Raw genomic sequence first — 57,671 nt, 5'->3', positions numbered from 1 at the left:
AAAACAATATTGTTTTAATCTTAGATATTCATTGTTTAATCATTGATGAATAAAATCGATAAATATTGCTCAAATTTTAAAATACAGATAAAAAAGGCATCAAAAATAAAAATTAATATATATGTCAATAATATTACCAGGGTTTGCACCTTAAATTTAATAAAGGTATCGACCCCAACGTAAAGCTTTTGTATACTTCTAACAAAATAAGTCATTTTGTTAAACACGCATTTTTACAAACAAATCTATCTCATTATAATAAAAAGAAAAAAAACACCATGTTAAGAAAATACTTAAATTGAATGCATTTTGTTAACTTCAGAGTTTCTTATGCACTGTTCAATTACATCTATTTTAAAGTGTTTCTTCATCCATCAGAGTGTTAATAAACGTATCATTTACCTGTAGTCTAGGAGCCTGCGCGCCCGGCGTCAGGGCGGGCAAAAACGCGTCGGCACAGACGGAAGAGGAGACAAACTCGCGCTTTCGCTTATCGCCGGTCATTTCAACACAGGGCGCGCAAACCGTATTCATAGCCCGTACACCACCCGCGTGGCCTCCCACCGTTTATCTCCGCCGCACGCGCCGGGCCTTCGGCCAGCAGAAAAGCACAATAGACAGCAACAGCCGTAAATCTTAAAGGTAAACAGGCATTCAGACACAGGCAGGCCGCGATGAGGCTCCGGCGATAGGCTAGCGGTAAAACAGAAACGGGCGACGATAAAGACGCATCCGAAGTGCCCGTAGTACCCGTAGTACCCGTAGTACCCGCAGTCCCGCAGTGCCCGCAGCGTCCAATGTGTCCGATGTTCCCGTAGTACCCGAAGTACCCGGAGGAGATAATAAGGCAAGAGGATTCAGCGGTTGGGGCAGTGAAACCATCCAGAATAGTGTAATAACCGCTCCAGGGCCGGCGCGGCGAAAAACCCCATGCCAAACGCTTATTGCCACACCGCCTGCGCTTTAACGGCCGGGGATATAGGGCGCGGGCAGCGGCGCGCCGCCGCTTGACACTGCGCCATCGCTATCCGGCCAGGGGTTTGAAAATAATAATCCTCTACCAGCCCAGGGCTGGCGCTTACTCCTGCGGCTCCGGATCGTAGTCCAGCCCCATTACCACGCGCAGGATGCCGGCCACCGGCTCATAAAACGCCGGGGTGATAAACTGCCCCACCGCCACATCGCGCATTAGCCCGCGCGCCAGCGGGATATTTTCCACCACCGCCACGCCCTCGCGTTCAGCCAGCGCATTAATCATTCTGGCGCGCTCCCCCTGCGCCTTTTCAATCACCTTCGGCAGCGGGCAGCGCGCGGGATCGAACCATAAACAGACGGAAAGATGGGTAGGGTTTTTAATAATCACGCTACTACTGCGGACTTTTTGCCGTATTCCCTCCTGCTGCATTTCCCGATGCGCTTCACGGCGGCGCTGCTTAATTTCGGGGTTCCCTTCAGAATCTTTGAACTCCTGTTTAACTTCCTCTTTGGTCATCCGCAGCTGTTTCATCAGGCTAAAGCGCTGAAATGCATAATCAGCTGCGCCAAAGAAAAGATACCCTCCCAGCAGCCCGAGCAGCAGTTCAAAACATACATGGGACAGTAGCGGCATCGCACAGCCAGCGCCGCACACGGCAGCGTACTGAAACGCAGAAAACTGGCGGCGTAAAATAATGAAAAACAGCAGGCCGATCAGGACGATTTTGACCACCGACTTCGTCAGTTCAAACAGATTTTTTACTGAAAACATTTGCTTTAGGTTAGCGATAACATTCAGTTTACCGGCGCCTTTGGCGATAGCCTCCCCCGAGAAGAGGATACCCACCTGCCCGAACAAAGCGGCCAAGGTAGCAACCGTAAGCGCACAGGCCACGGTGCCGAGAATTTTAGCTACCTCCGCCGCCCACATTATCGTCAGCGCGGTGATAGCGCCCTCATCCATCTGAACGGCGCGCTGCAGCGTGTCCTGCAGCAGGCGCTGAATATCCTGATACCACTGCTGGCCGCACAGCGCCAGCAACAGCGTAATCACCCCCAACTGTGCCGCCGAGGTCACTTCCACGCTTTTCACCACCTGCCCTTTCTTGCGGGCGTCGCGTAAACGCTTACCGGTAGGCTGCTCCGTTTTTTCACTCATGTGAAAGACCTTCCAGTAACCGGGTCAGCGCCAGCGGCAGGCTATCGAGATGCGTGAAGTACACGCTAACGCTGAACCAGAGGCTAATAATCAACATGACTAGCGCCATCGCGCTCTTAATCGGCATTGCGAGGAAAAAAACGTTTAACTGCTGGGCTGACCGATTCATCAGGCCAATCGCCAAATCCGTCAGCACCATCACTACCACGGAAGGCAGCACAAAACTAATGCATAAGGTGAACAGCGTGCGCCACTGGGCTAACAGCAGAGCCAGCCAGCGATCGCTCAACTGCAGGCGCGCGCCCGGAGGAATTATTTGATACGAGCGATAGAGGATAGCCAGCATTTGATTCAATCCGCCGTACATAAAAAATAGCGCGATAAAAAGCTGAACAAACAAAATCCCTAATACCGACGCCGCCTCCCCCAGGCTGGGATTTAATACCGAGCCCATCGATGAACCGCGAATGGTATCCACGATGAAACCGGCGCTGTCCAGCGCCCAAAAAGGGATTGCCATCACCAGGCCAATTAACACCCCTATCATCAACTCCTGCCCCACGAATAGCGCACTAAACGAGTGGCCGGATACCGGCGCGGGGCTGCGTATATAAAGCGGCACGACGGGAATACTAAACGCCAGAATAACGCCGTTACGCAGCAGCGTGCTGCCCAGATTGCGGGCGCCCAGCAGAGGAAACATGACGCACATGCCGAGCGGGCGCAGCGCAGCGAAAAACAGGATGGCGGGGTTGGACAACAGCGCTTCCATCTCAGGCGCCCATTTTGGCTATCTGGTCAAACACCAGCACCGTGTAATTAAAAAGATTATCGCCAAGCCAGTGATAACTGGCGACCAGCGTAATACTCACCGCCACCAGCTTAATCAGAAATTGCAGGGTTTGATCCTGCAGTTGGGTCAGCGTTTGCAACAGGCTTACCATAATACCAACCACTGAGGCCACAATAACCGTCGGCAGCGACAGCAGCAAAACCAACCACAGCAGCTCGACGGCCAATTGAATAATGACGCGCTCACTCATACTATTTATAGGAGAGAATTAGCTGTGACAGCAGGCGCTCCCATCCCCCCACCAGAACAAAAACCAGAATTTTAAACGGCAGTGAAATGGTCATTGGCGACACCATCATCATACCCATCGCGAGTAAAATATTGGAAACCACCAAATCAATAGCGATAAAGGGCAAATAAAGCAGTAGTCCTATCTTAAATGCTTCAACTAACTGGCTAACCATAAAAGCCGGCAGCACCACAAACAGCGAATCCTGCGAGGCCTGCGCGCGCAAATTTTTCGGCCATAGCTGCGTCGCCTGCTGGCTGAAAAAGCGCACCTGTTTACTTTGCGCGTGCTGCTGCAAAAACTGGCGATACGGCATGAGGATCTGACTATCCACCCGCTCATAAAGATTGGCTGACTCCAGTGAAAACGGCGCCTGAGTCAGACTATCGTTAATCTGATACCCCACCGGGGCCATGATAAACAGCGTAAGGATCAGTGACATGCCATAAATCGCCATATTCGGCGGCACCTGCTGAATGCCCAGCGCGTTACGCAGCAGTGAAAGCACAATCGAAATTTTCAAAAAACTACTCCCAATCACCACCAGTAACGGCAGTAAAGAAAGCAGGCATAAAATAATAATTAACGCGAGCGGCTGGTCACCATATTTAGCCAGCCATTCCATCACCGCCCCCTGGGTTTTCTAATGCTGTAGCGTCGTTCTCCACCGCTTCCGGCTGCGGTCTCATTATCTGCCCGCCGGTTAGCGTATCCACCCGCACCAGCCAGCTATCCTGTAGCGCTACCAGGCTACCATAGCCGATACAGCAGCCGTTCACCGTCAAACGCACTCCGCCAGACAGCGAGCACTCGCCCGGCAGCAGCGCCCCCGGCGCCAGGCGCGCAAGCTGCGCCAGCGAGAGCTGCATACGCCCAACCTCCGCCATCACCGTCATTGGGATCTCGCCCATTCCCGGCACCGCCGCGTCGGCGACAAAAGGATCTGCGCCGATGTGTTCAATTTCTGCGTCGCTGTCATGAAGCGTCATGATTACGCGTTTCTCCTGCAAATAGAGCCAGACCTGGCCGGCATCTATCTTCGCCGCCGTTTGCAGCACTATTCCGTCGTTAGCTTGCAGCGCCAATAGCTGTTTTAGCGTCAATTTGCCGTAACCGACGCACAGCGGCAGAGCGACCTGCAGCGGCGGCGGCGGTGCGTCCCAGCGGAGCCAGTGTGCGGTTTTATGTAACAGCGCCTGCCACGGCCAGTGCGTGAGAATGAGCGGCAAACTGCGCCCCTGCTGGCGCAGCGTCAGCGTAACCTGCCAGCCCGCCGCCAGCGCATCGCGGTGTAACTCGCCTGGGGTAAACTGCATATCCTCAAAAAATGCCTGCGCGGGAGCGAATCCCAGCGCGGTTAGCAGCGGATAAAGCGCTTCGTCATAATCAGAAAACTGGCCGGCAGGCACTTCATCAGCCAGCCACTCACCCCACTGCCGACGATCGCACCAAATATACTGGTCGGGATGGCGACTATTCGCCCAGCGTAAATCGCAGCCCTGGTGATACTCAACGGACAGCGTGGCTACCCCTTCAGGATGCTCACGCCCCGAGCCAATATGTAAACTCAGCGCACACCAGGCCGCATCATGGAATATCTGGTCCACGGATAACCTCAACGGAAATAAATAGATGGGGAAAAGCCCGGGCCAGGCGCCGAGTCAGCGCGCCGCGCAGGCGCAGTAAACGCTCCGCCGCCTCACCGCCTGCGGCGATTTCAAGCCGCAGCGCGCGTCGATCCCAGCGCGCGCGGATCTCACAGCCGGCAAGCCGCCCGTTGACGAACCGCCAGCACAGGCGATTTTGCGTCAGGTCATTGGCGTATTGGTCGCGTCGGGCGCGGTCAACGCGCTCTTTTAGCAGCGCCATAAAGCGCGCGCTTTCCTGCCCCGAGCGGTGCGCAGGCGCCGGTAGTTCATCGTCGTCCGCGCGATAGCCCCGCTCGTCGTCCCGCAGATATTGAGAAAAGGCGAAGGCGAGCGTCCGGTGCACCGGCGCACCGTCTTCACCCGGATCCCTGTCGGCAGATATCTGCTCCGGCGTCCGCGCGCTAAGAATACGCATCCTGCCCTTCCTCCAGCACATAGATCAGCTTTTCCTGCTCCACCCGGCTGCGCTGTATTGCCTGCTGCAATACGGCCTTTTCACGCTGCCACTGCTCGCACTCCTGGTGAATTTGTACCATCTCATCGTCCAGCGCCCGGTCGCGCTGAAAATGAGACTCCAGCTCGCGCTGAACTTCATGCAGGCGCTCGCGGGCAAGTTTACCTTTACTCTGCAGCCCTACTTCCCGCCACGAAATATGCAACTGTTTACGCTCTTCCATCAGCGCGTGCAGGCTATTCTGCAGCCGCTCGTAGCGCTGATTACCCGCCGCCAGCTGCTGGCGCTGGCGGCTTTCTCTGCGGCGCTTTAACGCCAATAGTTGTTCAAGCATGCGTTATCCCTCCACAACCTGTTGCAGCAAATTCAGGGTTTGTTCATAGTCGCTGTAATGATCGGTGGCCTGGCACAAAAAAGCCCGAATTGCGGGCCAGCGGCGCAGCGCTTCATCGGATTCCTCGTCCTGCCCGGGCTGGTATTCCCCCACCCGCACCAGCAGTTCAATCTCCCGATACAGGCTCATCATGCGCCGCAGTTTGCCCGCCAGTTCGCGATGTCGGGGCGTCGTCACCCGATGCATTACCCGGCTGACGCTGGCGCTCACGTCTATCGCGGGATAGTGATGGCTTTCCGCCAGCCTGCGCGACAGCACAATATGCCCGTCAATCAGCGAACGGACTTCGTCCGCCACCGGTTCGTTATGGTTATCGCCCTCCACCAGCACGGTATAGATAGCGGTGATACTGCCGGTAGGCGCCGGTCCGGCACGTTCAAGCAGGCGGGGAAGCTGAGCGAACATACTGGGCGGGAAACCGCCGGACACCGGCGGTTCACCGGCGGCCAGCCCGACCTCGCGCGCCGCGCGGGCATAGCGCGTCAGGGAGTCCACCATCAATAAAACATTCAGGCCTTTATCCCGGAAATACTCGGCGATCGTGGTAGCCGTCCAGCTCGCCTTCAGGCGCTCTAATGCCGGGCGCTCCGAGGTGGCTACCACGATTACGCTTCTGGCACGCGCCTGCGCCGACAGCACCTCCTCGGTGAACTCACGGACCTCCCGCCCGCGCTCCCCAACCAGCGCCAGCACGGTGACGTCCGCCTGCGCTCCGTCGCATAACATACTGAGCAGCGTGCTTTTTCCGCCCCCGGCGGCGGCGAAGATCCCCACGCGCTGCCCGACGCCGCAGGTCAGCACGCCGTCCAGCGCCCGCACTCCCAGCGGCATCGGCTGCTCAATCAGTGATCGGGACATCGGCTCGGGGGGGGCGGCATACAGCGGGCGCCGCCGATCGACATGTTTCAGCGCGCCGCTGAGCGGGCGCCCCAGTCCGTCCACCATCATGCCCAGCAGTGAATCATCCAGCTCGATGGTGTATTGGTCGCCGCTGGAACGCACCCACTGCCCGCAGGCTAATCCCTGCGCGGAATCAAACGGGGACAGCAGCGCCAGCTCGCCCTGCACCCCTACCACTTCCGCCAGGATTTGCTGGGGCAGAATGGTGCAAATTTCGCCGAGGCGCACCCACGGCATCACCGCCTTCAGCAGCGTCTCGCCCACCGCGACCAGGCGGCCATAGCGCCGCTGCGTCGGCGCCAGTTCCCAGCGGGGTAGGGTCAGCGTTTCCGGTAAGGCGGTGACTTCTGGTATCACTGGCAGCATTACGTCGCCTCACCGATCAATTCAATATTTCCCAGCACGTTAAGCTCCACCGCATCGCCGATTTCCTGGAACGAAACGACATTTACATCGGTCAATTCGCGTTCAATCATCTTGCGAAGGTAGCGGCGCACATCAATGGCGGTAATCAGCAGCCCGCTGCGCGCCTCACCCAGCGTCTGCTTGATTTGCTGTACGATCCGGCCGACCTGCTCCGGCTCCAGCGCCGACCAGGTTCCGGCGGCGGTCTGGCGGATTGATTCGCGGATTGCGTCCTCAATGGCGCTGCCGATAATCCAGACGTCAAGCCACGCCTCGCTGCCGATATAGCGATGAATAATGTGGCGACGCAGCGCGGTGCGCACATACTCGGTCAGGATAACCGGATCCTTTTCTTTCCCCGCCCACACAATCAGCGTTTCAAAAATGGTGCGCAAATCGCGAATCGAGATACCCTCTTCCACCAGCCGCTGAAGAATATCCGCCAGCTTGCTGAGCGGCAGCAGGCGCTGCACCTCCTTTACTAGCTCACCGTAGCTTTCTTCCATGGCATCCATCAGCACCCGCGTCTCCTGGATGCCGACAAACTCTTTCGCATAATGGCGCACCACCTGCTCCAGGCAGCCGATGAGCCGGGCTTCACCGCGCAGCGCCGCATCTTGCAGGGCAGCAGGGAGTCGGTTCTCATCGCACACGCCTATTTCCCACCCGGGAAACAGCGCAAACAGGCGCAATTCGGCGGGCCGGTCCGGCGGCGCGCGCAGCAGCACGGCGTCGCCGGCGGCGATGTCCAGCGATGCCACGCATTCTTGATACAGCGCGATGGTAAACGGCGAACCGTCAGGAGCGCGCGCGACTTCCGCCAGCGGGATCATCACCCCAAGCTGTTCAAAAATACGCCAGCGCAGCAGCAGCAGCGCTTTGTCCAGCGAGCCGCACGCCAAGTGTTCCGGCACCGACAGAGTGAGCGGGACGGAGCCGGGTTTCAGTTCAGTATTATTCTGCTGCGCCAGTCCCGGCTGGCGCTCCACGCCTTTTTTGTTGCCCCACATCGGCCTACCGCACAGCGCCCAGCCGCCCGCGCCCAGCAGCGCCGAAAGTGTTAAAAACACCGCCGTCGGAAACCCCGGCAGCAGTGCGAACAGCAGCAGCATGCCACAGGCTAAAAATAGCGGTCTGGGCTGACCCGCCATCTGCCCGGTAATTTCGCTGGCAAGATTCTGCCGCTCCTGGCCGGGCACTCGGGTGACGATTATCCCGGCGGTTATCGAAATCAGCAGCGCCGGAATTTGGGAGATAAGCCCGTCGCCGACCGACAGAATCGCGTAGGTTTGCAGCGCTTCACTCGCCGACATTCCGTGCACAAACATCCCCACCGCCACACCGCCGAAAATATTCACCATCACGATAATCATCCCGGCAATAGCGTCGCCTTTTACAAACTTCATCGCGCCGTCCATCGCCCCGTACAGCTGGCTCTCTTTCTGCACCATTGAACGCTGGCGCCTCGCTTCCTGAGCGTCAATGGTGCCGGCACGCATATCGCCGTCGATACTCATCTGCTTGCCGGGCATACCGTCCAGCGAAAAGCGCGCGCCAACCTCCGCCACGCGCTCCGATCCTTTGGTAATGACGATAAATTGCACGATAGTGATGATCGAAAAGATGATCAGGCCAATGCCCAGATTGCCGCCGACCACAAAATTACCGAAGGTATAAACAATATCGCCGGCATCGTGCTGCAACAGTATTAAACGGGTGGTGCTTATGCTAAGCGACAGGCGGTACAGTGTGGTGATTAGCAGCACGGAAGGAAAAGCCGAAAATTCCAGCGGTTCGCGCACATAGACGGCAATCATCATCAGTAATAATGAAATCGTCAGGTTAATGGCTATCAGTACGTCGACCAGTAGCGTTGGCAGCGGCAGGATAATCATGAAGACCGCGAGGATCAGAATGATGGCTAAAATGATGTCCTGTCGCCCGGCCAGTAGCCGCAGCCAAGAAGTTAATTTTTGCATTATCGGTACGCGATTTTTATCCAGGGTGTAAGCAGGCGCAAAAGCGCCCGGTAAGTCATCAGGAGCCGCTCCGCGCTGGCGTCATCGGCAACAGATGCACTGACCGCAACGCCCCGGGTAAGGCGGCACGGGCGCACCAGTACGCCGTTTAAGCGCTCCGGGTCTGCGCGCTGAAACAGCGCCAGCATCTGCTCCTCATCGGGCTGCACCGGCGCCGTAATCGTGACGCACAGCCGCTGCAAAAACAGCGTGATATGCAGTTGATGATCGGAAAAGGCGATACTCAGCGGGCTGGTTACCGTCATTGCTGGCACGCGCGCCAGAGTAAGAAAGCGCTCCAGATGGCGTTGAGTTTGTAGTCCCATGGCGTTCATAAGAATACGGGCGACGGCTTTTTTAGTTGCCCCCCTCTTCCCCCCACTGTTCCTGTAATTGTTCAAACGCCTCCATAAGCTGCACGCTCTGCTCCTCATCCTGAAAACACAGGGCTGGCAGCAGGCTCAGTAGCTCCAGCATGCGCCGCAGGTAAATAAATACTTTGTCGCCTGCAATCCCCATTTCGCGCATTCGGGCTTCAACCCAGTCGGGATACACCCAGCTTTGTTCAATTAACATCAGCACCGCTGCCAGCATCTGTTCTGCGGGAACATCAACGCTAAACGCCACGGAAGCGCAGTGCTCTTCCATGCTAAAAAACAACAGCAGGCGTTTAAGTTCGTTAATTGCGGCGACGACTCTGGCGGGCTGATGGTCAGCGTCCTGGCGCAGGTCCAGCGCCAGCGCGCGGATTAATAGCTTCAGGCGCAGGCGCCTGTCCGGCCATTCGCGCACTTCTTCAAACCATTCGATTATTCCCTGCGGCTGCTCTTCATCTTCATTACGCGTACGCTGATAAAGCTGACGCAGCGGCAGCAGAGAGGCGCTATTCATCATGGCGCCGGTTTCCAGCCAGGCGAACACATCAATCGCCAGCGATTCGTCTTCCAGCAGGCGCGACAGCGCATCTTCCAGCCGCCGCCGGCGCTTTTGCTCCAGCCGCGGGTCGCCCAGCAGTGAGGCAAGTAGCAGCGCCATCGCCCCTTCAGGAACGCCGCCCTGGCGCATTTGCTCCAGCGGATCGCCCTGCGAACCCAGCGTGGAAAAACGCGCGCTCAGCTCGACTAACGCCTGGCCTTCAACCTTAGGCACCCAGCGCATCAGCATGTCCTGTAGCGCCTGGCCTGCGCCGCTATCGCCGCTTTTACGCGCCGTGTTTTGCCGCAGCCGCGATCCCATCACCAGGCTCATGGACTCCATGGTTTCCATCAGCGACGCCGTTCGAATTTCCTGAATTTCTGCCTGAATCGGATCGCCGGCCGGTATAATCTGGCGCGGCGCACTCTGAATTTGGCGCTCCTGCTCCGCGTCCAGCATGCCCGCATAGCGCGCACCGCCCAGGTTATCAATTTGGCTCATACAGTTGCGTCCACTCCAGTGAAGACAGCGCCTGGCAAAGCTGCGCTATTTGACCGGGCAATTTCAGCTCAATACGCACCATTGGGCTTTCCAGACAGGCGTCGCCCGCCAGCAGCGCGCCATCGCGCACCACGGTCAGCGGCAGGCGCAGAATCTCTTCAGGCAGCCGTTCAAACAGCGCCGGTGCCACCTTTAGCGTCAGCGGGTGCGTATCGTGGAATTCCTGGCAAAGTGACGCGAGCTGTTCGCTCAGCATCTGCTCCCAGGGAATACGCTGGCTGATAGCGCTAAGCCGCGCCGCCAGCCCGTGCGCAATCTGGTGCGTAAGCCGCTGATACACCTGATGTTCCCAGTGCTGCTGCTCGATAAGCCAGCCGAGTGCGGCATTCGTGCCCTGTTCCTTCGCCTGTTGTAACTGCCGCGCGCAGTGTTTTTGGTGCATCCGCTGCGCCTGCGCAAGTCTGCGGCGCAAGCGCGCTCGCTGCGCGTGATTTCGCGCGCGGGCCTGCTGCAAATATCGCGCTGCTCGCCTGCGGGCGTCCTGAATAATCTCTTCGGCCTGCGCCAGCTTCGCCATCTCAGCGCGGGGCACCACGGTCGCGCCGGACCAGCGCCCGCCCAGCCGGATAATGTTCAATGTCGTTATTCGCTTCACAAAAAACGCTCCAGACGCATAAATAGCCCGGTATCTAACGCCACGGTCGGCGCGGGAGCATCTGCCGGCGCGGGGAGTACATAGCGCACGGCCTGCCACACCGGATCGTCAGCCAAAGCCAGCTCCAGCGCCTTTACGCCGCAGCGCCCGGCAAACGAAGCCAGCTCCTGCGGCGCGACATCCGCTGAACCGTGCCCGTAGCGCCACATTCCCCACAGCTGCTGGCGCTGTTGCTCATCAAGCCAGCCGGCGAGCGCGTCACGATAGGGGCGCCACAATACATAGTCAGGGCAGCCGGATAAGAGCAACCCCAGCGCCAGCATTAACATCGGCAGACGCGGCACCCCGCGCAGCAGCGCCGCCTGCAGCGGCGTAAACGCCCCGCCGACGCCCGGGAATCCGCTCTCTGGAAATGCCCGACGTCGGCAAATCAGGCGATCCAGCTCGCGACGTACCTGCGGAAGCCGCCGTCGGTAATGCTGCTGCCAGTCGGCCAATCCCAGCGCCTGCCACCAGGCTTCGTGCATGTGATAGCCGGGCTGCCATAACAGGCGGTGATACAAAATCCGGCTACTGTCCATACGCTCGGTTCCGGGATTTGCGCCGCTCGTACCAGACGGCAACGCCCGCCGCCAGCCATAATCCCCCCACCAGCGGCCAACGCCACGCGCTCAGGCGCTGGGCGGTGGATAACATCGTTTTTTTGGCGCTCTGCGCCCGCTGCACCACCGGTCCTGGTGCGCCCTGCGATGAAGTCGCCGCTGGCAATACCGGCGGCGCATCATCGGGCAGAGTCTGCATTGATGAGGCGAAACGATAATTGACCGGCTGGACGATGAGCGAGATGCGCTCTTTCTGGACCCCGGGAAGCGCATTGGCAATCAGGTTTCTGAGCTGCGCACTGAAGGCCTTTAGGTTGACTTCAGGGGTATATTTCACCAGTACAGAAACGGAAGGCGCCGCGCCGCTTTTCTCATCGCCGTCCGGGAGGCTCGAAATCACCGCGTTGGCGGAAATCACGCCTTCAATATTGCCAAGCATTCGCTCAAGGCTCTGTTCCCGCAGGAACTGGATTTTGGCCTGCTCCTGAGAAGGCGAGGTCACCAGTTGGCCGGACGGGAACAGTTCCTCCACGGAGCGATAGGCGCGGCGCGGGAAGCCGTTCTGGCGCAGGATTTCTACCGCTTTGACGAAGTCGCTTTTTTCCACCTGCAGCGTGAGCCCGCCGCTTTTATCCAGCGTCTTACTGGCATCTATTTGATTGCTGGCCAGCAGCGCCAGCATCTGGTTGGCATCAACTTCAGACAAATTGCTGTATAAGCCGACTTTACAGCCGCCAAGCAACAGCGCTATCGACAGCAGCGCGGCACGAGACATTCTGTTCATTGCATGGATACCAGCTTATTTACGGCCAGGGTGAAAGAACCTGCGATTTTGGCAACCACATCCACACCCACGACGCTGCCCGCCAGTTGCTGCTGTGCCAGCAGCGCGTTTTCAGGGGAGATCTGCTTCAGCAGCGAAGTATCGCGCAGGCCAGAGATCAGCGTTTGCTGCGCCTGCTGCAGATGATTAACCACGGCGTGTTCCGGCACCGCGCTGCCGCCCGCCAGCAGGTGCTGCATGAACGCCTCCACCTCCTGATTTGACGCGGCGCCGGAAGTTTCACTGCCGTTTGCCATGCGCAATACGTCAGCGGCCTGAATGGGTGAAATAGCCATGGATTGTTCCTTACTGAGGTAAAAGGCCCGCCGGCTTATGAGCCCGCCAGCGAGAGTAGTTGTTCCAGTGGGTTATAGTCGGGTGACGTCAAATACGGGCTGTCAAGAAATAGTGCAAGAATGTCATCGCACTGCTGGCGCGTTCCGGCGTCGGGAATAAGCCACGGCAGCGCGTCACGCAGGCAGCACGCCTGCTGGCTGAGCCGGTGATTCGCGGCCGCCAGCGCGCTCATTACCAGCAACCGGCGCAGTGAACGAGGGAGTGAAACCATAATGGAGTCCTGATTACTATTACTGAGATTGCCGCTCACTCAAACGCACCGCGTTTTCACCAGCCCGCTCGGGTAAATACGGGCTTAGAAATAGCGCAATAATATCGTCGAACCGCTGGCGCGCGGCGGCGCAACTCAGGCACAGCCGCGCGTCGCACAGACCGTGCGCACACTATCCGCAGCCAGCGGATGAATGTAGAGGCAAAGATGTTAGGCCATACTAGTTAATTTTATTGATAATACCGCTTACTAAATCGCGTACCGTTTTAATTAACCCGCTCTGGTAATTAACTAATGAAGAGTATTTTTGCAGCGCAAATTGCATCTGCAGCATCGCAGCGGGATCGTTAATATCAACATCACCTAAAGAACTTTCTAATCCTTGCGCATTACTTGACGTTTGCTGCGCCAATTGTGAAATAATAGATTCCAGACTCATTCTATTTCCTTAGCAGATTTCAGCGTAGTGAAATGGGCGAGTTTATTATCCCGCCACTGGGATGGAGATGAGGAAAATCGTTTACGGAACGACTCGGAAAAATAAGCGTGATTGCTAAACCCACAGTGATTTGCCACATCGGCAATCGACATAGTAGTACACCCCAGTAAATAACAGGCGCGCGTTAATCGCGTTTCCTTCAGCCAGCTTTTTGGCGTAATTCCGTAGCGACTTTTAAATAAAAAATTTAATTTCTTCATACTTAAGCCCAACATTTGCGCATAGCGTTCGGTGGGCCAGGGATTAAAAGCGTGCTCTTTCATGAATCCAATAAGTTCACCGCCCTCATTCATTAGAGAAAAGAACATAGAAGAGAAATAGTTCCAGTCCTTCGATAGACAATAATGAATCAGAAAGGGAATAGAGAAACCTTTATCCGAGCCCATAAAAAACTGGATCGCCTTTAACGGAGATTCAGAAAAGTCGAGCATACGAAAGGTGTTCTTTTCATAGCTGCACGGGGCTTCATACAGGCTATCACACAGACTATCGCAGGTTTCCAGCAGTTGCTGCATACTGCATTCCAGCGTAATAAACTCCCCTTCCATTAAAATTTCATACGTTTCGCGAAATACCATGAGTGTATTCGCCTCAACCCGAAAGTTTTCATAGTTGAAGCGAACAAAATTAGGCTGCACAAATATGACAAATCTCAACATGGTAATGACTTCCTACGGCAGGTTGAAATAAACCGCGCCGCTGAACATTTCCTGAAAATAAAGCAGACGCGGTAAGCGCCTGCTTTAATCTACTTACCTGTATATACCAGCCAGGGTTCTCCTTTGATGGTGACGGTTTTGGCTCCCTGTCGAAGTAATATATCTTTCATTTTACTTCTTAGCTGTTTTTGACGCGGAGAACCATAATTCGCAATCATGCCGCGAATTTCTGTCACCTCTTTAATAGAGATAATAATATCGCGCCATAAATGAATTAAAGCTCCTACCGCACTTTCCAGCCCCCGCGTATCCTGCACTGCCTGAATATCGCAAATGAGTAATATATTGCCTTCCCGCCGCCACGTCATAGAATAGAAGCGCGTACTAAACTCCCAGCCTAAGCGGTACCCTGTATTTTGAAACCATGCCGGACGTAACGCGTGCCCCTGTAATTGCAAATAGCGGCAAACGGGGTCCTGTTGCATTTCCATGGCGTTATTTCCAGTGGGTTGCGTTCACCATTGCGCCATAGAGATCGGTTAGACTACGCGTCGCTTCCACCATTTTTTGCGAATAGGCGCGCATATTATTGGCATCAACGTCACGCTGTTTATCATAGATAATCTGACTGTCTTTAATATAGTCGGCGGCGATTTGGGCGCTGCTGGCTTCGCGGCTTGCCGATGCAGCAACGCTATTCCCTATCGCACCGGACACCGCTGGCAGGGTCTGCATCATGCCTGCGGTTAATTCCTGCCGATGGGAGCGATAGGTGTCGGGATGCAGCTTTTGCAGCTTTGCGTCCAGTTTATTAAAGCCGTCAAGCTTACGGCTAATCCACGTTTCCGCAGATTTCTTCTCCGCCGCGCTGAGATTCGGGCTGCGCATTTTTTCTTCAAGCCAGTCGGTACACGCGCTGCGCTGCTCGGCTATCTTTTTACTGACCTCCAGATGGGTAGCGCTTCCTTCGCCGGCGGTTTTCAACAGCCCTGCCTGAAAAACCCCCTCTTCCTGCGCGCCGCGCGCCGCCCATTGCTCATCAAGCGACTTCAACCCTTCGCGACGAGAAGGGCGTTCGAGCCACTTCGTGGTTTTGCCGTCGATTTTAGCCAGCTGCGTATTCAGGCTGGTGGCTTTTTTCTCCGTCAAATAGCCCGAAGGGTTCTTCTTAAATAACCCACCGCCCACGGCGGTTGCGACGCCAAGCCCGGCGCCCACGCCGCTGAAAATACTGTTGATCATCGTCGCTTTTTTATTCGCGTCCGCGGCATCGTGTTTCTTAGCCACCGACGATTTCGCCATATCAAAACTGTTGATGCTCTGCGATACGCCAAGCTTCTGTAATAGATCGCGCTGCTTCTGAAAAACTTTTTGCAGCAGCACGATGAGATCGTCGATATGCATGGCACCGGCGCCGCCGCTGACAGCGCCTGACACAGTGCTATCGGTTCGCGACGCCGACGTCGTGGTTACTGATGAAGAAATTACCGTCATTTTATACTCCTTTGTTTACACCATTGAGCCTGCAAGCCGGGAGCGCAAAGACCCCGTATCGGCGATCGCCTGACTGGCGCTTTGCGCGACGGTTGCGGCTCGCGAAATGACATTTTCCAGCCGGGACGCTGCGGCCTTTTGCGCGTCCTGCAGCCACGCCATTTGCAGCTCATCCCAGCTTACCGTGGCGGCGATATGGCCAATATCGCCCTGCAGTTCGGCCTTTTTATAGCCCAACACCGACTGCGAGACGCCGTCGCCTACCGCGGTCACCGCCTGAATTCGCTGCGTCCAGCGCATTATGCCCGCGAACATTTGTCGGGTGTTGGAGCCGAAGAATTGCCCAATCCGACCGCCGACGCTGCCCAACATACCGCCCATCATGTTCATGGTGCAGGCCATCATGGCGATGCCCGCCAGCATATCGCCCACCCGATCGGCGGTTTTCAGCCACTCCGGCGCTTCATCGCCCATCACTTTATTGGCGATAGAGAAGCCTGCAGCGACGCTGGTAACGGCCAACAGCCCCAGCGTCATAGGCAATGACATTGGGCACAGCAAGCTTGAGACGATGGCCAGCGGCAGGGCAATTTCACTGATATTTTCCTGGATCCAGTCGAGAGCCTCCTTGATGCCGGGAATTTTCTTAATTAAATCGATAACCGGTTTGATAATGACCTCAAACAACTTGGTTATCGGGCTGAAAATCGCGTGCCAAAAGCTGGCTTTCTTTGACATTTGCGCCTGTTCCTGCGCTTTGGCCAATTGTTCCCGATAATCAGCAACCTTTTTATTGGTGAGCCGCTCCTGAGCGTCTCCGTGGATTTTGATAGTTTTGCTGATGGCGCTGGCGCTATCGCCGAAGGTTTTCAGCCCGAGCGTTGACGCCTGCAGCAGCAGGCCGTCCAGCGGCACCTGCACCAGGCTACTTAATGAAACGCGGTTATCCTGTAAGATATGCTGCGCCGCCCGCTGCGCCTGAGCCTCATCTACCGTGGCGGCAGCGGGCGGCAGCACCATCGCCAGCGCTCGCATCGCTGCAGGATCCAGTGCTACGGTATCTGCATCGGCATCTACCGCGCGCGCCCCGCCCGTCAGCCCGGCGTCGTGCGGCGCAGGCGCGGCATCGCCACTGCGTTTGGCCCGCGCAGCGGTAACCTCCAGCTCATCTTCCTCTATGAATGCTTCCCGATCGGGGGCGTGGCGGGAGCCAGACTCTCCATCCTGCTGCTGGGGGTAGCGCGCGCTCACCAGCGGTTCTGCATCGGCGAGGCACGGCTTTTCCTGCTTAGCACCGACGCCATCCGCGCTTTCCCGGTGGAGCAACTTTTCGTCAGCGCCCTCAAGCAGGCTTTTAACGGTTTCCCGGCAGGCCGGCTGCGTTTTTGCCAGATGCTTTAGCGCGCCGGTGAGCGCCTCACCGCCGCCCCGACGCACCGCCGTGGAAAGCTGTGAACTCAACTGTTTTAACGCCTCCGGCGTCACCTTACCCTGCTGAAACTGCGCGATGAGCCTGCGCAGCGGCGCGCTTTGCGGCACGCCGGGCTGCTTTAGCGCCTGAGCAAGCCGCTGGGCGGCCTGCTGCGCCACCGCAGGCGCCGTGTCCAGCGCGCGGATTTGCGTCTGGTAGCGCACGCAGACATTATCCAGCGCGCGATGTACCTGGGTCTCACGCGGTGCGGCCATTTCCACCAGCGGCGCAAGCTGCCGGATGATATCGGGTTTGACCTCCGGTACCTGCTGCATTAATCGCATGACGCTATCCGCCATTCCCGCGCCGCTGCCGCCCGCCTGCGCCACGCTGCCTAAAAACTGCATGACCTGAGCGCCCGTGACCATCGGCGCCGCCGTGTGACCGTTTCCTAACGTTTGTGAACTGAGCGTTTGATTTAACGCGTTATGATTCATGATGTCGCTCCTGTGTAGTTTGCTGCCGACAAAGGGCAAGCTGCTGATGCGCGTCTGCGCTCAGCGCGCGCCATTCGGCGCGTCCGTTCGCAAGCGTTAGCGCGCCCTGATAAAGCTCGCCCGCGCTTTCCCATTGCTGCAGCGCCGCCGCGCTGCGCGCCAACAGGCTGACCGGACGGGGATCGGTGACCAGGATTTGCGCCGCCTGAATCAGATACACCACCGCATCCTGATGCGCGTTAGTGAGCTGGCAGGCGACGCCCAGCGAAAGCAGGTAATCGCTGTTCCACGCGTCGCAATAGACCAGTAGCTGAAACAGATTACGCGCGCTGGCCGCCTTTCCCTGCTGCAAGAACTGGCAGCCATAGCGCCACAGCCTATCCATCTCCTCCGGCGAGGTATCGTTTAGCATCCGCAGCGAGCCGCCGCCGGCGAAAAACGCCCGTAGCTGCCCGATATGAGAGGCGTCCATCATTAACGGATCCCCTGCGCGATAGTTTTATTCATGTCCGAGAGCATGCTTTGCAGACTGTTGATTAACGAGACGCAAACGTTATAGGTCTGCATCATTTTCTGTAGCTGCAGCTGGGCGGTAGAGATGAAGTCAGACGCGCGGTTGCCTATGTTATCCAGCGCCCCTTTAATCGCGGTTAATTGCCCCTGATCGAAACTTTTTTTCGCCGGATTACCGGCGCTGATGTGCCCCTTATCGTCCGCCCAACCCCATTTTCCTGAGTCATCGAAACCGCATACCCCATCGATGGCGATATGATTCTCTTCCAGATACTTTTTCACATCATCGGGGATATCGGCCTTCGCTTTGCTGTCTCCTTTAGCAGACAACTGCGCCAGCACCGCATCCACCTGCGAAGCGTAATTTTGCGCATCCCGAGAGATGGCGGAGTTCTTTTCCATATCGGCATAGCTGGCGTTCGCCTGGTCGGAAAGCATCTGCATAAACAGGAACAGCACGCTCAGGCCATACGAGAATACGCTGTCCCCCTAGTACAGTTTCCCGCTGGTTGATGGCCCCGTGGATGAGGAAACCGTCGTATTTTCACTGCCGTTTTGCGCCACAGAGAAGCGCTGCCCGGTGGCCAGCACGCTCTGGACCACCTCCTCATCATGTTCTTCCGGCTGCTGGTGCTGGTGCTGTTGCTGCTGTTCCTGGCGTTCCCGCACCGGTATAAATAGCTGCGCCTGCCCTCCGCCATCGTCGCTAACCAGTTGCTGATGCACGCGCAGAGCGAATTCAGGCACATTTTTCGCCAGCGCGGCGTCCGGCAAGTGCGCCGCGCCCAGCTCCTGTTTTACCTGTTGAAGCAGCGTTTGCAGCGTATCATTGCCCTTCGGCAGCGCAGACAGCGCGTCGCTTTGACGCAGCTGCTGCAGCACGGCTTTCAGCTGACGGCTAACGTCGTTGCCGACATTGCCCTGACTAAGCTGACGCAGAAGGCTGAGCGCCTGTTTTTCCAGTTTACCATCGCCGCTGCCGGCGAGGCGGGCGCCCAGTAATTGCGCCAGATCTTTCAGCGCGGGCAAATCACCGGATTCCGGCGCACTAAACTGGCCCAGCAACCGGCTTAATCCGGACGCCAGCGCAGGCCCATCGCCCGACGCTTCCTGCAGTAGCAAAGACAGCGCCTGCTGCAGCTCGGGGGAAAGCGCGTCGCCATTTCCGGCAAGGTTGAGCATTTTATCCGCAGCCCGGGCGATATCGCCGCCGCTCAGGCTCAGGCCGTTTAGCTGCTCCATAATTTGCCTGGGAGACAGCAGCGTTGGTTTCAGACCGACAGATGGCCCAATGCCGTGCGGGCGCGTAGTGACTGTTGAGATCATTTCACCTCTCCTCATACAAAATGGCGCGGGGTACGCTTGCGCGAGTCAACGCGCGCGCTGGCCGCCTGCGGGGCGGCGAGGGATGGCGTAGACGGCTGCTGCTGCGTCGTTTCCGCCTGCTCAATCTGGCGGCAAACGCGCCCCAGCTGGTGGTTAAGTTCGCTCAGTTTGGCCTGCGCCTGCTCACAAAGCGCAGCAAAAGCAGGATCCTGCTGCAGCGCGTTTACCTGCCGCAGCCGTCTGTCGGCATCCGGGTCTGAATCCGCTTTACTCTGTAGCTGCGCGAGGGTCGTCTTTAATTCTTCAAACGCGTTGTATTGTTTATTTAGCTGCGCGCTGTCTTTGCGCAATTGCTGAATAAACAGTTGATATTCATCGTGACTCACCAATGTATTCCTCCTCTTCCATCGCCTTATTGTGATAACGCCGATACAGCGTATTCACGGTCTGTTCTGCGGCTTCGCAGGCGGCTGCGAGCCGCTGGCAGGCGTCCCACTCCTGCGGCAGTGCCTGACGGCGGGTCTGCAGCAGGCGCTCGCGCCGGCGGCGCAGTAGACGCTGCAGTTTTATGGCGTGGCGGTGCCCATCGGGCCGCCGTAATACCTGTTCAAGCTGCGTAATCGCGGGCATGGACTTTCCTTATAAGTTGACGGGGAGATGCAGCAGACTGCCCTCACGTACCAGGTCAATGCCCGTTTGCACAGAGATATGCGCTATCTCATAGCCCGAAGCCAGCCGCGCCCCCACCTGTAAACGACGCCCGTCCGAGAGCGCCACGTAAGGCTCGCGTTGATTACCGCCAATGCTGATAATCGGCTTCGGGAAAAGCGCATCGTCTGCGGCGGCGGCGCTGATATCCTGAAAAACCAGAGAGATGTTTTGTTTTTTCTGCCATTCGGCCAGTTCCTGACGCAGCTTTGCGCGCTGCGGCGCGCTGAGAATACCGCTAACAATTAGGCGCTGCGCCCGCCTTTCCAGGCTGACTTTCCCCAGCACGCCCGCGCGCCGGGCGATGTTAAGCAGCGTCTGACCGTCCTGCGCGCCGCGGCGGCTAACGCGCCATCCTTTCAGGCCATCCAGCGCAGAGAGCTGACTGACTACCTGCTCCCAGCGCCTGTCCGCCTGAATATCGCCGTCGATTACAATATTGCCCGGCATACGACCATCGCTGACCCGGATATCGCGGTAACCGTTTTGCTCCAGCAGGTCGGCAACCAGATCGCGCAGGCTATCCTGGCACTGGGTCTCCAGATGCCAGAACACGCCCCTGGCGCGCAGCACTTTTAGTAGCGCATTGAGATCGCGCTGCTGCAGGCACTGCCCGTATATGCGCAGCGTGTCGTCGCTCAACCAGTCGAAGCCCAGAGTGCGCAGGGCCGGCGTGCGATGCCGCTGAGCCAGCCAGCGCTGCACGCCGAGCCGGTCGACTTTCTCATCGAGCGTTTCCTGATGCAGCCAGAGATAGCCTCCCGCCAGCGCGCCGCATAACAGCAGCAGCAGCAGCGCGCCTGCGGCGATGCGCCGATGCGGGCGCGAAAGGCGCCAGCGCCCGGGAGCCAGGCGCTCGGGGATGCGCCGGAACGTGAAGGTCTCGCCCTCATTGAGTAACACAAAGGCCTGACCGGCCAGGTCGATAATTTTGCCGGCGGGCAACCGCTGGCCGCGTAGCGCATAGCCCTCGACCCAGCAGGGATGCGGCTCCAGCAGTTCGACGGCATCGTGTTGCACCTGCAGCGTTGCCAGCGAGATGCCGTTTTCAAAGACCATCTGCAAATCAACGTCGCCCAGCCCCAGCGTGACCTTGCCCGGCGGGAGCGTTAACGCGCGCCCCTGCATCGGGCCGTTCAGGAATTTCAGTGTCACCGCCATGTCGTTACCCGCCTAAAGAAATCGGTGTCGCTTTGATAAGAAACAGGCGCACGACGCTGTGAACCTCGCGGTGCGTGGTACTGAACAGGCCGCCTAAGAATGGAATATCACCGAGCAGCGGTACGCTGCGGCGCGAACTGATTTGCTTATCCTGAACAAAGCCGCCCAGCAGTAGACTCTGCCCCGATTTCAGCGTCGCCTGGGTAGTGATTTCTGAATTTTGTACCTGAGGAAGCGGCTCATCCTGGCTGGTGACGCCCGCCTGCTGCCCGTCCTGGATATTAAGCTGCAGCATGATTTCGGGCGCGGTACCCTGTCCTAACGCATCTTCAATTACGCGGGGAGTCACGCGCATCAGGGTGCCGGAGGTGACAGACTCCAGCTTTGCCACTTTTTCGCCCTGTAATTTGGTGTAGAAGGTAATATTTTTGTCGAGGATCGCCTGTACGTTGTTCTGCGTTACCACGGAGGGTTGCGACAAAATGCGCGCCCGGGCGTTTTGCTGTAGCGCGCTCACCCGCGCCATAAAGTCAGCAGAGTTCCCGACCACGCTGCTCATATAGCCGCTATCGCCGCTAATGCCGGTGTTAAAACTGGCGCCGATGCCGCCGTGACCGAGGGTGCCAGACCAGTCGACGCCGAGCTGTTTGAGGTTGCCTTCGTCTACGTCGATAATCGCCACCGAGATTTCTATCTGGCGCTGGCGTCTGTCCAGCTGCTCTATCAGTTTTTGATACAGCGGCAGGTCGACTTCACGCGCCCGGACTATCACCGCATTTTGGCTGGGATCGGCGGAAAACTGCGGGCTGGAAAGATCGCGCGAGGCCTGGCTTTTCCCATCCCCCAGCGGCAGTGCGTTTCCACTCTTCATCTGGTTAAGCACGCTGACAATGCCAGGCACCACGACATCCTGCTGACGGTACCGATAGCGGGTATCTGCCGCAGAGGCAAAGCGCAGCGGGAAGATATGTAACGTTTCGGTATTGGTCGCGCGTATTTTGGCTTTTCCGTCGACTTCTTCGACTAAATGAGAGACGCGCTGCACGCAGGCCGGTACCCCCTGAACTTCAAACGCCTGAAAGTCGCTCACCTGGCGCAAAGAACAGCTTCCCGCCGCCAGCGCGCCGCTGCCCTTAAGATAGCTTTGCAGCGCCGCTGGCTGTAAGTACTGCGAGGTGACAACGGCGGAGGTTACCTCGCGCGCTTTATAGACGTACAGCACCTCGCCATCGTAGTAAGAGACGAGGTTATACATTCGCTCCAGGCGCCGTAATGTCGCCAGGGGAGATTCCTGATTGATTTCACCGGTGAAAACGTCATTGATTAACTCGCTGACGATAACGGGAACGTGATAATTGGCGCCGAAATCGCGCAACAGCGTATTAAGCGGCATGCCCCGGGTATGTAAAAACCAGCGATCGCCCTGCCAGGCAGGCGCGGCCTCCTGCGCCTGAACGCGGCTGCCCGCCAATAAAAATAGCCCAAGACCTATAGAATAAAGCGCACGCTGTCTGCATTTCATCGCCACACATCCCCGTGGCGCTGCGCCTGTGCGGCCAGGTGCTGCACCGCGTGGGCTAGCTGGCACTGTTGGCGCACTCTTAGCGCCAGCGTATCGCCCACGGCAATGAGCTGCTGGGTCAGCCACCAGCGCTGCTGACTATAGGTTAAAGCATAATCCTGGGTAGCGGCATCGCCCGACATTTGACAATGCCACTGCTCTGCTAATGGAACAGGAATAACGGGCGGGTTAAGCGCTAACGATAAAATAGCGACATCTGTTTCAAGTGCCCAATAACGCCCTGAAAAACCAGAAATGGATATCAGGCAATGATAGCGATCGGATGATTCAATTATCACTTCAGGTATATCCATAAGTTTTTTAAACATGCAACATCCATAAAAAAGAGAGACGCCAAGGTCGGGCAGCACGATTAATAGCATAGCGACCTCACCCACAAATATAGTTATTACACCTTATTTTTATTTATATTTGCATCGTCAGGATCGGAGATACAACGAATCAATAAATAAATTAGATTAATTAGAAAAAAAATATAAAATTTAGAGCAAAAAACAGAAATCACGCCTTTTTTCTATACCGCGCGAGTCAGCGAGTCACTTATGCTATCAGGAAGCCATAGAATAAAAACAAAAACAACAAAAATATAACAAACACATAAAGCAAAGGTTATTAATAATGCCACCATACAATATTGCAAATCCAAAAAATCTTCAGGCAAATATCGCCAGCCGGATTTTAGTGGTCGATCATAACCCTATCATTTCTTTTGCAATAAAAAAGCTCCTGGTGCACTACCCTTATATCAATGTTGCCGGACAGTGCCACGATGAATATGAAATCACTGCCACCTATAAAAAACTTTCCCCGGACATTATTATTATTGATCCGATGCTAAGCATGGCTAATCCCACGGATATTTTCCAACTTGTTAAACGATACAGCGACAAAGCAAAATTCATAATTTATTCAAATAAAAACAATATATTATGCGCATCTCGCTATATAGACTCAGGGGTTAAAGGCATCATTTTAAAACAAAGTGGGGTGAATGATTTGCTCTCTGGCATCTTAAGCGTAAGCCGCGGATTCACTTTTATGGATAAAACCCTAATACCTTACGCCTCGTCTCAAGAGAGTATGGATAATATTAATGCACAGCCAGACACCCTAACATTGCCGCGAATATCCCCGCGCGAAAAGCAAATACTGTCTTTAATTACCCAAGGATTAAAGAATAAAGAAATTGCCGAAAAGCTAGTTATTAGCACTAAAACAGTTGAGAGCCACAGATTAAATCTAATGAAAAAACTCGACGCGCACAGCGTAGTGGACTTAATCAAGTGGGCGAAACACCTGAATATTCAATAAATCCAAACAGCAATTTATCATGTCAACCCTTCAGTGAGAAAACAATGAACCGAAATATCGCTATACAAAAAGGCGCTCCCTATCGAAAATTACGATTGGTCGCCTGCATGCAAATTATTCTTCAAGGCGTCACTCCACTCATGTTAACTCTGGCGCCGGTAGCTGCGGTTAACGCTGAAAATAAAAACTCTGCCGTAATATCGCAGGCTCTGGCGCATAAAAAAGCGGTCGAGCAGGCTCAATATATTGCTTCGCATTATTTTAAAACCGGCCACGTTATTGCTGAGGGAGAGACGCTGGCGTCTATCGCCCAAGATAACCGCCTTAGTGAATTAACGCTGCGTGAAATAAACCGCATTAAATATCCAAGCGATCGCGATTATTCACGGCTGGGCGCTGGCGATGTCATCATGCTACCCGTGGAACCGCAGCGCTTCACCACCGCGCGCGCCATGGAACAAAAGAATAGCGCGGCCCGGATGCAGGAAGCGCGTCCCGCCTCTTCTGACGGCGCTGACAGCGACGCCGGGAGGGAAAAACGTATGGCGGAATGGCTGTCCGCCGCGGGCACGATTGCCGACAGCGAGCGCCAGGCGGACGCGACGAAGAATATGGCCATCGGCGGTGCTTCACAGGCCGCTGCCGATAACCTGGAAAACTGGCTTAATCAGTTCGGCCACGCGCGAGTTCAGCTCAATGTCGATCAAAAATTCCATCTGGACGGCAGCAGCGCCGACCTGCTGTTACCGCTGACTAATAGCCCGGATTTGCTGACCTTTACCCAGCTTGGGGTCCATGATAAAGACGATTACACCACGGCTAATCTGGGCATCGGCCAGCGCTGGTTCAGCGCGCAGCAGATGCTGGGTTACAACCTGTTTGTCGATAGAGAACTGCGTAACGCGCATACCCGCCTCGGCGTGGGCGCAGAATACTGGCGCAACTTCCTGAAGCTGGCGGGGAATGGTTATATCGGGCTGACCGGCTGGAAAACCTCGAAAAATCTGGATGATTATGAAGAAAAAGCGGCGTCGGGTTTTGATCTGCGCGCCGAGGGGTATCTGCCGGCTTTGCCGCAGCTTGGCGCCAGGCTGCAGTATGAGCAGTACGTCGGTGAGAATGTCGGGCTATTTGGCCGCGACCATCTGCAAAAAGATCCCTACGCCATTACGGCAGGCGTTAACTATACGCCGGTGCCGCTGGTGACGGCGGGGGTGGACTATCGTCAGGGGAAAAGTAGCGTCAACGATACTCAGCTTTCCCTCCAGTTTAATTATTTGTTTGGCGTGCCCTGGCAGGCGCAAATCTCCACGGACGCGGTGCGCGAGCTGAGAACGCTGGCGGGGTCAAGGCTGGCGTTTGTCGACCGTAATAGCAATATGGTGATGCAATACCAGAAAATGGAGGTTATCACGCTCGCGCTGCCCGCCCATTTGAAAGGGAAAGTGCAGACTCAGCAAACGGTGCTCGCCACTGTAAAAGCGAAACACGGGCTGGATCATATTCAGTGGAACGCGGCGAAGCTGCTGGCCGCCGGCGGAAAAATTGAAGCACTATCGCCCGCGCAATATAAAATTACGCTTCCCAAAACGGCGGGCAGTTATCCGCTTTCCGCTATTGCATGGGACCGCCGCGGTAATATCTCAAATACGGCCCAGAGCGAGCTGACGGTGAGCGATGATAAACCGGTGCCAGATTTTGTCATCGGTGGTATTACGCCAGATAAGCTACAGGCGGACGCTGACGGCACCTCCCCGGTAACCTACACCGTGACGGTAAAACACAAAGACGCACAGAATGCGTCATCTTTTGCGGGTTATCGCATTCAGTGGAAAAACGACGGCGTCGGCACCCTCAGCGCGCAGCAAACGACGCTGGACGCCAACGGAAATGCGCAAGTTACGGTGACCAGCACCCTGCCAGGTACCGTTAACCTGACGGCGACGCTGGTGGATACCAGCGGCGTTAAGGCGGATCAAAAGCAGAATAATCAGGTGCAATTTGTCAGTAACGCGCCGGTGGTGATTAACACGCTGACGCCGAATAAAACGCAGGAAATCGCCAACGGTACCAGTCCGGTGACCTGGACGCTGAGCGTCAAAGAGAAAACCGGCGCCCTGCACAGTACCTCATCTTTCACAGGCTATACCGTGGTCTGGGCCAATGGCGGCGTCGGCACACTTAGCGCGGGGAAAACCACGATAAATGCGAACGGTGAGGCGCAGGTAAGTGTAACCAGTAAAACACCGGGCTTTGTGAAACTGAAGGCAACGCTGCTGGACGCTGACGGCAAACAGACCGATCAGAAGCTGGATAGTCAGGTACAATTTATCCCGGAAATTGTTATAGCTGCGCCCACATTAACGCTGGATCGCACTAAGCAGTGGAGCGACAGTGACATTACCGTTAACGCCAGCGTGAAAAACAGCATCGGCGCTGCGGTTAAGGACCAGGGTTTAACCTTTACCTTAACGGGTTGCACAGACTGTTCGCTGGATAACGCCGCGCCGGTCACCGATAAAGACGGCAAGGCCAGCGTCAAACTGACGATGGGAATAGCGAGCCGGGCCGGCGCGCCGTCATTAAAAGTTTGCCTGAAGGATGACCCAACGCTGTGCAGTAGCACCAGTACGGCAAACTTCTATGCAGTGCCGAAAATTACCGGCTATACCGTTAAAGGTACCGGAGCCACGACCAGCAGCGATACGTTCAACGAAGTACGCCTGAAAGGCGGTGAGTTTCAGATAAATGCCACCGGCGGCGACGGAAACTGGGCGTGGTCAAGCAACTCTGCCAGCGCGGCGAAAGTCGACTCTCAGGGCATGGTGACGCTGTTTAGCTCTGATGGCACCGACATCATAGCCACAGCGTTTTATGGCGATACGCAGATGGAGCGCGCGGTAACATTCACTATTAGCAATACCGGCGGCCAATTCTACGAATATCCGGATACCAATAACCTTATCGCCAGCGCGAGTAGTAGCTGCCCGGCTGGCTCCCGTTTTATTAGCGATAGCAACATTCCGAAGCTACTGTGGCAGCAGTGGGGCGATATTTCTCAATATCGGGCCTTTGCAGGCTATGCCCCTAAACTGAGCACCTGGGTGCCGGGTTCCAGCAGCGGCTCTACCGCTAAAGTATTTTACCTGGCGGGGGCTGAGGGAGGAACGGATAAAGAGGTATCGAATATCTCTAAATCTCGCTCGTTATGTGAACATTAATCATCAACGTTATTGTTCATTAGCCTAATGGTGTAATTCCCCGATGCCCTTTCTGTGAAGGGCATTATTATTTCAACGCCTCAGAGATAATGTTAAAGCAGCCTTTCTCCTGTTCTGCTATCTGCCTACCCGTTATTTATACCGCGCTGACGACAGCATAATTTTTCAGTTTATTAAAACGCAGGATTAATTATGACTCCCACTATCGAAAGCATTATTAAACACATCGCCGTTGCACTAAATAGCGAATTAACGTGGGCGGAGGATCACGCATGGCTGATTCCGTCTCAGCAACCGGCTACCCTACTCACTCTAATTTGGGAGGAGGAGACCGATGAACTTATTCTTTCTCTGTCGCTCGGTACGCTGGATGAGCGCTTCCCGCCCGAGCTGGTGATGGAGATTCTGGAATCCAATCGCATTATGGCACTGGGGCACGGCCCTAAATTCTCCTGTTCACCGGAGAGCCGCATGCTGCTGCTGCTGGACACTATCCACGTGTACGACGGCGCTGAAACGCTGGCCGGCGAACTGGCAGATAACCTTGTCGACATTGCCAGCGAAGTTTGTCAGCGCTTTACCGCGCTGGGCCATCATCTGCATACACCCTTTCAGGAGCGCTAAGATGACAAATGACGAAATTATATCGCAGCTGGGTGATATCGCCGGGATTAAGCATTTAGCGTTCGATCTTCAGCGCGTATGCAACCTGACCATTAATAGCGATTATCACATTACGCTTGCCGAACTGGATGAAGATAACCTCATCGTACACGGCGTTATTTGCCAGCTTGCGCCGGAGGTTGCGGCAAATGCCTCACTGACGCTGCTGAGCGCCAATATGATGTTTGCGACGGTTAATGGCCCTTATGTAAGCTGGTCGGCAGAAAACACCGCGCTTTATTTAACGCTGCCATTACAGCGAGAAACGCTGGATGCGCACGCGCTGTATGAGCAGATACATTATTTAATTCAAAATATTGAGCATTTACGGGAAACATTACACCAGCAAAGCATTATCTAAAGAATGGCGCAAAAACGTTAAATAATTAAGGGAAATAATGGAAATGTATCTGTAACCCAGATCTCCTATTGTTTATACCTTAGACACCAGAGTAAAAAGAAATAAGGAATTATAACCATGCACTCACCCATAATTGCCACTGCGGTCAGCGACAATACGACAATATTTCGTGCAAGCGATGCATCAGGCGCATCTCAATCTATTAAGAATAACAGCGGCGGCGCGAACGGATCGCCCTCCTTACAGCAGGAGATGTTAAATGAACTAGTGGCAAAATTTGCAGAACGTCGTGCAGCCGGAAGAATAAGTAAAGATAATTTAGCGCAGCGGCCTAATAATGACGAAATAACACAGCGCCCCTCTCACAGGAGGGAAGGCATTCTGATAAAGGATGACGCCACTAAACAGGGCATCGCTTCAACCGCGCGGCTCAATGCGGATAAAGCGGGAAGCGGGGGCGTTGCCATTAATAATAAACTACCGCTAACACTTAAAATAGAGCAGTCGAAGGACCTAAAAAAAGGCAGCGTCGGCGAGAGCACCATAAACGCTCGTCCCACCGTTAATCAAAAGCAAAAAAATGAGATACCGACTGGAAACCAGAATCTGGAAAACAATATCGGTGGTCAGAACGCAAAGCCGCGGCAGCCTGAAAACAGCGAAAAAGCGCTGAATGCTAAGCTGCAGCAGCTGGAAACTGAAAAAAAAGCGCTGAGCGATAGCCTAACCGAAGCCAATACCGCTCATCAGAGGCAAATCAGCGAGTTAGACGCTCAAATGGAGGTACTACAGAGCGAACGGCCAGTCAATGTCAGAGCGCTAACAGAGGAGCTGCGCGAGCTACAAAATAAAAATCAAACCCTACTGGCTGATACAAAAAAATACAAAGAGGCGCTCTCCGCTGCCAGAATGACCGCGAAGAAGCACAGCCGTTTTCCGGCAATCGCCATGATGGTTCTCGGCAGCGCCGGCACCGTCGGCGGGCTGGGCGGACTTATCGCTATGCTAGAGAAGGCGGGCAATGACGGCTGCTACGAGGAAGAGCGCGCCAACGGTGAAGCCGCAGGCCTTTCCGACGGCATTGATGAGATTCGCTCTCTCTACGCCGAAGGCGCCATTGATAATGAAACCATGAACGAGTTATTCAACTCGGATGCGAATGGCAACCCCATCATCAGCGCGAGCGATTTGAAGGAGGGAGCCAAAGACATTCCTGTCACCGGTAAAGATGGCAATACGTTCACTCTGAGTGAGAAGGCGGGCGCGAGCGCCGAAGAGTCTGTTGCCAAGGCGGAAGACCGCGATCGCAATATCGGCTATGCCGGTAGCGGCATCGCCGGGCTGGGCGTGCTCGGTATCGGCGGCGGCGCAGCGCTGCTACACCATGTGAATAAAAAGAATAAATACAATACCGCGCTTAAACATTCCCTGGCGGAGGGCAATACCAGTCACAAACTTGCCGCGCCCGAGCAGCCACAGTATCGCACCAATATCAATTGGATGAATCGGCAATCCCGAGCGTGAAGCAGAGAAACATCGGCCATTAGCGCAGTGAAAAGGTAGATTTATCTTTCAAGCCGCCAATTCAGGCGGCTACTTTCTATAATGAACATGCCTATTCGCGCCAATTTCCGCGTCTACTGCAATGCCTGATAATTCCTCTCAGCCCGGCCAGATCTCGCTCGCTGAAAATAATCGAGAACGCCACTGGCATGACGCTGCCCCCCTGACAAGCCCAAACGGGTGATTTGTTTAATCGTACGCAGGGTAAAAAAGAGGACTGTGTTTTATCACAAATTCAAAGGAGCATTCTTGTTAAGTAAAAAAGCAAAAAGTATCGATAAAAAACCGCAGTGAAGTCGCCAAATACCCGTTTACCGCAAAAGATGATTTCCCTGCATTTATTGAGAAGGCTCCCCAGCATTGAAATATTAGTTATTATGCAACTCGTTGCGCTCCGCCACTGATTGATAAACTTACCCGGCCCTATAACTCTTTCATTGAAGCACGTTGCCGCACGCTTAAAGTAAAGCGTATCGCACAGATAGAAGAATTATTAATATGCGGGAAAACGGGCGGGAATAAGGCATTTCAATCGTTCATATTTCCGGTGGATCAGCAAACGGTTAACGCCTTAATTCCGCGTATTTTATCGCCCTGAGAGAGTTGGCGTGATTGCCAGCAAACGCCGGGACGCCGGGAATAGCAGCGGGCAGGAATCGAAGGCGCTTTCGGCGTGCAGCCTGCCCGGCGAATAAACTGCCCGACAAAATAGAGGGTTGTCATCAGAATAAAGAAGAGGTAAAGGCTTTACCTTCGAGGTGAAATATCAATTACGCCTCACGCGCCGCTGCCAGTAATAAATAACGCCGTTCAATCTCACCGCGCGATATATCACCCATAGCAAACTGGTGCTCTCGGCTAGGGTATTTATTTCGGCGCCATTAAGCAGAGTGATTAACTCGCGTAGCCGCTGCCCGGAACGGATTTGATTATCGCAGGCGCTATCCTGCCGCAGGGAAGGTGCGCCCGCCTGCGGCAGGTGTGTGCTAGCGTGAAGACCAGGTAAAGGCCCGTTCATCGCGTTTCCCCCGCGCGTTAAGCGCCTTGCGCAGCTCCGCCTGTAGCGCCAGCGCGTTAGCGGCCTGCTCTTCTATACCCGACGCCGCCTGCGGCTGCAGGCGCTGCTGATTAAGCGGCCTCAACGCGCGCTGCGCTGGCGTAAAGGATTCTCCAGAAGACGCGTCGCTATAGTCCTTCCCCGGCGCAGACGCAAATGTAACCTGCGCCTGCCGCTGTTTAACCCGGGCGATGTCCTCGCGCGGAGATATTTTGTCTCCATAGCGGGCATCCGCTGCTGCTTCGCGGGTTTCACCATGGAAGGTGCTGGCGCAGTAATCGACCTCCTGAGCGCGACGGCTGCAGGCCTGTTTTAGCTCTTCAAGAAGCGTAAGCGGCGGTTTCTCTTCCGTCTGGCGTATGCCAGCATCCACCCGGCGGCGCGCCGATACCGCCGGTTTCACCACCTCTTTCCGCCCGGCGTCACATTCATCCGCGCGGCCTTCATTATCGAACGCGTCGCCTTTCAGCGCGGGCGCAGCGGGCAGCGTCTCGCGTGAAGCAATATTATCCGGCGCATCGCTGTAGCAGGACATTTGCTCTGAGCTGCCACTTTCATGCGCAACCTGCTGCTCTGTGGCGGACGCTGCGATGGCGGCGGCGTTTGGGCCGGTGTTCCGGGATTCTGCCAACAAAGGTATCTGCTGCTGTTTATTGCCTGTCGCCTGGCCGTGTACCGCCAGCAGCCCCACCGGCGCGCGCAGTCCGCCGAGGCTGTGTGACAGATGAAACACCGCGCACGGGGCGTTTCCCTGGCGGGATAGTTTCTTCTCAGCGATGAGCGTTACCGATTTAAACTCGCTGTCTATCACCGCAAAAGGCGTCTTTTGCAGTGCCTGCCGGTGCGCCGGCCAGGCCTTCGCCCCTGACATCGCGCTCTCTGCCAGGTTGAGTTCACCGCGCGGCACGGTAAATTCGTAGCCAGGGCCACGCAATACACCGGCGGTTTTACAGCAAGTATTGCCGCCTGAGACAAGCTGTTTTTTTTGCGCGCCATAGGCACAGCAGGCTAACGCGTAAAACTCCGTTTTTCTGTCGCTTTGATAGCGGGGTGCGGCACAGCAGCCAAATAGCGACGAGGCCACCCACCGGGTAACGCGGGAGAAGATGCCGTCGTTGGAGACTGGCGCCCGCCGGGCTTTTATTTGCTGAGTCGCCGCGCGTGAGGCGCGCGCCGTTTGAGCGTCAGTCTGCGTTTTTTCGTCATGCGCGGGGTAGCGCGCGGGGATCGCCCGCTGGTTAATAACAATCATGATGGAATATCCTTTATGTCATCTTTATCACCTGACCCAACGGACGCTATCGTTATTGCCAAGCAGGGTGCCCAGCGCATCAGGTCCGCGCTGGCGTGGCTGGTAAACCGAATAAGCCTGCCGGGCAGGCGTTAATAACAGGGGCGCACAATACGGTGAAAAATATCGCGCGGTAACCCAGGCCAATACCCTATTGGCCGCAGGAAAAAAACGGGCGCTTTTGGAAATATCTTCGCAGGGAATACGGTTCTTCACCGAATTTTAATCGGCGGCGCGTTACGTATCATAGCGCCTGCATTTTTTTAATTCGGAGCCTTACGTATGCTAATTTCCCAGCCTTCTCTTCCATCCTGCTATATCTCTCCCCCGCCCGCGGCAGAGAAGAGTAGTACGTATATAACCGTGGATACTGCTGCAAGTAGCGAGCATGAAAAAACGCAGATAAGTAAGTTTGCGCAAGCCACTGCTCGCGAGCTTACCGCCGCGCGCAATCAAACCCAAAGCGCGTGGTCCGCCAAAAGCGCGCTAGCGGCGGCCGGTATCGCTGCCGGCTGCGCCGGCGGTATCGGGATGTGGTTTTTGGCTAGCGGTACGGGGATTTACGGTACCGCGATCGCCACGCTTATCGGTGGCGGCGCAAGCGGTGGGCTACTGGCGGGGTTAAGCGATAGGGTAAGCATTCCGGCGGCTATTGCGCTGGGGGCGATTTGCGCCGCCGTGCCCGGCTGCCTGCCCTACGCCTGGAATTTACAAACCACGACGCTTCACTGTGCGCTTTCGTCGGCTAGCGGCGCGCTTTGCGGCGCCGTGAGCGGTACCAGTGCCGCAAAGCTGTATCAGGAACGCGGATAAACGGCATAAAAAAGGAGCCACCGGAACAGGCTCCTCTGCTGGGTTTTATGTGCTGGCAGGTGATTGCTTCCCCCTGCGCGCTACGGCCGCCCGGATTTAACCCAGGAAGCCCGCTTTTTGCCCGCCATAGTCAGCATGAGTATTTTCAGGTGCGGCAGCGGCCCGTCGCCGGGCATAAATGGCAGAGGCAATTAATATATATTTTGCCCAACGGCCGCCCGATCTTGCGCCAGGCGGGTGAATAAGGGCCAGATAGCGGCCCGATATTTCGCGCGGTGTATTCATCCGCAAACGCTAATAACGCGCGCGCAATGACTATTGTTTAATGATATTAATCGTGGTGGTATTTCATCAGCTCGCAGGAATCTGGGTTTTCACTGCTCCATCTAATAATATAAATAACACGAACACCCTCGCCTCTAGTGGCAGCATTACACTGGCTATCGTTCACAGGGGTGTAGGAGTCAACGCCGGGTCTAAATTGTTCTCTGGTAATCCATTCGATAGTACAGACATTGGCTTTTCGCGTAGCGGCGTTGCGGGCGCATGTCCCCTTCGTCGTGTAAAAGCTATGCCCTTCAATCTGCTTCACAAATTTCAAACGAGCATATTTGCTAAACCTTCCATCGCCTGTTCTAGATGCTAAGCAAGGCGTTGCTATATCGGTGGGATTCTTAGAATCAAGATCTTCCGGCCTCCAGAAAGGAACATCACAACTATTATAGCTATTGATTTTGGTACTATTAACGAAATAGGCTCTGCCACCTCCGCTGACTTTAGAGTAACCGTCATTATCGGCACAAATAAAAGTGTAAAATTCAGGTTTATAACGCTTATAAGGATCGCGATAACCAAGCATAAATGTCTTTCCGGCAGCCGCGTCATCACTTTTGGCACAAATTTCATCGGCTTTTTGGTGCGCTAAAGAGGGATTATCCACCATCGTAACCCCCATTTTCACGGCTTGCGCGGTAATTGCACTTCCAAACGTATTAGGTGAACCATCCGATAGCTTAACCGCATCGGGGGTTATCTCCACCTTTTGCTTATTATGGGCAAAACTTGCGCCGTCAGCGGACAGAGTCGATTCAAAGCCGTCGTGATTAAAGACAATCGCGCCTTTTTCAAAGGTGATATTGTTATCCTTCATCCCGAGATCCGTTTCCATTTGGTTCCATTCCGGATGCCCGTCTATTTTTGAGCGGCGCAAAAAAGCACCGGCGCTGACTACATCATTTTCGGCGATATAGCTTACGCTGGCAACGCGGCCCCTTTTAATTTCACTATAAGGAAGCGACCAGCCATTTTGGTTACCGGTGATAACACCATTTTGCTGTGAGTAGCCGCTATTCTCCCCCATATTACCGGCAATTTTACGCATATCTGAGATTGAAATAGCCATCCCATCGTGCGTAATAACCGTAACGCGCACGAATGTATTTTTACCGCTTTTTTCCGGGGTTACCTGCAGCTTATATTGCTGCCCATAGCTATTCTTAACCGGGAAGGTCTCCGGCAGGTAATGATTATTTTTTAATTCTTCCGGCGTCAGGGAACTGGCATTTTGTGACAAGGCGCTGTAATTATCTTTAACCCAAGCCTGCGCGGCCTGAGTAATGCGCTGTAAATCATAGGCAGCTGATTTATTCAGACGCTCATCTGCCGAATTTTTCATGTAGGCCGCGCCTAAGGATAATAGGGATACAATCACAATTAACACAATTATCATTTCAAGGATGGTGAATCCCCGCTGCTGTGCTCTTCTGGTTAAAGGCATTTTAATCACCACTTTTTAAAATCACAGGTAAATAGCATACTGGTGTCGTCAGTAAGCCGAAGTAAGCGTGGTTTATAGTGATATTCGGAAACTTACGACAGAAAGCTAGCGGCCAAATTCATTTACTTCCCCTGCTATGCTGACTTTATTTTTTTTCATTTTCGGAACCTGTATTGGCAGTTTTTTGAATGTAGTTATCTATCGGTTGCCGTTAATGGTTCGGCAAGGCAACGCTGCCAATAATGACGCTTTTAATCTTATGGTGCCGCGTTCGCATTGCCTAAAATGCGGTGCGACATTAAGCGCCAGCCAGCTTATTCCGGTTATTAGCTGGCTGATACAGGGCGGCCGCTGTCGCCGCTGCGCCCATTCAATATCCTGTTGTTACCCGCTGCTGGAAGTTATCACCGGCCTGCTGTTCGCCGCTGTATTTGCATGCTGGCACAGCGTGCTGCCTGCGCTGGCACTTTGCCTGTTTATCAGCGCGCTTCTTGCATTGGCTGCCATCGATCTGAGTCATATGCTGTTACCGGATGCCATCACGCTACCTTTGTTATGGTGCGGGCTGCTCTGGAGTACAACTGGGACAGGCCTGGTTTCCGCTGAAAGCGCTATTTTAGGCGCCGCGTCGGGCTATCTATCCCTGTGGGTAACGTACTGGTGCTATCGCCTGCTACGAAAACGAGAAGGCATGGGCTACGGTGATTTCAAACTCATAGCCGCACTTGGCGCCTGGCTAGGGGCAGAAAGTATTAATTTTATTCTGCTGTTGGGCCCATTATTGGGATGCGTATATTGGCTGGCATTTCGCTTTAAAAAAAGCAGCGATAACTTCCCGTTCGGTCCGGCGCTGATTATCGCCGGGCTGATATGGCTGTTTTTGCAGGCCCCCATTATGTGCTTTATTCATAATAACGAGTCATTGAGCAGAATTTTCTTATTTTTTAATTCTTCTATTCCCTATAAATAGTATTATTTTTCTCAAACAACATTGGCCCAAAATAGCGATAGAGAGATTTTGATGAACGCAATTATTTCGCGCATTGATATCAAATACCTCAGGAGTTTTCAGGCGGTGTTTCGCGCCGGGAACATGGTAAACGCGGCAAAGAAAAGGAATATTACCCAATCAGCTATTTCTAAACACATAAAAAGTCTTGAAGATTTATTAAAGGTTCATTTGTTTGTACGAACGACCAAAGGTATTGAACCCACTCAAACAAGTATTGCCATCAGTCAGGATATCGAAAATATATTAATTAAATTTGATAATTTTGCCGATCAGACAGCGGAACTGGCCGCGCAGAACCCTCAAATACTACGTCTTGCCTCCGGCCCTAAAGGGAAATTTCTCGCCATAGAAGGCATTCATTTCGTGAAGCAATATCACCCGAATGTGAAAGTATCGATACAAACGCTTTCGCCGGAACATCAGCACCATCAGTTACTGCGTGGCGCTGTGGATGCGGGATTTACGCGCCCTCCCGTACCTTATCCTTTACGTGCGTTACCGCTTGGAACGGGCAAACTTGTGCTTGCCGCACATAAAAGCAAGATAGATGCCCTGGGGGAAAATACCCGCCTGGCCGAACTATTACAGCAAAATATATTAATTCGCCTGTACCCGGACTTTGACCCTTTCCTGCATCGCCAAACCGATTTATTACTGTCAGAATTGAATATCGCCGTCGAAAATTATCAATATATACATGACGAAAGCTCGCTGCTGGCATTACTGAGCTCTGGTCTTGGTGTGTCTATTGTTACCTGGAGCACCACATTACCGCAAAACGCTGATATTGGTTATATCGAGCTTGGCGGCCATCATAGCCAGTGGGAAGTGTCACTCGCCTGGAACCCTATGATAAATAATGAAATACGGGATGAATTCCTTTACTTTTATCAACACGAAAAGCACTTAAACGCACCATTATAAAAATAAGAACAAAAAATCATTATGAATGTCAAAAAACTCTTTTCATTTATCATGTTATATCAAACACTTAATTTTAATGAGACGGCAAAGAAATTATTTATTACGCAATCAGCTTTATCTAAACAGATAACCTCGCTGGAAAATAAGTTTGGGAAAAAACTATTTATCCGCCATTACGATGGCATCTATCCCACTCAGGCCTCCAGGAAGGTTTATCAGGATGCGCTAGTTTTGCTAAAGGATCTTGAAAAACTTATCGACAAAACGTCGCTGTTAGCGGGCGATCTTAGAGAAACGCTTTTTATAGGCACCAGCATGCCCGCCACTTACCCTATTGCCAAACTGAGCGCGAGCTTTAGTGCAAACAACAATATTGAGTTAAAGCTAACCTCCGGGACGGTGGCCTCTCATATACAATCGCTGCGGGAAGGGCTATCACATTTGGCATTTTTAAATACGCCGGTACTTCCACCGTTAGACTGTATCCAGGTTAGCAATGAGAAACTGGTGCTGGTTATTAATAAAGCCCATTTACGCCCTAACACCAGCATTCATACTTATTTCCAGGAACTGCCGTTAATCGGGCTATCCCCCGATTACGATGCCACTATTGCGCGAGAAACCCATCGATATCTCATCACGCATCATATCAACCCAATGAGGCTGGACTATGTGAATGATATTTTTATTCTGCAGGGTCTGGTTTCCGCTAACCTCGGTATTGGAATCGTTTATGAAAGCGCCGCCGCTAAGCAGGATAGCGCACTGGAGTTTGTTACCCTTTCCGGAATGCATAGCGCTATTCCGCTTTATTTGGCCTGGAACCCTGAGATTGAAAACAAAACCCGGGATGTTTTTGTTGAGTTTTGTATTAATTGCGGTGAGCGCTGGCTATAGTTGCCCACTAAAATCAGGCTCTATGAATAAATACCTATGCTGAAAATGAAAATATTCATGCGGTCGGTTAAACGAGCGCGCATCGACACACATCATCACCAGGCTAGCAGACTATAGATAATTCATGCTTCAAATTAATCTGCGCCTGGTGTCCAAAACCCTGGAACCAACGTCTGGTACCGGATGGAGGGCTATTTTTAGCTAACTCCGCGCTTCTTTCTCCGTTGATTTCATTCAAAGGCTTTATGTCGATATATGAAAAATTATTCATACGCAGTATCTGCTCCATTTCGTTACCCGGCACGGGAGAAAGTACCGACGATATGTCCAGGCGCCACTTTCATAATACGGTAGCCACCGGCGGACGCACGGATAACTGGCCCCGTTGCCGATAATATGTCGTACCGGATAGCGCCGTTCTGATGTGCTGTAAAATAAATAGCGTTCCAAATCACCGCATATATCGTCTTCATATTAGAAGGAAAATACACGGCGAGGGCGTGCATATAAGCATTCGCGAATTTTTTATCTGAGTGCTCACCGCTATACGCCGCATATTTTCCTCTGTAGGTATCGAATGGAGAAGCAAATATCCTTTATCTTCGCCGCCGTCACTCAAGGTACGCAAGCTCGCGCTATTTGAACTATCGAGTTAGCTTCCCGTGGAATCTGCTCTCCGCTTATCCATAAGAACGCGATTAATGTTTTCACCGTTTGTGTCAGGAAATAACGCTCTCTGGCTATCATCACCTCATCTTTACCGTGTAGAAAAAGATAAAGCGCTGAAGCGCCGGGTTAATAGTATTAGTTGTAATTTGCATCGTGATTCCCCGATAAAAAGGGCAATAAGTTACACCATCTTTTAAGCCAGGTAATTTGGGCTGAATGCCGTTATTTTTAACGCAATAAGTCAACCCCGATGATTATTTACGCCCCCCCGAATGCAGGGAATTAAAGCATGCAAACCACAGCGCATAGCCTCAGGTATCGTTCACCGCGGGAATCTATACGCCGGAAGCGATTCAATTGATAAAGAGAAAAGGTAATTAAATAAATAAAATTAAACTTTTTGAGCCGCAAGCATAGCAATAATCTGAATGAGCCACCAGGGCACCATAGCCCGTGGAGCGCCTCACCAGGAATAAAGTGCTTTTATCCCACCAGTGAGAGATGTACTCATCCGCCAGTTAATATTTTCTTAATATTTGTAAGGAACACTAATGAATTAACTCCAGTTTTTAAGTAAACATTCATGGATGGAGATTTAGGCAATGACGCTTACAAAACCCCCTCGCATGGCGTTTTATTCTCACGACACCATGGGTCTAGGCCATATCAGGCGCAATATGCTATTGGCCAATACACTGTTAGCATCACAACCAGACCTGGAAGTCCTGTTAATAAATGGCGTGCGTGAATCCGGTGCATTCTATTTCCCTAAGGGCATGGATTCCGTTACGTTACCAACCTACCTTAAAACGCCCGAGGGCAAGTATCTTCCCCGCTCGCTGGGCGGGGATATTCATCATTTAGTTGCCCTGCGCGCGGGCATTATCCGCGCTGCGCTGGATGCGTTTAATCCTGACATCGTGGTGGTTGATAATGTACCTCGCGGGGCGATGGCGGAACTGAACGCCGTTTTACCCCTGCTTAAGCGCAAGAACGCGCGGCTTATCCTCGGACTGAGGGACATTATTGATGAACCCGAGCGGGTGTTACAGCAGTGGGAAAAGCTGGATAACGCCGCCGCCATTCGTGATTATTATTCTGATATTTGGGTCTATGGCGATGCCCGGTTTTACGATTTAACCAAGGCCTATAAGCTGGATGCCAGCATCCGAAAAAAAGTCTCTTTTATGGGATATCTGGATGCGACTACGCAGCCCCAGCGGCCGCCGGAAATGGACAGGTCGCCTGTCGATATTGATAGCCCCTACGCGCTGTGTACCGTTGGCGGCGGCCAGGATGGCTATAAACTGGCCAATGTTTTCGCGCAGGCTACCTTTCCGCCAGGCGTGACCGGCGTATTAATTACCGGCACCATGATGCCGCCTGCGGAATATGAAGCCCTGCAAAAAATTGCCGCCCGGCGCCCCGATCTTCATATTATCCGTTTCGTTGCCAATCCGCTGGTATTGCTGCAAAAGGCCCACAGCGTTATTGCCATGGGCGGCTACAACACCACCATTGAAATATTGTCATTACATAAACGCGCCTTAATTATCCCGCGCGTCTCTCCGCGCAAAGAGCAGTGGATAAGAGCGTCGCGCCTGGCGGATATTCATTTGGTTTCCTGCATTCATCCTGAGGCGTTTACCGTTCAGAAACTCAATGCGTGGCTCGCCTCCGACTGGCAGCCCGATAATCCCCGTCGCTGCCTCAATCTGGACGGCCTGAAAACATTTGCGAAAAAAATTGGCGCCCTTCTTCCTCACAAAGATAAGCAGCTCGACTATATAGCGTAAGGCATAAATACATGGAAAGTTATCAAGGAAGACATCCCTACGTGGGCTATGTCGTAAAGCGCTACCCGCGTTTTTCAGAAACATTTATCGTCAACGAAATTCTGGCCCACGAGCGTGCGGGCATGAAAATTGATATTTTTGCGCTAGGCCACGTTGATGAAACCCATTTTCAGGATGTGATTGCTAAGGTTCGCGCCCCGGTGACGCGGTTTGATGATAAGCAGCGTAATACCGATAATCTCTGGGCGCTGCTGAATCTCGCCGGCCGGGAAATCCCGGGGTTCACCGCCCGCCAGGCGGCGTTGCAGCATCATAATGTTCACGAGTTTGCGCAGGCAACGCAGCTGGCACTGGCTATCCGTGCGCGCGGTATCCAGCATCTGCACGCCCATTTTGGTACCCGTGCTACCACGGTCGCCCGCCTGGCCGCCGTCCTGAGCGGTATTAGCTATAGCTTTACCGCGCACGCGAAAGATATCTATTACCCGTATAAAGAAAGCACTGAATTAGCGCTAAAGCTGCGGGATGCGGCGCACGCCGTTACCGTCTCAGAATACAATCTGGCCTACCTGCGCGAGCAGTATGGTCACGATGCTAATAACGTAGCGCGCTTATATAACGGCATCGACTTAAGCATCTTCCGCTATTCGTCTCCCACCCAAAATACGCCTGCCCATATTCTGGCCGTCGGTCGCCTGGTCGAGAAAAAAGGGTTTCCGCTGCTGATTGACGCGCTGCACAAACTACGGCTGCACCATCTGCCTTTTCGCTGCACGCTGATTGGCGACGGGCCGCTGCGAGAGGTGTTACAGCAGCAAATTCACGCGGCCGGACTGTCCGCGCAGGTCACGCTGCCGGGCCTGCTCCCTCAGGCGGCCATCATTGACGCCATGCGCAGCGCCACGCTGCTCGCCGCGCCCTGCATCATCAGCGAAGAAGGCGATCGCGACGGTCTGCCAACCGTGCTGCTGGAAGCAATGGCGCTGGGTACCCCGGTTATCTCTACCGCGGTTGCCGGTATACCGGAGCTGGTGATAAACCGAGAGACCGGGCTATGCGTGCCGCCGCAGGATTCTGACGCACTTGCCGATGCCATGGCGCGGCTGATAGCCGATGCGCCGCTGCGTCAGCGCCTTTCTGAACAAGCAAGGCGGCTTATCGAGCGCGAGTTTGATATCGACAGTAACGCCGCGCTTTTACGAAACCTGTTTGCAGGTGCCGTGGCTGAACGCCGCGACGGGGAGGGTAGCCTGTGAAAGTGGCCTATATCTGTGCCGATCCGGGTATTCCCGTGTTCGGCAATAAAGGCGCGTCAATCCATATTCAGGAGGTGATGCAAGCTCTGTTACGGCTCGGAGCGGAGATAACGCTGTTTGCGCAGCGCCCCGGCGGTGAGCCGCCTGCAGGGCTGCGCCAGGTGCGGGTAGTGCCGCTGCCTGCGTTACCTGCGGCCACGCAGGAGACAACGCGAGCGCGTGCGGCGCTGGCGGCTAATGAAATGCTTATCGCCACGCTAGACGCCGCCGGGCCATTCAGTCTTGTTTATGAGCGCTATTCGCTATGGAGCCATGCGGGGATGTCCTGGGCAGCCCGCAGCGGCACGCCGTCGGTGCTTGAGGTCAACGCCCCGCTGATTGAAGAGCAGCGCCGGTATCGTACTCTGCCGCTGGAAGACGAAGCGCTGGCCACGCTTGAGACTGCTATTCGCCACGCTGCAACCATTATCGGCGTATCTGAAGGAGTTAAAAACTGGCTGGAGAGCTTCCCCGCCGCCCGTGGCAAAGTCCATGTGGTGGAAAATGGCGTCGATCCGGCGCGTTTTTCAGTGAAAAAACCGGCGTCTTCTGCACCTGTCAGCATCGGGTTTCTCGGCACGCTGAAGCCCTGGCACGGCCTTAATACGCTAATTGATGCTTTTATTCTACTCCACCAGCGCCAGCTGCCGGTCACGCTTTCAGTGATTGGTCACGGACCTGAATTTGAGCCGGTGCGTGAAAAACTCAATAGCCACGGCCTGCTGCCCGTGAGCCACTTTAGCGGCGCCGTTGCGCACGATGACGTCCCGCCGCTACTGGCAGAAATAGACATCGCGGTAGCACCCTACCCGCAGCTGGAGAACTTCTATTTCTCGCCGCTAAAAATATATGAGTACATGGCCGCCGGGCTGCCAGTGGTGGCTTCGCGTATCGGCCATCTGGACCAACTAGTGAAAGAAGGCGAAAACGGCTTACTGGTGCCGCCGGACGATGCCAGGGCTTTGAGCGAAGCGCTCACTCTCTTGATAAACAGCCCGACTATGCGAAGCGCAATGGGGCTGGCGGGCCGCCGGCAGGTGGAGCGGAATCATAGCTGGCTGCGGGTAGTGAAACGGATTTTGTCTTTGGCGAATGTCACTGCGCAGCACAAGGGGCACGATGAAATCTAAAGCGTCGACTTCCATGCTGCGAACCTTTCTGCCTTTTATTCGTAAGCAGCAAACTTTGCTGGCGGGGGCGTTTTTCATGCTGCTCGCCAGCAGCGGGCTGCGGCTGTTGGAGCCATGGCCGCTGGCTTTTGCTATCGATATTGTGATGGGCGATGCGCAGGATAACCCGCTGCTCAACGGCTTTAATATTAATCAACTGAGCCATGAAAATTTATTGCTCCTGTGTGCGGGCGGGATTGTGGCGATCGCCGCGCTGCGCGCCGCTGCAGGGTATGCCAGCACCATCGGTATGGCGCTGGCCGGGAGCCGGGTGATGAGCGATATCCGCCGTCAACTATTTGCTCATCTGCTGCGACTACCTTTGGCATTTTTTCAGCGCGCGCGCACCGGCGATCTGACCATGCGCCTCATCAATGATATTGGCATGATGCGTGAAGTGACGGTAACCGCCATGATGCCGCTGCTATCAAACATCATTATTTTTGTCGGCATGCTGGGTTTTATGCTGTTTCTGGACTGGAAGCTAACTCTTATCGCCCTGGTGGCAATGCCGCTGCTAGCGCTGACCACGTTTTACAGCAGCGTTAAGATCCGCGATGTCAGCCGGGCGCAGCGCAAGCGCGAAGGTAACCTCGCCGCGAAATCATCCGAATTTATGACCGGTATTGCCACTATTCAGGCGATGTCGCTGGAAAACGCGGCCCTGGATACCTTCAACGGCAACGACGCTAAAAGCATGAAGCAGAATGTGCGGTCTAAGCGGCTGGCGGCGGGGATGGAGCGTCGGGTGGATTTACTGATTGCGGCGTCAACTTCCGTGGTGGTCTTTCTGGGGGCTAAAAGCGTCATGAATAACATGATGTCGGCGGGAGAACTGCTGATTTTTATCTCCTACATGAAAAACGCTTTTCGTCCCGTCAGGGAGTTTGCCAAATACAGCGGGCGCCTCTCAAAGGCCACCACCGCGGGCGAGCGTATTATCGAACTGCTGCACACGCCGGTTGCGGTAAGTGAGCAAACGGGGGATCGAATACTGCCGGACACCGCCCATGACATCCGGTTTGAACAGGTCACCTTCCATTATCCGGCAAACGGCGAGTCGGAAAAACGCGCGGCGCTCCGGGACATTAGTTTTCACCTTCCGGCCGGCGGTTCTCTGGCGATTACCGGGCCATCAGGGGCAGGAAAATCCACGCTCAGCCAACTACTGCTGCGCCTGTATGAGCCGTGCGCCGGGCGCATTGTTATCGGCGATCGCGATCTGCGTGAATACGATATCCGTAATTTGCGCAAGCAAATTGGCTATCTTCCGCAGGAGAGCCTGCTATTCGGTGTCTCTATTCGGGAGAACATCGCGCTGGGCGCCAGCGGCCCGGTCACTGATGATGAGATAACCAGTGCGGCCCGGCTGGCGAATGCCCATGATTTTATCATTCAGTTACCGGATGGCTACGACACGGTAGTCAGTGAGCGCGGGATGTCGCTTTCCGGCGGCCAGCGGCAGCGGATTGCCATCGCCCGCGCCGCAATTCGCCGCAATGCGTTTCTGCTGTTAGACGAGCCGGGCGTAGGGCTGGATTATAAAAATGAGCGGGAAGTGGCCGATGCACTGGTGCACCTGATGCGCGGCAAAACCAGTCTGCTCATTACCCATAATTTGGCTTTCGCCGCCCGGGCCGATCGCATTCTGCTTCTTGACGGCGGGGAAATTATTGAGCAGGGCGATCATCAGACGTTAATGAAACAGCAGGGACGCTATTTCGAACTGTGGAATATACAGCATGGCTGAATTACACCCCGCCAGTATAACAAGGAACCCCAAGATGACCGTGAGCGCCCGCGACGCCGAACGCGCACTTATTGCCGCCGATCCGGCCATTCCCGGCCTGGCATTGATACTGAATCCGGAACGACTCCTGGCCACCCTGCGCCTTTTGCCGCGCTTTACAAACGCCCGGGCGCTTAAAGAGACGTATTTGCGCTATAAGCCAGGCACCAGTTGTTTGCTGGCGATAGAAATTAGTCTACATGATGGAAGCAGGCAGATCTGGTTTGCCAAGGCGCTGACCCGCGAGCGCTTTAGCGTGTCTGCGACGCATCCGAAACGCCAGGCGTTGCTGGATATTAACCATCCTTTTTCGCCCGTCAGGCTGGAAAAAGAGGCCATTTTATTAGAGCACCCAACCCAGGACCGGGAAATTCGCTATTTGGATACGCTGTGGCAGGAGTCGCAAAGGACGGCGCTGCTGCGCCAGTGGCTGCCGGAACAGGCGGATGCGCCGGACGTTGAGTGGCGCTTTCTGCGCTATAAGCCAGAGCGGCGCTGCGTGGCAGGTATTACGCGCGCAGGGAAACCGCTGGCGGTTATTCGCTGCGCCAGCGCCCGTGAATTCGGCGCTATTTTACAGGGCTGCGCCACGGGGCTGGCGCTGGGCCACGTCTCATTACTGGGCGCGTGGGGGAAAAAGCGTCTGGTGGCGACGCGCTGGGTTGAGGGCGAGTGTCTGGAGCATTTGCTGCCTTCGCCGGCAATGCCCGCGCTGCTGACGCGCACGGGAGACGCTTTGGCCCAGGTACATTCAGCGCCGTTTGCGCTGCCGGTAAAACGCAGCGTGGAAGACGATCTGCAGTTTATGTGGCGCGCCATAGACACGCTGCGCGTCGTTTATCCGCAGGCGATCCCTCACTTTGAGCGCTGCGCCGGGCTGGTTAGGGAACAGATCCGCCAGTTTGAGCAACCAGCGACGCTGCTGCACGGAGATTTCTCGGCGGATCAGGTGATTATTGCCGGCTCCGATACCCCGATTCACTTTATCGACTGGGATCGCAGCACCTACGGGCACCCTCTAAACGACCTGGCCTCGTTTTTGGCGCGAATAGAGATGGATGTTATCGAAAATAGCCTGAGTCGGGCGCAGGCAGATACCGCCCGCACGGCCTTAGTCAGCGGATATCATTCCCGACGGGATCTGCCCGTGGACGGGCTGCCCTGCTATACGGCACTGGCGCTGCTGGCGCTGGTGGCAGAACCTTTTCGTAAACGCGCTGATAATTGGCCTGCGGGCATTGATGCGCTGCTGCGGCGCGCCGAACAGCTTCTTGCACCCCGGCACCCTGTGGCTGAAGGCGACTGGCAGATGCGGCTAAGCCAGATCTGTTCCCGGAAGTTGATGGAAATACCGCTGCGCCAGGCGCTGAAGCTGCCGACGCGGGTGCGGCTTCATTCCTGTGAGGTACTGCGGCACAAGGCCGGACGCCGGGCGCTGGTAGCCTATCGCTGGTCGATTCAGGGGAATGAAACACCGCTGGTGGTTCTGGGTAAGTATCGGGAAAAAGGCGCAGACAGGCACGCCTTTCGCTGCCAGCGTGCGCTGTGGGACGAGATGGGCACACGGGGCCGGGCGCTGTGCGTACCGGAGCCTTTATCGCTTCTCGCTGAGTGTAATATGTGGCTCCAGCGCCATGTAGACGCACAGATGCTAACAAATTGCCTGTCACCTTCCGCCGATTTGACCGCTACCGGGACCGTCGCCGGTACGGCGCTGGCGGCCCTACAGGCAAGCCCCGCGCTGAAAAGCGCCGTCAGCGGGCGCGTATGGAAAAAAGACGATGAGCTGCAGGTTCTGGCGCATGGGCTAAACCAGGTCGCGGCGGACAATCCCCACTGGCAACAGCGGTTGATGGCCTTGCTGAATGCCTGTGACAGGCAGGCCAGCTATTTATTCCGCGCAGCAGCCGTGCCGGTACACCGGGATTTTTACCCGGATCAGGTGCTGATAGATGCCCGTGGTACACCGGTGTTACTGGACTTCGATCTCTGCTGTATGAGCGCAGCGGCGCTGGATGCCGGTAATTATTTGGCCCACGTTCGTGAACTGGCGCTGCGCCGGTTTGGCAGCATTGATGCCCTGAGACCCCACGAAGAAGCCTTTATCCGCGCCTGGCTTGCGCATTCCCCGCAGAGCCGTGAAGCCGACGTTGCCGGCTTTCTGGCGCTCTCTCTGGCCCGACATGTTTATCTCAGTACGCGTTTCCCGACACGCACGCACACCACGGCAGCGCTGTTGGAATATTGTGAGCAGTTAATTGGGATGCAGTAATAACAAGGAGCCGTTAGATAATGGATTACAGAGTACGCGCCATCCCACTGGGTTTGAGCCTTTTTTTGACCTCATGTTTAGCCCACGCCGAAGATAGTGGTCGTCGGGAAACGTTTCCCGACAGGACTGCCAGCGCTCCCTTGCGGCCAGAACAGGTCGCTATCCGCAGCGATAGCGGCTCCGACATCATGAAGGTCAATGTAACGCTCAAAATGGAAACCTTCTTTTTGCGTAACAAAAAGCTACGCAGCGGGGATAAACGGGAACATGTACAGGAGCGAGAACCGCAGGCGCGTCTGCGGCTCAGTCTACTGGAAGGTCGCCCGCTTTACGGCGTGGCGGAGATGGAGCTGAAAGATAAAACCAAACGCACTTCCGGGAATCCAAAACAGAACAAGACCCACCTTGAGCTTACGCAGGTCTATTTTGGGATGGATGCAGACGCGCTGAATACCCGGCTTCTTCTGGGGCGCTGGCTCTACCGTGATGAGCGCGAGTGGCTGTTGGATGAGAACATCGATGGCGCGTTGGCTTACTGGCGCTTCGGAAAATGGCGCGCTGACCTGCTGGGCGGGCGGGTGAATTACTGGCAGCGCGATCTGCTGGACAGAACCTCCCGCGATAGCGGCGCAACCGCTGCCGCAGGGGCAATTGTACGCCGAAAATTTGGTAAAGACTGGTTCGCGGGGGCCTATTTGCTAACGACAAAAAATACGCACAATGACGATTCCCAGCGGCTGCACTACGGGCTGCGTTCTCACGGCGAGCAGAACAAAGGCCTGCGTCACTGGGGGGATCTGGGCGCTATGCAGAGTGATAGTACCGGCTCACAGCGGCACGGTTTTGCGGTTGATGCGGGCGCTACCTACATCTTTTCCACACCGCTGCGCCCGCGCGTGACGCTGGGCTATGCAATGGCCAGTAAATACTATCGCCAGACGGGCCTGCAGTCGAATGAGGCGACCATGGGCGGCAATACTAAATTTAATATTTATGGCGCTACGCTGGCACCGGAACTCACAAACCTGCATATCCTCACCGCCGGTATCGGCGTGAATATTACTCCGGACTCTACCCTGGACCTGGTTTATCACGATTATCGGCAGGTAGAAAAAGGGGATTTAGACGTGCATAACAGCGAGCTTAAATCGCGTTATGACACCCGTAAAACGTCGCGCCTGGGCGGCGGTATTGACCTTATCTGGGGGCTGGAGGTTAACGAGCATTTGAAAACAGAGCTGATTATGGGGATGTTTACGCCGTCTAAGCGTTTTCGTTCAGGCTCCGGCGATAATGCTTCACGCAGCGCACCCGCGTATTCCGTTGGCTTTGAGGCTGAGTACCGGTTTTAAAAACGCAATTCGTATATGGGAAGGCGCTAATAAACGCCGCTCATAATGAGACAGGCTGAGGCCGGAACTCGCCTGTTTCGGGTAGCTAAATGTACTGTGACGGCAATGAAAAGCCGTCCAGGATTCACTTTTCAGAAAGGCCGCGCCCGCACGTCGTTTGGCGACCGGGACTGTTTGAGAAGATGAACAATATTATTAACCGACATTAACCGAAGATGCTGGCATTAGGTCGCACAAGCTTAAGCCGAATAGCCGAATAGCCGAATAGCCGAATACGAACGGAGGATCATTGCCGGAAGCAGAAACAGGAAGCGCAATGTGCTGGTAAACTGAAAGAGGCACCAAAATTACAGACATGAAAAAAGCCATGCTAATTAATAGCATGGCCTTGAATAGTGGCGGAACGGACGTCCGCTTGATATAAATCCGATTTGGTACGACACCGTCAACTAAACCCGCATAAATACAGTAAATCACACTATTACCCGTCCGATGTATGTTAGCCCAATCCAAAGAAAGCTTCAATTAATGGCATACCAGATGGCATAACTCAGATTTAAAGGAAGCCACCACTTATGGCCTTACTCACTGATACCAAAGCCCGTCATATCAAACCCAATGACAAACCGATTTCTCATGGTGGTGTCACTGGCCTAACACTACATCCCTCTTCCACTAAAGGACGCGGAAAGTGGGTGCTACGCTACGTCAGCCCTGTCACTCAGAAACGACGTAATGCCGGTCTTGGCTCTTACCCCGAAATTAGCATTGCCGAAGCGGCTAAACTCGCTCAAACCATGCGAGAACAATTATCGGCTGGAGATGACCCTCTGGAACTCAAAAAAGCGGAAACGACCAAAATCGTAATTCCGACTTTTGAAGAAGCTGCACGAAAAGTTCATACCGAGTTGCTGCCAGGATGGCGTAACAAAAAGCATGCCCGGCAGTGGATATCGACTCTCGAACAGCATGTGTTTCCAGCTATGGGGACCGTTCCTCTTGATGCGATTACACCTGCCAATGTTGCGGATGTTTTGCGTCCTTCGTGGATGACTATCCCCGAAACCTCCGGACGGGTAAAACAGCGTATTCATAAAGTAATGCAGTGGGCCTGGGCTCATGGGTTCTGCTCAGCCAATCCCGTCGATGTCGTCGACCACCTACTTCCCCAGCAGGTCAGCGTCAGTATACGTACTGAACATCAGCCTGCTATGCCCTGGAAAGTTATACCGTTATACATCGCCAGCCGCGTTTACACTGAAGATCGTTACAACGTTACCAGAGGATTACTATTGTTTGTCATACTGACAGCATGTCGTTCGGGTGAAGCTCGTGCGATGGAATGGTGCGAAATTGATTTTAAACGCAAGATTTGGACCATCCCGCCAGGTCGAATGAAGGGCGGCGTCCAGCACAGAGTGCCGCTGTCTCAGCAGGCTATTGGGCTACTTGAACAAATGAGAGGATTACATGAGACGCTGGTATTCCCTTCCCCCAGAAAACAAACTGTTCTCTCCGATATGGTTTTGACATCATTTTTGCGTAAAACCAAAGCTATCAGCGATACCCAGGGACGGTTTGCTGTCGCGCATGGATTTCGTTCCAGCTTCCGTGACTGGTGCAGTGAACAACGCTATCCGCATGATTTGGCTGAACGAGCACTGGCTCATACTATCAGGAACAAATCTGAAGCAGCCTACCATCGTACGGACCTGTTGAATGAACGACGGCCGATGATGCAGGCATGGGCAGATTACGTTATGTCTGCGGTCTCTACGACCTGAGAAAGCCGTTTTCCCATCTGCAGAGACTTTCAACCCCACTCATATAATAGACCTGGAGGCATTTTTGTTTACCATTGAAGCTGCACGTGAAGAGGTAAATAGATTTCGAGAACTACTCGAAAAATGCGATCCGTCAACAACCTACCTCATCCCTCACGGATTTCCTGTCATGAGCTGCAAACTTTGCTCAATGCTACTCTCCTTCCATTTTCTGAAATTATGGCCTGATCTGGAATTGAAGGGTGTCACAGGAGCCACCGGTAAAAATGATGCGATTACTCACTACTGGCTGGAAGTGGGTGATTACGTTATTGATATCACAGGGGATCAATACAACGTCATCAGCACCAGCGAACTAAACGAAGCTATCGTAAAAAACAGGCCTTTTGTGCCTGTTCACGTCGCTCACCGGAAGGACAGCTATCTCTATAATTTATTTAAAATACAAGGGAGAGAACTCTTAACCTATGGATTTCCGACAATCGGTAATGATTTTATTGAGGAGATGGAATGCGATTATCGCCAGCTTGTCGGGTGAGGATTAATAATGCAGACCTGCACTTTTATCGGCAAGTCTGCAACTGAAGTTCTATTTGTCGCTCAAGGACCGCTGTATTAGCTGGCTTGTGCCAAAGTTGCGATAACCGTCATGGAAGTCTTTACTGTATTCTTTGCTCAGATAGGCTACCCGTAGCAGAAAGTCATAATAATCAGCATTTAACGTTAACGCATCATCCCGAGTGAACCACGCGCTGTGATTCTTCGGAAAATGCGGGAGATAAGCATATTCAGGATAATCAAGCCCAATGGCGCTGCACCAGGCTTTCTGTATCCGGGTCCCCATATTATCAGCGTCAGGCTTTGTATAATCTCCCAGATAGGCATAGGCCTCTCTGTCAAACAGCAGAAGCAGATGGTAGTGAGGATGTTCCCCGGTAACACGCTCTCTGGCCCAGATATAGCCGAGTGGCACAGGCTCACCAGGCCTGCCAAAACGCTTGTGTTCTTCCCTTAACTGGCTTTTAAGGGATTCCAGGGCTCGTGTAATGGCTTTCTCATCATCCTTCTGAAAGCATATCGGCAAGTCCGGCTCTCCTGGCACATGGGACTGAGCAAACCTCAGGTCAGCGCGTAATGCGAATATCCGGTTATAGTTTTCCAGATAATTAGATATTACAGCAAGCGTTCGACGAAGCATATGGCCTGATATTCTCGAATAATATTTACCTTCAGCTTCCTTCCGCAGGAATTCAAACTCTTTCTCAGTTAAACCATAAGGTGATTTCATAATAATACCTTTCAGCAAAATTCATTAGATATTGGGTAGCAAGCTGCTACTCAATTAAGCGTACAGGTTACCCTGCAGGGATTTATTATCTCTGCCGATACTCAGGTTTGATTATTGTGTTGGCATATACCGATATTTAGTGTATTGACGTAAGAGTACCTACCAGCAACGATAAATATAGTACCTACTAACAATGATAAATATACTAACAATGATAAATATACTAACAATGATAAATATACTAACAATGATAAATATACTAACAATGATAAATATACTAACAATGATAAATATACTAACAATGATAAATATACTAACAATGATAAATATATTACATATACCGACTAATCAATACGGATAATAATCCCACTATCAACAACGAAACCCGCAGCACACTAAGGGTTATGAGATACATAACCACCTGATAAATCGTAAAAATCACTCTGAAGTTATTCTCTCAGCGGGATGCTACTGATAGCACTACCTCCCCCATGATATTCTGGTATACCTTTCAAAGCCTTGTGTTCTGTATCCAGTTCTGAAGGTGCTATTTCGGAAGCCAGGTATTTGACATAATGCGTTCCGCTTGCGTCTTCCCACAACTGGACTTTCCCTTCATCAGCAAGCTGTTCCAGAACAGGCTCAAGATCAGCTTTTTTTCTGAGCGAACGATGTATATCCTGCATCATGTCACGCCTTAAAAAATCATAAGACCCATTTTTAACAAGATGGTTTTCAAGCCAACTGAGTACTCTTTCAGAATGGGAAGGTCCCCTGACCACATCCATTTTTACAATAAAATGATTAAGGTGCCATTCCGATATTAACAATGCAGCTTCCAGAGTTTCCAGCGTAATAACGGTTGAGTCAGGAGTGATAAACAGCTGCATCACAGCAGCACTCCTCGCGGTATGTTCGCAGTACCGCGCAGCCCAGTCGTTATGATGGTACAGTTTTCCCCCCGGCTGCATCAGACGCTTTACGTCCCTACCAACATCACGCAACCGCTTCTTTGCGTCAGGAGCAAAAGTCATACAGATTCGGGGTTGATTTTTTTTTCTGCGTTCCATCCCGGCAAGTAAATGTTTTTTCTGAATGGCATAAAACTTTTCCAGATCGGACTCATCGCCAGAAACCAGCTCATCAATATCAATCTGTCTGGTGAGTAACGTAAGATCCATGGTTAACGTACGCGCATAAATTCCCGTTGCTCGTATTACGTTACCCAGTGATTTCAGTGTGCAGTCATGTGGCTCCGGCTGTGTCATTAACAGCATACCAAGCCGGGGATCTTTAATATCTGTGATACCCGTTGACGCACGACTGACCCGATAATCATCACCACACCATAGCGTATTATTAATTGCGATCTTACGGCGCATGATGCTTTCATACAGAGCACTTCCCTCGTCAGAGGTGATACCCAGACTGGAGTATTGCCCCAGCTCTTTCAGAAGGGCTTCCGGCGTGGGATCCGTTACCGTCAGATGCACCCTTACAGGCTTAACCGGTTCATTTCTGAGACATTCATCCAGTTCATTTCTGGCCGTCTCCACTCCCTCTTTCTGGCGCACTGCTTTCTGAAGCGACTTCTTAAGGCTCTTACATTCTTCATCCCATAGCACGTATTGCCGTTCATACTCCTTCAGCATGAGTGAAAACACCTCAGCCAACTCACGTTCAGTTTGATGAATTTGCGCCATGATGAGCCTGTATACCGTCGTTTTTTTGCTTCCGGACCTTGCCAGTATTATGTGAAAATGCGATACAGGGACGATAATATCATCATCAATTTCAACATCATACATATCCTGGCAGGCCAGAGCCATGCTCCCCAGGAGGGTTGCAAAGATAAGCTCAACCGCCGCGCTGGTTTTGCCATATATGAAAGATATGATTTGTTGAAAAAAAGTTAAAATTGCTCTGGTATTCAGATTAACATGATGATTTTCAGTTTTTTTATGGGTAAGTTTCATTGCATAGTCTCTTTTGAGAAAAAATTAAACGCTTCTGGAAGCGATCCACTCATCAACGGAAGTGGAACGCCATCCAACGGAAGCAGCACCAAGTCTCACGGGTTTTGGAAACGTTTCGTCATAATACCTGGATTCGGGATTTAGCTTTTCATAGATAGTTGACCGGGACAGACCAACTATCTTCGTCAGTTCTCTCATGCGCAGAATGCGCTGCTGTGGCTCTGGTTGCCTGGTGTAAACAGATGACATTTTTGATTCTCCTGTTGGATGTCTCTGGCTGTGGTCGCACTTTTGCACAGGATCTGGAATAGTGTCCCCGTAAAAGAAACGAAACCAACTGCAGGGAGTCACTGTGCATACTTTTGCAAACCTGATGTACGACGTTTACGAGTCCTTCGGCCTGTTCCAGAAAGGGGCTCGCCAAGCAGACATACGTGGATCCGCTAACTTTTCAGGTCACCAGCGTTTTTTCGATAACAATGATGACGAAGAGATAAAGGAGGAGAAACGCTATGATGAAATCATCAGACACCTTGATGAGGAGGGGGTGTTCAGTACGGAGCAAAGAAGGGAGATTTTTTATAAATATGAGCAACTTTATAATGCTCTGATGACTCGGCCTGTTTTTACTGAACTAAGTCGCAAACAAATACAAATCCACTACGCCCAGTATATACTCCCCAGGCTCATCGCACTTGATATCTATAAAACTTACACTGCTGAAAACAAAAATAGCTTTTATCACCATATACACATTTTCTTGCAGAAAGAGTACTGCCCATGCTGGGAGGAGAAAAAAAAAGGTGCTTTTTCTGCCGTTCGGCAGTATCTGAAGAATTCAGTAAGAGAACAAGAATTCTCTCATACAGAAAATCTGACACCTCTTTTTAAAGTCATTGAAAACATCCGCCCTGGTAACACACAGAAAAAAGGTGCGCTGGATACATCAATTATAGAATGCCTTGATGCGTATTCTGGTATTGTCGACGATGAGACACTGAACAGCATCAGAGTCAACCTTGATAATATAAAAAAAGCCCATTACTCCTTGACCGTACTCCTTAATGCCGAACGAAAACTCCCTGTCATTAATATCATCTCACGGTACTACAGAAACTATGTACACAATGGAATAAAACCCGGCAATATATCAGAAATGTTATGCAGACTACTGTATGAACCAGAACCCCAAGATTTTATCCATCATGATACCATGATTAACTCAATTGCGAGTTATTATCATAAGAGAGCAATAAAACCGATCTCCCTGAATATAAACGAGGAATGTTTACAGAGCATCATCGCATTAAAAAGTATCGTTTTCAACTTCAATGATAAAACCATTATCTCCGAAGCACAGTTAACTGACATTGCTGTAAAATTAAAAAAAGAACCCCATAAACAGGTTGTTCAACCGTATTTTGAACTCTGGAAACTTATAGATTTAATCAGTAAAGGGGAAACAGAGGAAGCCTATGAGAAAGTCAAAATTATTTCTCTGGATGATTTACCTGTAGGATACCTGACATCCGCTTATTTAGTTATCCATATTGCATTACGCATAAAATTCGAGAGGAAAACCGTTAAAAAAGGTGTTTTCTCATCATCTGTAACAACTATTCTTGAAAATCAGGGAATTTATGCTGACTATATCCCCGTCAGTCAGGCTTATACAGAAACCCACAGTGACGGTTCTGTGATGAAAAGTACTCTCCTTTCTGAATCCATTTTATCAGATGCCAACAATCTGACCATCATGCGTTCGGTAAGGATGTATAATAACATGGTCAGGAGAATAAGTGACTGGAATGACCTTGAGCTGGAAGGCATTTATCCTGAATCTGTTTACGGGCTTCTGGATAAAGTTGACACTATCCTGGGTAAGATACTCAACGTTATCTTTCTTGAAAAAATCACTTCCAGCCAAGATTTAGCCTACATCCTGAAAAATAATAAAATTCTGACCCGAGGTGAACTGAATGATAGCCTTATAGGCATACTGGTTAACTGTCCTCTTTTGGCGTGCGTACGGGACATCGAGAGTCTGATAAAATACCTTCGCTGTCCGGGGGAGGAAATAAGGAATATGATTCTTTCAGTTGATAAAAAATTGTGGGATTTGATATATGGAGCCCTGACGAGTCTGGAGGAAGAAAGAAAAATACAGGCGGGGAAAACACAGGGAGGTGGAAAATAAGTGCATATCTTTGCATCCCCCCCGGCTACAGTGGCTACACGTAGCCACTGTAGCCGGGGGATTACATAGACAGTAACATTTTACTGTTCAGAAAAAGCAGGTGAATCAAGGCTTATGGGTGATCGAGGTGCTCAATAATCGCACTAACAGGTAATAGGTAATAGGTAATAGGTAATAGGTAATAGGTAACGTTATCAGAGGCGATACTTGGCTTGGATGTATGTATTTTTATTAAAAAGGGCTTATCCATTAAGAATAGGCCCTGTAAACTCAGACATCAATCTCTAATAAGAACAAAATATAACTAATATGAACCCAAATAATTGCCAACCCAACAATACAGTTATTCCGTAGATATTATGTCAAGCAAATTTTGTAATCCTTGATAGGCAACAGGAACGTTTTCACTATCATACATAGATGAAAATATTTGTTTTGATCTCGTTGATTCAGATATCAATGAACTTGCTATTTTCAAATGTTCCACCTCAGACGAGATAAACCCTATTGGGATGCTAACCGGCTGATGTTCCAAATGGAAATGAAAAAGAACACATACAATTAAACCAGGTATCAGTAACAACTCTAATTTTCCATCCATAAGACATATATCTAGATTAAATAAATATTGAAACTGATCTCTATATTTAAATGCACGATCTTTAGCTGCATTATTCCGACCAGAGATCATTACATAAGTACCAACAGGATTGCTCTTTTCTTTATTCCTAGAATCCAACAGACGGTCAATCTTTTGAGCAAACTCTCTTGCCCCGCGAGTTCTAGCCCAAAGGGATAGTTGGGGGGCAAGCCACAACCCGCTTTGAACGATAGTTTTTTCTGAAACAGGGAGGGTGTCTATTTTTTCACCATCCTCACCAGATTTTAAACTAACCTCCTTATTAACTAACATTTCTTCCTGTTTTAGTATCTCATCTCCAAGCCTAGTGATAATTAAATCGGCGTTATGTTGTAGATAAAATGCTCCAAGTAATGGGGTGACATGTTTATTATCATAACCAACAATACGTGTTAAATGAACATCTTGAACATATCGACGCAAATCAAAAGCATCATTCGAAACATAACGTTCAAATAACGAATAATCAAAATAATGAATAAAATCCATAAAACTATTGTTTTGCGGACGTTCTTGTTTTGAAAGTGCATCAGTAATAGCCTCTGATATTTCAAGTCTATTATTAAAAGCTTCATTATCTATATCACGCCGAATATTAACTTGGCCATCCAAATCCAGATGAAACATACACGGCAGTGGAATGCTAAAATGCTCGCCAGCATCTACCGCACTAATCTTATAGATCTCTGCTTTATTCTTCTTACAAATACTATGAAAATGCTCTTGAAAGGCTTGTTCTGCATATTGAATTGTTTTAGATTGCCTCTCAATATTTCGTGCAGCTAACTCCACTAATGAATTTACACGTTTCAATCTGTTGGGGCGTCCTGCTGGACTAAAACTTATGAGATCAAAAATAACTTCAGAACTCCATTCTTGTATTTTAAAGAACCGAGGTAGATGATCTGAGCTATCTTGAAAACGAGTTAATGCATAAGAAGTTAGCTCTAACAGCTCATCTTCATTCCATTTAATGAGGCGTTCGTTAAGTAATGTCTGAATTATTGCATCAGTTTCTTTTTTTGTGAATCCAAAAAAATCCTGAATTTGTATAGGACTCAATGTACCACAAACATAAGCGATGCGAAGCGCGAACTCAGTAACAACGGGCAATGCCTCCTCAGCACTTATTGAACATTCGATCGCGAAACTTTGTGCAGGAATTGCAAAAGTAATTTCATCAACAGCTAATATTTCTCTTAGCTTTTTTTCTTCCAATGTAATCATTTCTGCCCCTCCTCAATGGCTAATGCCTGAACCAAATTGAAGTTATTCCCATCACGATGTGTTTCAATGTGGTTTAATACACGACCTAACGCTGAAGTTTGATGCCTCTCTCGCCACATACGAGCAGCCCCAATGATTACTAATCTATCCATTGCACGGGAAATCGCCACATTTATTCGCTCCGAACTGCTAAGGAACCCTTGAATACACTGATTATTATTGCGCGTCGTTGCAACGATAATGATCCGATTTTCCTTACCTTGATAACTATCAACTGTATCAATTTTAATAAGATGTCTATAACCAGTAGCCCAATCTTGTTCGCTAAGTAAACGTTGCAATAGGCGTTCTTGATTTGCATACATGCAAATTACACC

At 52.6% G+C, this 57,671-nt stretch carries 54 protein-coding genes and 1 pseudogene (1 of these 55 running past the window's edge); 18 read left to right on the top strand and 37 right to left on the bottom strand.

Annotated features, from left to right (window positions below):
- Positions 1-354: 354 nt before the first annotated feature.
- The 30 genes and pseudogenes from SFA31_RS08230 to SFA31_RS08085 all read right to left on the bottom strand — a co-directional run bounded on the left by SFA31_RS08230 (position 355) and on the right by SFA31_RS08085 (position 23,258).
- The gene (locus SFA31_RS08230; RefSeq protein ID WP_322837556.1) at positions 355-534 is read right to left on the bottom strand and encodes a hypothetical protein; all 180 of its coding nucleotides are present in this window, start codon (positions 532-534) and stop codon (positions 355-357) included.
- Positions 535-1,078: 544 nt separating this feature from the next.
- Positions 1,079-2,134: an EscU/YscU/HrcU family type III secretion system export apparatus switch protein gene (locus SFA31_RS08225; protein WP_322837555.1), complete on the bottom strand. Its 1,056-nt coding sequence runs from the start codon at positions 2,132-2,134 to the stop codon at positions 1,079-1,081.
- The gene (gene sctT / locus SFA31_RS08220) at positions 2,127-2,906 is read right to left on the bottom strand and encodes a type III secretion system export apparatus subunit SctT (RefSeq protein ID WP_322837554.1); all 780 of its coding nucleotides are present in this window, start codon (positions 2,904-2,906) and stop codon (positions 2,127-2,129) included. The genes SFA31_RS08225 and sctT overlap by 8 nt, the downstream gene beginning before the upstream one ends.
- A gap of 1 nt (position 2,907) precedes the next feature.
- Positions 2,908-3,177: a type III secretion system export apparatus subunit SctS gene (sctS, locus tag SFA31_RS08215; protein WP_322837553.1), complete on the bottom strand. Its 270-nt coding sequence runs from the start codon at positions 3,175-3,177 to the stop codon at positions 2,908-2,910.
- A 1-nt stretch (position 3,178) separates the two neighbouring features.
- Entirely contained in the window at positions 3,179-3,841 is a 663-nt protein-coding gene (sctR, locus tag SFA31_RS08210) for a type III secretion system export apparatus subunit SctR (protein WP_322837552.1), read from the bottom strand.
- On the bottom strand, positions 3,825-4,823 hold the full coding sequence (locus SFA31_RS08205) for a FliM/FliN family flagellar motor switch protein (protein WP_322837551.1): 999 nt from the start codon (positions 4,821-4,823) through the stop codon (positions 3,825-3,827). The genes sctR and SFA31_RS08205 overlap by 17 nt, the downstream gene beginning before the upstream one ends.
- Positions 4,804-5,280, bottom strand: coding sequence for a hypothetical protein (locus tag SFA31_RS08200; RefSeq protein ID WP_322837550.1), 477 nt, complete (start codon positions 5,278-5,280; stop codon positions 4,804-4,806). Before SFA31_RS08200 ends, SFA31_RS08205 begins: the two co-directional genes overlap by 20 nt.
- A complete protein-coding gene (locus tag SFA31_RS08195; protein WP_322837549.1) occupies positions 5,267-5,653 on the bottom strand; it encodes a hypothetical protein in 387 nt (128 codons plus the stop codon). The genes SFA31_RS08200 and SFA31_RS08195 overlap by 14 nt, the downstream gene beginning before the upstream one ends.
- Positions 5,654-5,656: 3 nt before the next feature.
- Positions 5,657-6,979 carry a type III secretion system ATPase SctN gene (gene sctN, locus SFA31_RS08190; RefSeq protein ID WP_322837548.1) on the bottom strand — a complete coding sequence of 441 codons (1,323 nt, stop codon included), beginning with the start codon at positions 6,977-6,979 and terminating at the stop codon, positions 5,657-5,659.
- Positions 6,979-8,997 (bottom strand): type III secretion system export apparatus subunit SctV, encoded by a 2,019-nt coding sequence (gene sctV, locus SFA31_RS08185; RefSeq protein ID WP_322837547.1) that lies wholly within the window; start codon positions 8,995-8,997, stop codon positions 6,979-6,981. The genes sctN and sctV overlap by 1 nt, the downstream gene beginning before the upstream one ends.
- Complete coding sequence (locus tag SFA31_RS08180) at positions 8,997-9,362, bottom strand: hypothetical protein (RefSeq protein WP_322837546.1); 366 nt, start codon at positions 9,360-9,362, stop codon at positions 8,997-8,999. The genes sctV and SFA31_RS08180 overlap by 1 nt, the downstream gene beginning before the upstream one ends.
- Before the next feature lie 31 nt (positions 9,363-9,393).
- A complete protein-coding gene (locus tag SFA31_RS08175) occupies positions 9,394-10,452 on the bottom strand; it encodes a TyeA family type III secretion system gatekeeper subunit (RefSeq protein WP_322837545.1) in 1,059 nt (352 codons plus the stop codon).
- The gene (locus tag SFA31_RS08170; RefSeq protein ID WP_322837544.1) at positions 10,439-11,107 is read right to left on the bottom strand and encodes a hypothetical protein; all 669 of its coding nucleotides are present in this window, start codon (positions 11,105-11,107) and stop codon (positions 10,439-10,441) included. Before SFA31_RS08170 ends, SFA31_RS08175 begins: the two co-directional genes overlap by 14 nt.
- The gene (locus SFA31_RS08165; protein WP_322837543.1) at positions 11,104-11,688 is read right to left on the bottom strand and encodes a type III secretion system domain-containing protein; all 585 of its coding nucleotides are present in this window, start codon (positions 11,686-11,688) and stop codon (positions 11,104-11,106) included. The genes SFA31_RS08170 and SFA31_RS08165 overlap by 4 nt, the downstream gene beginning before the upstream one ends.
- A complete protein-coding gene (gene sctJ / locus SFA31_RS08160) occupies positions 11,678-12,493 on the bottom strand; it encodes a type III secretion system inner membrane ring lipoprotein SctJ (RefSeq protein WP_322837542.1) in 816 nt (271 codons plus the stop codon). The genes SFA31_RS08165 and sctJ overlap by 11 nt, the downstream gene beginning before the upstream one ends.
- The gene (sctI, locus tag SFA31_RS08155; RefSeq protein ID WP_322837541.1) at positions 12,490-12,828 is read right to left on the bottom strand and encodes a type III secretion system inner rod subunit SctI; all 339 of its coding nucleotides are present in this window, start codon (positions 12,826-12,828) and stop codon (positions 12,490-12,492) included. The genes sctJ and sctI overlap by 4 nt, the downstream gene beginning before the upstream one ends.
- Positions 12,829-12,863: 35 nt before the next feature.
- Complete coding sequence (locus SFA31_RS08150) at positions 12,864-13,100, bottom strand: DUF1039 domain-containing protein (protein WP_322837540.1); 237 nt, start codon at positions 13,098-13,100, stop codon at positions 12,864-12,866.
- Positions 13,101-13,320: 220 nt separating this feature from the next.
- On the bottom strand, positions 13,321-13,539 hold the full coding sequence (gene sctF, locus SFA31_RS08145) for a type III secretion system needle filament subunit SctF (protein WP_322837539.1): 219 nt from the start codon (positions 13,537-13,539) through the stop codon (positions 13,321-13,323).
- Positions 13,536-14,258, bottom strand: coding sequence for an AraC family transcriptional regulator (locus tag SFA31_RS08140; RefSeq protein ID WP_322837538.1), 723 nt, complete (start codon positions 14,256-14,258; stop codon positions 13,536-13,538). The genes sctF and SFA31_RS08140 overlap by 4 nt, the downstream gene beginning before the upstream one ends.
- A gap of 89 nt (positions 14,259-14,347) precedes the next feature.
- Positions 14,348-14,749, bottom strand: coding sequence for a hypothetical protein (locus tag SFA31_RS08135; protein ID WP_322837537.1), 402 nt, complete (start codon positions 14,747-14,749; stop codon positions 14,348-14,350).
- Between the two features lie 4 nt (positions 14,750-14,753).
- Positions 14,754-15,752, bottom strand: coding sequence for a hypothetical protein (locus tag SFA31_RS08130; RefSeq protein WP_322837536.1), 999 nt, complete (start codon positions 15,750-15,752; stop codon positions 14,754-14,756).
- Between the two features lie 15 nt (positions 15,753-15,767).
- Positions 15,768-17,660, bottom strand: coding sequence for a type III secretion system translocon subunit SctE (sctE, locus tag SFA31_RS08125; RefSeq protein WP_322837535.1), 1,893 nt, complete (start codon positions 17,658-17,660; stop codon positions 15,768-15,770).
- Complete coding sequence (locus tag SFA31_RS08120) at positions 17,650-18,135, bottom strand: tetratricopeptide repeat protein (RefSeq protein ID WP_322837534.1); 486 nt, start codon at positions 18,133-18,135, stop codon at positions 17,650-17,652. The genes sctE and SFA31_RS08120 overlap by 11 nt, the downstream gene beginning before the upstream one ends.
- A pseudogene (locus SFA31_RS08115) lies at positions 18,135-18,647 on the bottom strand (secretion protein EspA); the annotation flags it as partial. The gene SFA31_RS08120 and the pseudogene SFA31_RS08115, both read right to left, overlap by 1 nt.
- Positions 18,648-18,662: 15 nt before the next feature.
- Complete coding sequence (locus SFA31_RS08110; protein ID WP_322837533.1) at positions 18,663-19,499, bottom strand: hypothetical protein; 837 nt, start codon at positions 19,497-19,499, stop codon at positions 18,663-18,665.
- Positions 19,500-19,510: 11 nt separating this feature from the next.
- Positions 19,511-19,885, bottom strand: a complete 375-nt coding sequence (locus SFA31_RS08105) for a hypothetical protein (RefSeq protein ID WP_322837532.1) — start codon at positions 19,883-19,885, stop codon at positions 19,511-19,513.
- Entirely contained in the window at positions 19,872-20,129 is a 258-nt protein-coding gene (locus tag SFA31_RS08100) for an EscE/YscE/SsaE family type III secretion system needle protein co-chaperone (protein WP_322837531.1), read from the bottom strand. The genes SFA31_RS08105 and SFA31_RS08100 overlap by 14 nt, the downstream gene beginning before the upstream one ends.
- 9 nt (positions 20,130-20,138) lie before the next feature.
- Complete coding sequence (gene sctD / locus SFA31_RS08095; RefSeq protein WP_322837530.1) at positions 20,139-21,368, bottom strand: type III secretion system inner membrane ring subunit SctD; 1,230 nt, start codon at positions 21,366-21,368, stop codon at positions 20,139-20,141.
- Between the two features lie 4 nt (positions 21,369-21,372).
- The gene (locus SFA31_RS08090) at positions 21,373-22,890 is read right to left on the bottom strand and encodes an EscC/YscC/HrcC family type III secretion system outer membrane ring protein (RefSeq protein ID WP_322837529.1); all 1,518 of its coding nucleotides are present in this window, start codon (positions 22,888-22,890) and stop codon (positions 21,373-21,375) included.
- A complete protein-coding gene (locus tag SFA31_RS08085) occupies positions 22,887-23,258 on the bottom strand; it encodes a hypothetical protein (RefSeq protein WP_322837528.1) in 372 nt (123 codons plus the stop codon). The genes SFA31_RS08090 and SFA31_RS08085 overlap by 4 nt, the downstream gene beginning before the upstream one ends.
- A gap of 310 nt (positions 23,259-23,568) precedes the next feature.
- On the opposite strand from SFA31_RS08085, the gene SFA31_RS08080 reads away from it, so the two are divergent.
- From SFA31_RS08080 to SFA31_RS08060, 5 genes are all read left to right on the top strand, one after another.
- Positions 23,569-24,261: a LuxR C-terminal-related transcriptional regulator gene (locus tag SFA31_RS08080; RefSeq protein WP_322837527.1), complete on the top strand. Its 693-nt coding sequence runs from the start codon at positions 23,569-23,571 to the stop codon at positions 24,259-24,261.
- A gap of 44 nt (positions 24,262-24,305) precedes the next feature.
- Positions 24,306-27,482: an inverse autotransporter beta domain-containing protein gene (locus SFA31_RS08075; protein ID WP_322837526.1), complete on the top strand. Its 3,177-nt coding sequence runs from the start codon at positions 24,306-24,308 to the stop codon at positions 27,480-27,482.
- A 192-nt stretch (positions 27,483-27,674) separates the two neighbouring features.
- On the top strand, positions 27,675-28,106 hold the full coding sequence (locus tag SFA31_RS08070; RefSeq protein ID WP_322837525.1) for a type III secretion system chaperone: 432 nt from the start codon (positions 27,675-27,677) through the stop codon (positions 28,104-28,106).
- A 1-nt stretch (position 28,107) separates the two neighbouring features.
- Positions 28,108-28,506, top strand: coding sequence for a CesT family type III secretion system chaperone (locus tag SFA31_RS08065; RefSeq protein ID WP_322837524.1), 399 nt, complete (start codon positions 28,108-28,110; stop codon positions 28,504-28,506).
- Positions 28,507-28,623: 117 nt separating this feature from the next.
- Positions 28,624-30,030: a hypothetical protein gene (locus SFA31_RS08060; RefSeq protein ID WP_322837523.1), complete on the top strand. Its 1,407-nt coding sequence runs from the start codon at positions 28,624-28,626 to the stop codon at positions 30,028-30,030.
- 1,025 nt (positions 30,031-31,055) lie between these two features.
- Here SFA31_RS08060 and SFA31_RS08055 read toward each other — a convergent pair.
- A complete protein-coding gene (locus SFA31_RS08055) occupies positions 31,056-32,378 on the bottom strand; it encodes a hypothetical protein (RefSeq protein WP_322837522.1) in 1,323 nt (440 codons plus the stop codon).
- Between the two features lie 321 nt (positions 32,379-32,699).
- On the opposite strand from SFA31_RS08055, the gene SFA31_RS08050 reads away from it, so the two are divergent.
- Positions 32,700-33,230, top strand: coding sequence for a hypothetical protein (locus tag SFA31_RS08050; protein WP_322837521.1), 531 nt, complete (start codon positions 32,700-32,702; stop codon positions 33,228-33,230).
- 331 nt (positions 33,231-33,561) lie between these two features.
- Here SFA31_RS08050 and pilV read toward each other — a convergent pair whose 3' ends face one another.
- The gene (pilV, locus tag SFA31_RS08045) at positions 33,562-35,007 is read right to left on the bottom strand and encodes a shufflon system plasmid conjugative transfer pilus tip adhesin PilV (protein WP_322837520.1); all 1,446 of its coding nucleotides are present in this window, start codon (positions 35,005-35,007) and stop codon (positions 33,562-33,564) included.
- Between the two features lie 136 nt (positions 35,008-35,143).
- On the opposite strand from pilV, the gene SFA31_RS08040 reads away from it, so the two are divergent.
- From SFA31_RS08040 to SFA31_RS07990, 11 genes are all read left to right on the top strand, one after another.
- Positions 35,144-35,977: an A24 family peptidase gene (locus tag SFA31_RS08040; RefSeq protein ID WP_322837519.1), complete on the top strand. Its 834-nt coding sequence runs from the start codon at positions 35,144-35,146 to the stop codon at positions 35,975-35,977.
- 51 nt (positions 35,978-36,028) lie between these two features.
- On the top strand, positions 36,029-36,943 hold the full coding sequence (locus SFA31_RS08035) for a LysR family transcriptional regulator (protein WP_322837518.1): 915 nt from the start codon (positions 36,029-36,031) through the stop codon (positions 36,941-36,943).
- Positions 36,944-36,964: 21 nt separating this feature from the next.
- Positions 36,965-37,840 (top strand): LysR family transcriptional regulator, encoded by an 876-nt coding sequence (locus tag SFA31_RS08030; RefSeq protein ID WP_322837517.1) that lies wholly within the window; start codon positions 36,965-36,967, stop codon positions 37,838-37,840.
- A gap of 1,271 nt (positions 37,841-39,111) precedes the next feature.
- The gene (locus SFA31_RS08025) at positions 39,112-40,305 is read left to right on the top strand and encodes a glycosyl transferase family 28 (RefSeq protein ID WP_322837516.1); all 1,194 of its coding nucleotides are present in this window, start codon (positions 39,112-39,114) and stop codon (positions 40,303-40,305) included.
- 11 nt (positions 40,306-40,316) lie between these two features.
- Entirely contained in the window at positions 40,317-41,561 is a 1,245-nt protein-coding gene (locus tag SFA31_RS08020) for a glycosyltransferase (RefSeq protein WP_322837515.1), read from the top strand.
- Positions 41,558-42,730 (top strand): glycosyltransferase family 4 protein, encoded by a 1,173-nt coding sequence (locus tag SFA31_RS08015; RefSeq protein ID WP_322837514.1) that lies wholly within the window; start codon positions 41,558-41,560, stop codon positions 42,728-42,730. The genes SFA31_RS08020 and SFA31_RS08015 overlap by 4 nt, the downstream gene beginning before the upstream one ends.
- A complete protein-coding gene (locus SFA31_RS08010; protein ID WP_322837513.1) occupies positions 42,720-44,519 on the top strand; it encodes an ABC transporter ATP-binding protein in 1,800 nt (599 codons plus the stop codon). Before SFA31_RS08015 ends, SFA31_RS08010 begins: the two co-directional genes overlap by 11 nt.
- 34 nt (positions 44,520-44,553) lie before the next feature.
- On the top strand, positions 44,554-46,830 hold the full coding sequence (locus SFA31_RS08005) for a phosphotransferase (protein WP_322837512.1): 2,277 nt from the start codon (positions 44,554-44,556) through the stop codon (positions 46,828-46,830).
- Between the two features lie 20 nt (positions 46,831-46,850).
- Positions 46,851-48,182, top strand: coding sequence for an alginate export family protein (locus SFA31_RS08000; protein WP_322837511.1), 1,332 nt, complete (start codon positions 46,851-46,853; stop codon positions 48,180-48,182).
- 575 nt (positions 48,183-48,757) lie between these two features.
- The gene (locus SFA31_RS07995) at positions 48,758-49,966 is read left to right on the top strand and encodes a tyrosine-type recombinase/integrase (protein WP_322837510.1); all 1,209 of its coding nucleotides are present in this window, start codon (positions 48,758-48,760) and stop codon (positions 49,964-49,966) included.
- A 64-nt stretch (positions 49,967-50,030) separates the two neighbouring features.
- Positions 50,031-50,504, top strand: a complete 474-nt coding sequence (locus SFA31_RS07990; protein WP_322837509.1) for a hypothetical protein — start codon at positions 50,031-50,033, stop codon at positions 50,502-50,504.
- A gap of 51 nt (positions 50,505-50,555) precedes the next feature.
- On the opposite strand, the gene SFA31_RS07985 is transcribed toward SFA31_RS07990, so the two are convergent.
- From SFA31_RS07985 to SFA31_RS07975, 3 genes are all read right to left on the bottom strand, one after another.
- Positions 50,556-51,254 (bottom strand): inovirus Gp2 family protein, encoded by a 699-nt coding sequence (locus SFA31_RS07985; protein WP_322837508.1) that lies wholly within the window; start codon positions 51,252-51,254, stop codon positions 50,556-50,558.
- 449 nt (positions 51,255-51,703) lie between these two features.
- Positions 51,704-53,230: a YfjI family protein gene (locus SFA31_RS07980; RefSeq protein ID WP_322837507.1), complete on the bottom strand. Its 1,527-nt coding sequence runs from the start codon at positions 53,228-53,230 to the stop codon at positions 51,704-51,706.
- A 24-nt stretch (positions 53,231-53,254) separates the two neighbouring features.
- Positions 53,255-53,479, bottom strand: a complete 225-nt coding sequence (locus SFA31_RS07975) for a helix-turn-helix transcriptional regulator (protein WP_001614372.1) — start codon at positions 53,477-53,479, stop codon at positions 53,255-53,257.
- Between the two features lie 103 nt (positions 53,480-53,582).
- On the opposite strand from SFA31_RS07975, the gene SFA31_RS07970 reads away from it, so the two are divergent.
- On the top strand, positions 53,583-55,427 hold the full coding sequence (locus SFA31_RS07970) for a hypothetical protein (RefSeq protein WP_322837506.1): 1,845 nt from the start codon (positions 53,583-53,585) through the stop codon (positions 55,425-55,427).
- Between the two features lie 343 nt (positions 55,428-55,770).
- Here the strand turns inward: SFA31_RS07970 and SFA31_RS07965 are convergent, their stop codons facing one another.
- Positions 55,771-57,294 carry a hypothetical protein gene (locus SFA31_RS07965; RefSeq protein WP_322837505.1) on the bottom strand — a complete coding sequence of 508 codons (1,524 nt, stop codon included), beginning with the start codon at positions 57,292-57,294 and terminating at the stop codon, positions 55,771-55,773.
- Positions 57,291-57,671 carry the end of an AAA domain-containing protein gene (locus SFA31_RS07960; protein WP_322837504.1) on the bottom strand. Its footprint extends 4,503 nt past the window's final position, so 381 of the gene's 4,884 nt are visible here — the last part of the coding sequence; its start codon lies beyond the right edge, outside the window; the stop codon is at positions 57,291-57,293. The genes SFA31_RS07965 and SFA31_RS07960 overlap by 4 nt, the downstream gene beginning before the upstream one ends.

Source organism: Erwinia sp. HR93 (assembly GCF_034555055.1).
Classification (GTDB): Bacteria; Pseudomonadota; Gammaproteobacteria; order Enterobacterales; family Enterobacteriaceae; genus Apirhabdus; species Apirhabdus apintestini.
The sequence above is the reverse complement of the archived record's forward strand: the minus strand, read 5'-3'. Positions and strand labels throughout refer to the sequence as shown.

What these genes read in the sequence shown, in the direction of transcription:
- SFA31_RS08230 (WP_322837556.1), bottom strand. Translation starts at nt 534, where the DNA reads ATGAATACGGTTTGCGCGCCCTGTGTTGAAATGACCGGCGATAAGCGA.
- SFA31_RS08225 (WP_322837555.1), bottom strand. Translation starts at nt 2,134, where the DNA reads ATGAGTGAAAAAACGGAGCAGCCTACCGGTAAGCGTTTACGCGACGCC.
- sctT (WP_322837554.1), bottom strand. Translation starts at nt 2,906, where the DNA reads ATGGAAGCGCTGTTGTCCAACCCCGCCATCCTGTTTTTCGCTGCGCTG.
- sctS (WP_322837553.1), bottom strand. Translation starts at nt 3,177, where the DNA reads ATGAGTGAGCGCGTCATTATTCAATTGGCCGTCGAGCTGCTGTGGTTG.
- sctR (WP_322837552.1), bottom strand. Translation starts at nt 3,841, where the DNA reads ATGGAATGGCTGGCTAAATATGGTGACCAGCCGCTCGCGTTAATTATT.
- SFA31_RS08200 (WP_322837550.1), bottom strand. Translation starts at nt 5,280, where the DNA reads ATGCGTATTCTTAGCGCGCGGACGCCGGAGCAGATATCTGCCGACAGG.
- SFA31_RS08195 (WP_322837549.1), bottom strand. Translation starts at nt 5,653, where the DNA reads ATGCTTGAACAACTATTGGCGTTAAAGCGCCGCAGAGAAAGCCGCCAG.
- sctN (WP_322837548.1), bottom strand. Translation starts at nt 6,979, where the DNA reads ATGCTGCCAGTGATACCAGAAGTCACCGCCTTACCGGAAACGCTGACC.
- sctV (WP_322837547.1), bottom strand. Translation starts at nt 8,997, where the DNA reads ATGCAAAAATTAACTTCTTGGCTGCGGCTACTGGCCGGGCGACAGGAC.
- SFA31_RS08180 (WP_322837546.1), bottom strand. Translation starts at nt 9,362, where the DNA reads ATGGGACTACAAACTCAACGCCATCTGGAGCGCTTTCTTACTCTGGCG.
- SFA31_RS08175 (WP_322837545.1), bottom strand. Translation starts at nt 10,452, where the DNA reads ATGAGCCAAATTGATAACCTGGGCGGTGCGCGCTATGCGGGCATGCTG.
- SFA31_RS08165 (WP_322837543.1), bottom strand. Translation starts at nt 11,688, where the DNA reads ATGGACAGTAGCCGGATTTTGTATCACCGCCTGTTATGGCAGCCCGGC.
- sctJ (WP_322837542.1), bottom strand. Translation starts at nt 12,493, where the DNA reads ATGAACAGAATGTCTCGTGCCGCGCTGCTGTCGATAGCGCTGTTGCTT.
- sctI (WP_322837541.1), bottom strand. Translation starts at nt 12,828, where the DNA reads ATGGCTATTTCACCCATTCAGGCCGCTGACGTATTGCGCATGGCAAAC.
- SFA31_RS08150 (WP_322837540.1), bottom strand. Translation starts at nt 13,100, where the DNA reads ATGGTTTCACTCCCTCGTTCACTGCGCCGGTTGCTGGTAATGAGCGCG.
- sctF (WP_322837539.1), bottom strand. Translation starts at nt 13,539, where the DNA reads ATGAGTCTGGAATCTATTATTTCACAATTGGCGCAGCAAACGTCAAGT.
- SFA31_RS08140 (WP_322837538.1), bottom strand. Translation starts at nt 14,258, where the DNA reads ATGTTGAGATTTGTCATATTTGTGCAGCCTAATTTTGTTCGCTTCAAC.
- SFA31_RS08135 (WP_322837537.1), bottom strand. Translation starts at nt 14,749, where the DNA reads ATGGAAATGCAACAGGACCCCGTTTGCCGCTATTTGCAATTACAGGGG.
- SFA31_RS08130 (WP_322837536.1), bottom strand. Translation starts at nt 15,752, where the DNA reads ATGACGGTAATTTCTTCATCAGTAACCACGACGTCGGCGTCGCGAACC.
- sctE (WP_322837535.1), bottom strand. Translation starts at nt 17,660, where the DNA reads ATGAATCATAACGCGTTAAATCAAACGCTCAGTTCACAAACGTTAGGA.
- SFA31_RS08120 (WP_322837534.1), bottom strand. Translation starts at nt 18,135, where the DNA reads ATGATGGACGCCTCTCATATCGGGCAGCTACGGGCGTTTTTCGCCGGC.
- SFA31_RS08110 (WP_322837533.1), bottom strand. Translation starts at nt 19,499, where the DNA reads ATGATCTCAACAGTCACTACGCGCCCGCACGGCATTGGGCCATCTGTC.
- SFA31_RS08100 (WP_322837531.1), bottom strand. Translation starts at nt 20,129, where the DNA reads ATGCCCGCGATTACGCAGCTTGAACAGGTATTACGGCGGCCCGATGGG.
- sctD (WP_322837530.1), bottom strand. Translation starts at nt 21,368, where the DNA reads ATGGCGGTGACACTGAAATTCCTGAACGGCCCGATGCAGGGGCGCGCG.
- SFA31_RS08090 (WP_322837529.1), bottom strand. Translation starts at nt 22,890, where the DNA reads ATGAAATGCAGACAGCGTGCGCTTTATTCTATAGGTCTTGGGCTATTT.
- SFA31_RS08085 (WP_322837528.1), bottom strand. Translation starts at nt 23,258, where the DNA reads ATGTTTAAAAAACTTATGGATATACCTGAAGTGATAATTGAATCATCC.
- SFA31_RS08080 (WP_322837527.1), top strand. Translation starts at nt 23,569, where the DNA reads ATGCCACCATACAATATTGCAAATCCAAAAAATCTTCAGGCAAATATC.
- SFA31_RS08075 (WP_322837526.1), top strand. Translation starts at nt 24,306, where the DNA reads ATGAACCGAAATATCGCTATACAAAAAGGCGCTCCCTATCGAAAATTA.
- SFA31_RS08070 (WP_322837525.1), top strand. Translation starts at nt 27,675, where the DNA reads ATGACTCCCACTATCGAAAGCATTATTAAACACATCGCCGTTGCACTA.
- SFA31_RS08065 (WP_322837524.1), top strand. Translation starts at nt 28,108, where the DNA reads ATGACAAATGACGAAATTATATCGCAGCTGGGTGATATCGCCGGGATT.
- SFA31_RS08060 (WP_322837523.1), top strand. Translation starts at nt 28,624, where the DNA reads ATGCACTCACCCATAATTGCCACTGCGGTCAGCGACAATACGACAATA.
- SFA31_RS08055 (WP_322837522.1), bottom strand. Translation starts at nt 32,378, where the DNA reads ATGATTGTTATTAACCAGCGGGCGATCCCCGCGCGCTACCCCGCGCAT.
- SFA31_RS08050 (WP_322837521.1), top strand. Translation starts at nt 32,700, where the DNA reads ATGCTAATTTCCCAGCCTTCTCTTCCATCCTGCTATATCTCTCCCCCG.
- pilV (WP_322837520.1), bottom strand. Translation starts at nt 35,007, where the DNA reads ATGCCTTTAACCAGAAGAGCACAGCAGCGGGGATTCACCATCCTTGAA.
- SFA31_RS08040 (WP_322837519.1), top strand. Translation starts at nt 35,144, where the DNA reads ATGCTGACTTTATTTTTTTTCATTTTCGGAACCTGTATTGGCAGTTTT.
- SFA31_RS08035 (WP_322837518.1), top strand. Translation starts at nt 36,029, where the DNA reads ATGAACGCAATTATTTCGCGCATTGATATCAAATACCTCAGGAGTTTT.
- SFA31_RS08030 (WP_322837517.1), top strand. Translation starts at nt 36,965, where the DNA reads ATGAATGTCAAAAAACTCTTTTCATTTATCATGTTATATCAAACACTT.
- SFA31_RS08025 (WP_322837516.1), top strand. Translation starts at nt 39,112, where the DNA reads ATGACGCTTACAAAACCCCCTCGCATGGCGTTTTATTCTCACGACACC.
- SFA31_RS08020 (WP_322837515.1), top strand. Translation starts at nt 40,317, where the DNA reads ATGGAAAGTTATCAAGGAAGACATCCCTACGTGGGCTATGTCGTAAAG.
- SFA31_RS08010 (WP_322837513.1), top strand. Translation starts at nt 42,720, where the DNA reads ATGAAATCTAAAGCGTCGACTTCCATGCTGCGAACCTTTCTGCCTTTT.
- SFA31_RS08005 (WP_322837512.1), top strand. Translation starts at nt 44,554, where the DNA reads ATGACCGTGAGCGCCCGCGACGCCGAACGCGCACTTATTGCCGCCGAT.
- SFA31_RS08000 (WP_322837511.1), top strand. Translation starts at nt 46,851, where the DNA reads ATGGATTACAGAGTACGCGCCATCCCACTGGGTTTGAGCCTTTTTTTG.
- SFA31_RS07995 (WP_322837510.1), top strand. Translation starts at nt 48,758, where the DNA reads ATGGCCTTACTCACTGATACCAAAGCCCGTCATATCAAACCCAATGAC.
- SFA31_RS07985 (WP_322837508.1), bottom strand. Translation starts at nt 51,254, where the DNA reads ATGAAATCACCTTATGGTTTAACTGAGAAAGAGTTTGAATTCCTGCGG.
- SFA31_RS07980 (WP_322837507.1), bottom strand. Translation starts at nt 53,230, where the DNA reads ATGAAACTTACCCATAAAAAAACTGAAAATCATCATGTTAATCTGAAT.
- SFA31_RS07975 (WP_001614372.1), bottom strand. Translation starts at nt 53,479, where the DNA reads ATGTCATCTGTTTACACCAGGCAACCAGAGCCACAGCAGCGCATTCTG.
- SFA31_RS07965 (WP_322837505.1), bottom strand. Translation starts at nt 57,294, where the DNA reads ATGATTACATTGGAAGAAAAAAAGCTAAGAGAAATATTAGCTGTTGAT.